Annotated in this window: 56 protein-coding genes (1 of these 56 cut by a window edge); 10 read left to right on the top strand and 46 right to left on the bottom strand. The window is 61.9% G+C overall.

Going from position 1 to position 56,146, the window contains the following annotated elements; translation table 11 throughout:
* The 12 genes from ASD75_RS18085 to ASD75_RS18030 all read right to left on the bottom strand — a co-directional run.
* Window positions 1-479, bottom strand: the 5' portion of a protein-coding gene (locus ASD75_RS18085; RefSeq protein ID WP_056747262.1) for a patatin-like phospholipase family protein. 559 nt of this gene lie to the left of the window's left edge; the window shows 479 of its 1,038 coding nt (coding positions 1-479); it begins with the start codon at window positions 477-479; its stop codon lies off the left edge, out of view.
* Window positions 472-858, bottom strand: coding sequence for a hypothetical protein (locus ASD75_RS18080; protein WP_056060250.1), 387 nt, complete (start codon window positions 856-858; stop codon window positions 472-474). Before ASD75_RS18080 ends, ASD75_RS18085 begins: the two co-directional genes overlap by 8 nt.
* A complete protein-coding gene (locus tag ASD75_RS18075) occupies window positions 855-1,229 on the bottom strand; it encodes a phosphoribosyl-ATP diphosphatase (protein WP_043566048.1) in 375 nt (124 codons plus the stop codon). The genes ASD75_RS18080 and ASD75_RS18075 overlap by 4 nt, the downstream gene beginning before the upstream one ends.
* 20 nt (window positions 1,230-1,249) lie before the next feature.
* Entirely contained in the window at window positions 1,250-1,639 is a 390-nt protein-coding gene (hisI, locus tag ASD75_RS18070) for a phosphoribosyl-AMP cyclohydrolase (RefSeq protein WP_008905178.1), read from the bottom strand.
* Window positions 1,640-1,771: 132 nt separating this feature from the next.
* Entirely contained in the window at window positions 1,772-2,572 is an 801-nt protein-coding gene (gene hisF / locus ASD75_RS18065; protein ID WP_056747261.1) for an imidazole glycerol phosphate synthase subunit HisF, read from the bottom strand.
* 7 nt (window positions 2,573-2,579) lie between these two features.
* Window positions 2,580-3,320, bottom strand: coding sequence for a 1-(5-phosphoribosyl)-5-[(5-phosphoribosylamino)methylideneamino]imidazole-4-carboxamide isomerase (hisA, locus tag ASD75_RS18060; RefSeq protein WP_056060243.1), 741 nt, complete (start codon window positions 3,318-3,320; stop codon window positions 2,580-2,582).
* Window positions 3,321-3,385: 65 nt separating this feature from the next.
* Entirely contained in the window at window positions 3,386-4,063 is a 678-nt protein-coding gene (gene hisH, locus ASD75_RS18055; RefSeq protein WP_056747260.1) for an imidazole glycerol phosphate synthase subunit HisH, read from the bottom strand.
* A gap of 51 nt (window positions 4,064-4,114) precedes the next feature.
* A complete protein-coding gene (hisB, locus tag ASD75_RS18050; protein ID WP_056747259.1) occupies window positions 4,115-4,753 on the bottom strand; it encodes an imidazoleglycerol-phosphate dehydratase HisB in 639 nt (212 codons plus the stop codon).
* On the bottom strand, window positions 4,750-5,871 hold the full coding sequence (gene hisC / locus ASD75_RS18045) for a histidinol-phosphate transaminase (RefSeq protein WP_056747258.1): 1,122 nt from the start codon (window positions 5,869-5,871) through the stop codon (window positions 4,750-4,752). Before hisC ends, hisB begins: the two co-directional genes overlap by 4 nt.
* A complete protein-coding gene (locus ASD75_RS18040; protein WP_056747257.1) occupies window positions 5,868-6,320 on the bottom strand; it encodes a PIN domain-containing protein in 453 nt (150 codons plus the stop codon). Before ASD75_RS18040 ends, hisC begins: the two co-directional genes overlap by 4 nt.
* A gap of 14 nt (window positions 6,321-6,334) precedes the next feature.
* Entirely contained in the window at window positions 6,335-6,559 is a 225-nt protein-coding gene (locus ASD75_RS18035; RefSeq protein WP_015012682.1) for a hypothetical protein, read from the bottom strand.
* 60 nt (window positions 6,560-6,619) lie between these two features.
* Complete coding sequence (locus ASD75_RS18030) at window positions 6,620-8,074, bottom strand: PLP-dependent aminotransferase family protein (protein ID WP_056747256.1); 1,455 nt, start codon at window positions 8,072-8,074, stop codon at window positions 6,620-6,622.
* Window positions 8,075-8,225: 151 nt separating this feature from the next.
* Between ASD75_RS18030 and ASD75_RS18025 the strand changes: the two genes are divergently transcribed.
* Window positions 8,226-8,657, top strand: coding sequence for a DUF2917 domain-containing protein (locus tag ASD75_RS18025; protein ID WP_056747255.1), 432 nt, complete (start codon window positions 8,226-8,228; stop codon window positions 8,655-8,657).
* Here the strand turns inward: ASD75_RS18025 and hisD are convergent.
* The 25 genes from hisD to ASD75_RS17915 form a co-directional block, all read right to left on the bottom strand.
* The gene (gene hisD, locus ASD75_RS18020) at window positions 8,644-10,026 is read right to left on the bottom strand and encodes a histidinol dehydrogenase (RefSeq protein WP_056747254.1); all 1,383 of its coding nucleotides are present in this window, start codon (window positions 10,024-10,026) and stop codon (window positions 8,644-8,646) included. The genes ASD75_RS18025 and hisD overlap by 14 nt on opposite strands.
* Window positions 10,027-10,048: 22 nt before the next feature.
* The gene (gene hisG / locus ASD75_RS18015; protein ID WP_233584296.1) at window positions 10,049-10,708 is read right to left on the bottom strand and encodes an ATP phosphoribosyltransferase; all 660 of its coding nucleotides are present in this window, start codon (window positions 10,706-10,708) and stop codon (window positions 10,049-10,051) included.
* Window positions 10,705-11,979 carry a UDP-N-acetylglucosamine 1-carboxyvinyltransferase gene (gene murA, locus ASD75_RS18010; RefSeq protein ID WP_056747253.1) on the bottom strand — a complete coding sequence of 425 codons (1,275 nt, stop codon included), beginning with the start codon at window positions 11,977-11,979 and terminating at the stop codon, window positions 10,705-10,707. Before murA ends, hisG begins: the two co-directional genes overlap by 4 nt.
* Before the next feature lie 87 nt (window positions 11,980-12,066).
* Window positions 12,067-12,309: a BolA family protein gene (locus ASD75_RS18005; RefSeq protein WP_010462096.1), complete on the bottom strand. Its 243-nt coding sequence runs from the start codon at window positions 12,307-12,309 to the stop codon at window positions 12,067-12,069.
* A gap of 16 nt (window positions 12,310-12,325) precedes the next feature.
* Window positions 12,326-13,081 (bottom strand): ABC transporter permease, encoded by a 756-nt coding sequence (locus ASD75_RS18000; RefSeq protein WP_056060224.1) that lies wholly within the window; start codon window positions 13,079-13,081, stop codon window positions 12,326-12,328.
* Window positions 13,078-14,016 (bottom strand): ABC transporter ATP-binding protein, encoded by a 939-nt coding sequence (locus tag ASD75_RS17995; RefSeq protein WP_015012675.1) that lies wholly within the window; start codon window positions 14,014-14,016, stop codon window positions 13,078-13,080. The genes ASD75_RS18000 and ASD75_RS17995 overlap by 4 nt, the downstream gene beginning before the upstream one ends.
* Window positions 14,017-14,149: 133 nt before the next feature.
* A complete protein-coding gene (locus ASD75_RS17990; RefSeq protein ID WP_056747252.1) occupies window positions 14,150-14,422 on the bottom strand; it encodes an STAS domain-containing protein in 273 nt (90 codons plus the stop codon).
* Window positions 14,423-14,435: 13 nt separating this feature from the next.
* Window positions 14,436-15,083, bottom strand: coding sequence for a phospholipid-binding protein MlaC (locus tag ASD75_RS17985; protein ID WP_056747251.1), 648 nt, complete (start codon window positions 15,081-15,083; stop codon window positions 14,436-14,438).
* Between the two features lie 156 nt (window positions 15,084-15,239).
* A complete protein-coding gene (locus ASD75_RS17980; RefSeq protein WP_056747250.1) occupies window positions 15,240-15,986 on the bottom strand; it encodes a VacJ family lipoprotein in 747 nt (248 codons plus the stop codon).
* A gap of 50 nt (window positions 15,987-16,036) precedes the next feature.
* The gene (gene mlaD / locus ASD75_RS17975; protein ID WP_056060215.1) at window positions 16,037-16,525 is read right to left on the bottom strand and encodes an outer membrane lipid asymmetry maintenance protein MlaD; all 489 of its coding nucleotides are present in this window, start codon (window positions 16,523-16,525) and stop codon (window positions 16,037-16,039) included.
* Window positions 16,526-16,560: 35 nt separating this feature from the next.
* Entirely contained in the window at window positions 16,561-17,343 is a 783-nt protein-coding gene (gene mlaE / locus ASD75_RS17970; protein WP_056747249.1) for a lipid asymmetry maintenance ABC transporter permease subunit MlaE, read from the bottom strand.
* Window positions 17,340-18,158, bottom strand: coding sequence for an ABC transporter ATP-binding protein (locus ASD75_RS17965; RefSeq protein WP_056747248.1), 819 nt, complete (start codon window positions 18,156-18,158; stop codon window positions 17,340-17,342). Before ASD75_RS17965 ends, mlaE begins: the two co-directional genes overlap by 4 nt.
* Before the next feature lie 300 nt (window positions 18,159-18,458).
* The gene (locus ASD75_RS17960; protein ID WP_056747247.1) at window positions 18,459-19,937 is read right to left on the bottom strand and encodes a glutamate synthase subunit beta; all 1,479 of its coding nucleotides are present in this window, start codon (window positions 19,935-19,937) and stop codon (window positions 18,459-18,461) included.
* 47 nt (window positions 19,938-19,984) lie between these two features.
* Window positions 19,985-24,718, bottom strand: coding sequence for a glutamate synthase-related protein (locus tag ASD75_RS17955; RefSeq protein WP_056747246.1), 4,734 nt, complete (start codon window positions 24,716-24,718; stop codon window positions 19,985-19,987).
* A 161-nt stretch (window positions 24,719-24,879) separates the two neighbouring features.
* Window positions 24,880-25,596: a transposase gene (locus tag ASD75_RS17950; protein WP_056747245.1), complete on the bottom strand. Its 717-nt coding sequence runs from the start codon at window positions 25,594-25,596 to the stop codon at window positions 24,880-24,882.
* A 148-nt stretch (window positions 25,597-25,744) separates the two neighbouring features.
* Complete coding sequence (locus ASD75_RS17945; protein WP_056747244.1) at window positions 25,745-26,680, bottom strand: SAM-dependent methyltransferase; 936 nt, start codon at window positions 26,678-26,680, stop codon at window positions 25,745-25,747.
* Window positions 26,677-27,339, bottom strand: a complete 663-nt coding sequence (locus ASD75_RS17940) for a DUF1415 domain-containing protein (protein WP_056747243.1) — start codon at window positions 27,337-27,339, stop codon at window positions 26,677-26,679. The genes ASD75_RS17945 and ASD75_RS17940 overlap by 4 nt, the downstream gene beginning before the upstream one ends.
* 274 nt (window positions 27,340-27,613) lie before the next feature.
* Window positions 27,614-28,789, bottom strand: a complete 1,176-nt coding sequence (locus ASD75_RS17935) for a deoxyguanosinetriphosphate triphosphohydrolase (RefSeq protein WP_082565082.1) — start codon at window positions 28,787-28,789, stop codon at window positions 27,614-27,616.
* Between the two features lie 66 nt (window positions 28,790-28,855).
* Window positions 28,856-29,980, bottom strand: a complete 1,125-nt coding sequence (aroB, locus tag ASD75_RS17930) for a 3-dehydroquinate synthase (protein ID WP_082565081.1) — start codon at window positions 29,978-29,980, stop codon at window positions 28,856-28,858.
* Window positions 29,981-30,294: 314 nt separating this feature from the next.
* A complete protein-coding gene (locus tag ASD75_RS23480) occupies window positions 30,295-31,803 on the bottom strand; it encodes a putative Ig domain-containing protein (RefSeq protein WP_082565080.1) in 1,509 nt (502 codons plus the stop codon).
* A gap of 26 nt (window positions 31,804-31,829) precedes the next feature.
* Complete coding sequence (gene pilQ, locus ASD75_RS23475; RefSeq protein ID WP_082565079.1) at window positions 31,830-33,965, bottom strand: type IV pilus secretin PilQ; 2,136 nt, start codon at window positions 33,963-33,965, stop codon at window positions 31,830-31,832.
* Window positions 33,962-34,504 carry a pilus assembly protein PilP gene (locus tag ASD75_RS23470; RefSeq protein WP_082565078.1) on the bottom strand — a complete coding sequence of 181 codons (543 nt, stop codon included), beginning with the start codon at window positions 34,502-34,504 and terminating at the stop codon, window positions 33,962-33,964. Before ASD75_RS23470 ends, pilQ begins: the two co-directional genes overlap by 4 nt.
* Window positions 34,504-35,166 (bottom strand): type 4a pilus biogenesis protein PilO, encoded by a 663-nt coding sequence (locus ASD75_RS17925; RefSeq protein WP_056747242.1) that lies wholly within the window; start codon window positions 35,164-35,166, stop codon window positions 34,504-34,506. The genes ASD75_RS23470 and ASD75_RS17925 overlap by 1 nt, the downstream gene beginning before the upstream one ends.
* A gap of 1 nt (window position 35,167) precedes the next feature.
* On the bottom strand, window positions 35,168-35,788 hold the full coding sequence (locus ASD75_RS17920) for a PilN domain-containing protein (protein WP_056747241.1): 621 nt from the start codon (window positions 35,786-35,788) through the stop codon (window positions 35,168-35,170).
* Window positions 35,785-36,864, bottom strand: a complete 1,080-nt coding sequence (locus ASD75_RS17915) for a pilus assembly protein PilM (RefSeq protein WP_015012658.1) — start codon at window positions 36,862-36,864, stop codon at window positions 35,785-35,787. The genes ASD75_RS17920 and ASD75_RS17915 overlap by 4 nt, the downstream gene beginning before the upstream one ends.
* A 267-nt stretch (window positions 36,865-37,131) precedes the next feature.
* Between ASD75_RS17915 and ASD75_RS17910 the strand changes: the two genes are divergently transcribed.
* Entirely contained in the window at window positions 37,132-39,525 is a 2,394-nt protein-coding gene (locus ASD75_RS17910) for a penicillin-binding protein 1A (protein WP_056747240.1), read from the top strand.
* Window positions 39,526-39,576: 51 nt separating this feature from the next.
* Here the strand turns inward: ASD75_RS17910 and cyaY are convergent, their stop codons facing one another.
* On the bottom strand, window positions 39,577-39,906 hold the full coding sequence (gene cyaY / locus ASD75_RS17905) for an iron donor protein CyaY (RefSeq protein ID WP_056060182.1): 330 nt from the start codon (window positions 39,904-39,906) through the stop codon (window positions 39,577-39,579).
* Between the two features lie 12 nt (window positions 39,907-39,918).
* Between cyaY and ASD75_RS23465 the strand changes: the two genes are divergently transcribed.
* Together ASD75_RS23465 and ASD75_RS17900 are read left to right on the top strand one after the other, a co-directional pair.
* Window positions 39,919-40,125, top strand: coding sequence for a lipoprotein (locus ASD75_RS23465; RefSeq protein WP_082565077.1), 207 nt, complete (start codon window positions 39,919-39,921; stop codon window positions 40,123-40,125).
* A gap of 115 nt (window positions 40,126-40,240) precedes the next feature.
* A complete protein-coding gene (locus ASD75_RS17900) occupies window positions 40,241-41,068 on the top strand; it encodes an MBL fold metallo-hydrolase (protein ID WP_056062016.1) in 828 nt (275 codons plus the stop codon).
* A 71-nt stretch (window positions 41,069-41,139) separates the two neighbouring features.
* Here ASD75_RS17900 and ASD75_RS17895 read toward each other — a convergent pair whose 3' ends face one another.
* From ASD75_RS17895 to ASD75_RS17875, 5 genes are all read right to left on the bottom strand, one after another.
* The gene (locus ASD75_RS17895; RefSeq protein ID WP_056747239.1) at window positions 41,140-41,790 is read right to left on the bottom strand and encodes a sulfite oxidase heme-binding subunit YedZ; all 651 of its coding nucleotides are present in this window, start codon (window positions 41,788-41,790) and stop codon (window positions 41,140-41,142) included.
* Window positions 41,791-41,851: 61 nt separating this feature from the next.
* Window positions 41,852-42,856 (bottom strand): protein-methionine-sulfoxide reductase catalytic subunit MsrP, encoded by a 1,005-nt coding sequence (gene msrP, locus ASD75_RS17890; protein WP_056062014.1) that lies wholly within the window; start codon window positions 42,854-42,856, stop codon window positions 41,852-41,854.
* Between the two features lie 182 nt (window positions 42,857-43,038).
* On the bottom strand, window positions 43,039-44,388 hold the full coding sequence (ccsB, locus tag ASD75_RS17885; protein ID WP_056747238.1) for a c-type cytochrome biogenesis protein CcsB: 1,350 nt from the start codon (window positions 44,386-44,388) through the stop codon (window positions 43,039-43,041).
* Window positions 44,385-46,538, bottom strand: coding sequence for a cytochrome c biogenesis protein ResB (locus tag ASD75_RS17880; protein ID WP_056747237.1), 2,154 nt, complete (start codon window positions 46,536-46,538; stop codon window positions 44,385-44,387). The genes ccsB and ASD75_RS17880 overlap by 4 nt, the downstream gene beginning before the upstream one ends.
* Before the next feature lie 146 nt (window positions 46,539-46,684).
* On the bottom strand, window positions 46,685-47,314 hold the full coding sequence (locus tag ASD75_RS17875) for a cytochrome c (RefSeq protein WP_015012649.1): 630 nt from the start codon (window positions 47,312-47,314) through the stop codon (window positions 46,685-46,687).
* Window positions 47,315-47,386: 72 nt separating this feature from the next.
* On the opposite strand from ASD75_RS17875, the gene yihA reads away from it, so the two are divergent.
* Window positions 47,387-48,142 (top strand): ribosome biogenesis GTP-binding protein YihA/YsxC, encoded by a 756-nt coding sequence (gene yihA / locus ASD75_RS17870; protein ID WP_056747236.1) that lies wholly within the window; start codon window positions 47,387-47,389, stop codon window positions 48,140-48,142.
* A 50-nt stretch (window positions 48,143-48,192) separates the two neighbouring features.
* Entirely contained in the window at window positions 48,193-49,101 is a 909-nt protein-coding gene (locus ASD75_RS17865) for an alpha/beta fold hydrolase (RefSeq protein ID WP_056747235.1), read from the top strand.
* A 48-nt stretch (window positions 49,102-49,149) separates the two neighbouring features.
* Here ASD75_RS17865 and ASD75_RS17860 read toward each other — a convergent pair whose 3' ends face one another.
* Both ASD75_RS17860 and ASD75_RS17855 read right to left on the bottom strand, forming a co-directional pair.
* The gene (locus ASD75_RS17860; protein WP_056747234.1) at window positions 49,150-50,031 is read right to left on the bottom strand and encodes a lysophospholipid acyltransferase family protein; all 882 of its coding nucleotides are present in this window, start codon (window positions 50,029-50,031) and stop codon (window positions 49,150-49,152) included.
* Window positions 50,028-50,891 carry a lysophospholipid acyltransferase family protein gene (locus ASD75_RS17855; protein WP_056747233.1) on the bottom strand — a complete coding sequence of 288 codons (864 nt, stop codon included), beginning with the start codon at window positions 50,889-50,891 and terminating at the stop codon, window positions 50,028-50,030. The genes ASD75_RS17860 and ASD75_RS17855 overlap by 4 nt, the downstream gene beginning before the upstream one ends.
* Before the next feature lie 132 nt (window positions 50,892-51,023).
* Here ASD75_RS17855 and metK point away from each other — a divergent pair, with 132 nt between their 5' ends.
* The 3 genes from metK to ASD75_RS17840 all read left to right on the top strand — a co-directional run bounded on the left by metK (window position 51,024) and on the right by ASD75_RS17840 (window position 53,288).
* The gene (metK, locus tag ASD75_RS17850; protein ID WP_056060126.1) at window positions 51,024-52,205 is read left to right on the top strand and encodes a methionine adenosyltransferase; all 1,182 of its coding nucleotides are present in this window, start codon (window positions 51,024-51,026) and stop codon (window positions 52,203-52,205) included.
* A gap of 396 nt (window positions 52,206-52,601) precedes the next feature.
* Window positions 52,602-52,787, top strand: a complete 186-nt coding sequence (locus tag ASD75_RS17845; RefSeq protein ID WP_056060124.1) for a DUF1328 family protein — start codon at window positions 52,602-52,604, stop codon at window positions 52,785-52,787.
* A 42-nt stretch (window positions 52,788-52,829) separates the two neighbouring features.
* On the top strand, window positions 52,830-53,288 hold the full coding sequence (locus ASD75_RS17840) for a hemerythrin domain-containing protein (protein WP_056747232.1): 459 nt from the start codon (window positions 52,830-52,832) through the stop codon (window positions 53,286-53,288).
* Window positions 53,289-53,307: 19 nt separating this feature from the next.
* Here the strand turns inward: ASD75_RS17840 and ASD75_RS17835 are convergent, their stop codons facing one another.
* Entirely contained in the window at window positions 53,308-54,549 is a 1,242-nt protein-coding gene (locus ASD75_RS17835) for a diguanylate cyclase (protein ID WP_056747231.1), read from the bottom strand.
* A 561-nt stretch (window positions 54,550-55,110) separates the two neighbouring features.
* On the opposite strand from ASD75_RS17835, the gene ASD75_RS17830 reads away from it, so the two are divergent.
* Window positions 55,111-56,146: bifunctional nicotinamide-nucleotide adenylyltransferase/Nudix hydroxylase (locus ASD75_RS17830; protein WP_056747230.1), on the top strand; the 1,036-nt coding region annotated here is incomplete at its 3' end.

Below are 56,146 nucleotides of genomic sequence, written 5' to 3'. Positions count from 1 at the left end.
GCACACACAAACACCTTGGGGCCGACGACGCCGGTGCGGGCGGAGCACAGCAGGCTGAAATCCACCTCACGCTCCAGCAGCTTGCGCAGGGGGTTAATCCCCAGCGGATTGGTCTGGTAGGGCGAGAACCACTGCGACATCATGCCCACCAGCGGATTGGCGGCAGACAACGGCGTTCCCCAGGTCAGGCTGCCCAGCGCGCCCACCCCTTCCCACAGGCGGGTGAGCGATTCGCGGGCCAGGGCGCAGCCAGCGAGGTGGGCGTCTTCGGGGTCCTTGTGCTGCTGCGCGGCCTGCGCAAACCCGTGCGCCAGGGCCACCGCGTTCATGGCGCCTGCGCTGGTGCCACTGACACCGTCGAACTGCCACTGGCCGTCCTCCAGCAGCGCATCCAGCACGCCCCAGGTGAGCGCGCCGTGCGAGCCGCCGCCCTGCAGCGCCAGGTTCAGACGCGGGCGGGGACGGACTGCTTCATGCATCCACGGCCTGGCTCTTGTTCATGGCGACCATGCCGCGCACGATGCGGTACAGGAACCAGATGGAGATCAGGCCCCAGGCGATCCAGCCGGGCAGGAAGAACAGCAGCCACAGCGGCGCCGTGACGATGTAGAGCACGCCGGCCCAGATCACGGTGCGGATGCGCCATGAGAAATGGTTGGCCTGCCAGGTGCCTTCGGCATCGCCTTTTTTCACCAGGTCGATCACCAGCGCTACGATCAGCAGCGCAGCGCCGGGCTGCGCGCCCGGGATGACCGCCCCCAGCGCCACGATCAGGTGCAGCACATAGCTGACCCAGCCGATGGCCTTGAGGTCCTCGGCCTTCTGGTCGTTGGTCTGCACGTCAATGATGTCGCTCACGGTGTGCCTTCTTCGGCAGCGCGTTCCGCCACCTTGCGCAGTGCCTTTTCCTCGATGCCGCTGGTGCCTTCGCGGCGCTCCAGCTCGGCCACCACATCGGCGGGCGTGAGCCCGTAATGGGCCAGCGCCACCATGGTGTGGAACCACAGGTCGGCCACTTCATAGACGATCTTGGACTTGTCGGCGCCATGGTCCACATCCTTCGCGGCCATGACCACCTCGGTGGCTTCTTCACCGATCTTCTTCAGGAAGGCATCGGGCCCCTTGTGCAGCAGGCGCGACACGTAGCTGGTGGCCGGGTCGCCGCCATTGGCGGGCTTGCGGCTTTCGATGACGGCGGCCAGGCGCGCCAGGGAATCGTGGGAACTCATGCTCTTGTCGTCCATTGCCATTACTTGTAGATGGATTCGGGGTCTTTCAAGACCGGATCGACCGCGTGCCAGGCACCGTCCTTGAGCACGCTGAAAAAGCAGCTGTGGCGGCCCGTGTGGCAGGCGATGCCGGGCTCGTGGCCCTGCTGGGTGACCTTGAGCAGCACCACGTCGTTGTCGCAGTCCAGGCGGATCTCATGCACCGTCTGCACGTGGCCGGACTCTTCGCCCTTGAACCACAGCTTTTTGCGCGAGCGGCTGAAGTACACGGCGCGGCCCAGTTCAGCGGTTTTCGCCAGGGCCTCGCGGTTCATCCACGCAAACATCAGCACGTCGCCCGTGCCCTGCTCTTGCGCAATCACGGGCACCAGGCCCTGCGCATCCCATTTCACTTCGTTGAGCCAGTTCATGGGGCCATTGTCGGTGATCCGTGTGGCGCGCCAGTGCCAACCAGGGCGCGCACCTGCACTTTTCAAGTGTTTTTGACTGCAAGCGCAAGTATTACATGCGCTTGCAGCTATCAAATCAGGAGTAAATGCCGATCACATCCGCACGGGGATGCCACGCTCTGCCATGCGCTGCTTGGCCTGGCCCACGGTGTATTCGCCGTAGTGGAAGATGCTGGCGGCCAGCACCGCGTCGGCGCCGCCGGTCTGGATGCCGTCGGCCAAGTGGTCAAGGTTGCCCACACCGCCCGAGGCGATCACGGGCACGCTGACAGCGTCACTCACCGCGCGGGTCAGTTCCAGGTCAAAACCCGCCTTGGTGCCGTCGCGGTCCATGCTGGTCAGCAGGATCTCGCCCGCACCGCGCTGCGCCATCTCGGTGGCCCAGGCAATGGCGTCCAGGCCGGTGTTCTTGCGCCCACCGTGGCTGTACACGTCCCAGCCCGCCCCCACGGGCTGGCCGTTGGCACCCAGGCGCAAGGCGTCTTCGGCAGAGCGGCGCTTGGCGTCGATGGCCACCACGATGCACTGCGCGCCGTACTTGGCCGACACCGCGTTGATCACCTCAGGGTTGGCAATCGCGGCCGAGTTGAAGCTGGTCTTGTCCGCGCCGGCATTGAGCAGGCGGCGCACATCGTCCACGGTGCGCACGCCACCACCCACGGTGAGCGGAATGAACACCTGGCTGGCCACGGCCTCGATGATGTGCAGGATGAGGTCACGGCCATCGCTGGTGGCGGTGATATCGAGGAAGGTGAGCTCGTCAGCACCTTGCGCGTTGTAGCGCGCAGCAATTTCGACCGGGTCGCCTGCGTCGCGCAGTTCGACGAAATTGACGCCCTTGACCACACGGCCTCCGGTGACGTCCAGGCAAGGGATGATACGTTTGGCGAGCATGCGGTCCTTAGCCGTTCAGTTCGTCGGCACGTGCTTGTGCCGCCGCAAAGTCCAGGTCGCCGCTGTAGATGGCGCGGCCGCAGATCACGCCCTCCACGCCCTCGTCTTCGACGGCGCACAGCTGCTCGATGTCGGCCATGTTGGACAGGCCGCCCGAGGCGATCACAGGGATACTCAAAGCCTGGGCCAGCTTCACCGTGGCGTCGATGTTGATGCCCGACAGCATGCCGTCGCGGCCGATGTCGGTGTAGATGATGGATTCGACGCCCCAGTCCTCGAACTTCTTGGCCAGGTCCACGACCTCGTGGCCGGTGAGCTTGCTCCAGCCGTCGGTAGCCACCTTGCCGTCCTTGGCGTCGAGCCCCACGATGATGTGGCCGCCGAACGCGCTGCAGGCGTCTTTGAGGAAGCCGGGGTTCTTCACGGCCGCCGTGCCGATGATCACGTAGCGCAGGCCGCCGTCGATGTATTTCTCGATGGTGTCCAGGTCGCGGATGCCGCCGCCCAGCTGCACGGGGATGTCGTCACCCACCTCTTTCAGGATGGACTTGATGGCGCTGTAGTTCTTGGGCACGCCCGCAAACGCACCGTTCAGGTCCACCAGGTGCAGGCGGCGTGCGCCGGCATCCACCCATTTGCGCGCCATGGCGGCAGGGTCTTCACCAAAGGTGGTGGATTGGTCCATATCGCCTTGCTTGAGGCGTACGCAGTGGCCGTCTTTGAGGTCGATGGCGGGGATGAGCAGCATGGTGGTGAAGTTCGGGTGAAAAAGGGCGAGACGCAGCTCGGCCCGAACGGGTGGGGGTTAAGGGATCAGGGATTCCAGTGCAGAAAATTGCGGTACAGGACCAGGCCGTGCTCCGCGCTCTTCTCCGGGTGAAACTGGGTGGCAAAAATATTATCGCGTGCAACCGCGGCAGCAAACAAACCGCCGTAGTCGGCCTGCCCGGCGCAATGGGCAGGATTTTGCGGCACAGCGTAGAAACTGTGCACGAAGTAGAAGTAACTGTTGTCGGGCACACCGGCCCACACCGGGTGCACGCCGCCGCCGTGGTGGGCGTGGGGCATCTGCCGCACCTGGTTCCAGCCCATCTGTGGCACCTTGAAGCGGCTGCCATCGGGCTGGGTGCAGCCTGCCAGGTCAAACTTGAGCACATCGCCAGGGATCAGGCCCAGGCCGGGCGTGTTGCCTTCAGCGCTGTGGTCCAGCAGCATCTGCATGCCCACGCACACGCCAAACATCGGCTTGGTGGCAGCGGCTTCGAGCACCGATTCCTGCAGGCCAGACTCGCGCAGCTCGCGCATGCAATCGGGCATGGCGCCCTGCCCTGGCAGCACGATGCGCTGGGCGGCGCGCACGTCTTCGGGGCGCTGGGTGACGACCACGGTCCAGCCCGAGCCCTCGGCGGCGGCCTGCACGGCCTGCGACACCGAGCGCAGATTGCCCATGCCGTAGTCCACGACCGCCACTGTTTTTGCTTCCATATTCATAGCTGCTAGCGCATACAAATCAGGCGCTTGCGCCTGATTTGACTGAAAAATTCACAGAGAACCCTTGGTGGAGGGGATGACACCGGCCGAGCGCGGATCACGCTCCAGCGCCGCACGCAGCGTGCGTCCGAACGCCTTGAAGATGGTCTCGCACTGGTGGTGTGCGTTGACGCCCTTGAGGTTGTCGATGTGCAGCGTCACGCCCGCGTGGTTCACAAAGCCCTGGAAGAACTCGAACACCAGTTGCGTGTCGAGCTGGCCGATGCTCCCGGCCGTGAACTTCACGTCCATGTGCAGCCCGGGGCGGCCCGAAAAATCGACCACCACGCGCGACAGCGCTTCATCCAGCGGCACGTAGGCGTGGCCGTAGCGGCGGATGCCTTTCTTGTCGCCCACGGCGCGCGCAAAGGCCTGGCCCAGGGTGATGCCCACGTCTTCCACCGTGTGGTGGCCGTCGATGTGCAGGTCGCCTTCGCAGTCGATGTCGAGGTCAATCAGCCCGTGGCGGGCGATCTGGTCGAGCATGTGGTCAAAGAAGCCGATGCCGGTGTGCAGCTTGGCCTGGCCGGTGCCGTCGAGGTTGATGCGCACACGGATGCGCGTCTCGGCGGTGTTGCGGCTGACCTCGGCAATGCGGTCGGCCATCGGGTCAGCCGATGGGGCGGAAGGTACGAGTGCGGAGGAAGTCATAGGGAGGCTTGGAGTGCGGCCAGCATCTGCGCGTTGTCTTCGGCATTGCCTACCGTCAGGCGCAGGCAGTTGGCCAGCAATGGGTGCATTGTAGAAACGTTCTTGACGAGCACCTTGCGGTTTTTCATGCCCTCGTAGGCCTTGGCGGAATCCGCCACACGGATCAGCACCATGTTGGCCTCGCTATCCCAGCACTTTTCGACTCCCGGCATCTGGCGCAACGCGGCGATGAGCGTGGTGCGTTCGACACGGATCTCGGCGGCCTGGGCGGCAAACACCTCGGCATGTTCCAGCGCAAACAGGGCGGTTTCGCAGTTGAGCACACTCACGTTGTAGGGCGGGCGCACCTTGTCGATCTCGCTCACGAACGCCGAGGGTCCGATGAGGTAGCCCAGGCGCACGCCCGCGAGGCCAAACTTGCTGAGCGTGCGCATGAGCAGCACGTGCGCATTGCGCGCAGGCTCGGTACGCATGCGGTCGATCCAGGTGCGGCTGGCAAAAGGCTGGTAGGCCTCGTCCATGACCACGATGCCGCCCTGCGCGCCCGCAGCGTCGATGATGCGCTGCACCGCGCCCTCGTCCCACAGCGTGGCCGTGGGGTTGTTGGGGTAGGCGATGTAGGTGATGGCCGGGCGGTGCTGTTCGATGGCAGCCAGCATGGCAGGCTCGTCCAGCTCGAAGTCGGGCGTGAGCGGCACGCCGACAAAGTCCAGGCCCTGCAGCTGCGCCGACAGCGGGTACATCACAAAACCGGGCATGGGTGCCAGCATGGTGGCGCGCTGACCCGTGCCCGGCTGTGCGCAGGCCAGGGCCAGCAGGGTGATGAGTTCGTCCGACCCGTTGCCCAGCACGATGCCATAGCCCTCGGGCATGCCCGCGTACTGCGCCAGGGCCGCCTTCAGGTCGGCAATGCGGTCGCCGGGGTAGCGGTTGAGTGCCACCGAACCCAGGCGCTGGCCCAGCGCGGCCTGCAAATGCGCGGGCAGGCGGAAGGGGTTCTCCATCGCGTCCATCTTGAGCATGCCGGTGGACGGCTGCACGACATAGGAATGCATCGCGCGCACGTCAGGGCGGATGCGGGCCAGGGCCTGGAGGGGGGACGACGCGGGAGTAGTCATTCGGTGGTGTCCAGTTCGTTGGGGGTGACAAGGAAAGGGTTGATGGGGCGCACGGCGTCCATCGGCTGATCGTGCGGCAGTGCCTCGGTCAACAGGTAGCGGCAGCCTTGCTGGTGGGCGGACGAGAGGATGAGTGCATCCCAGTAGCCCAGGCGGTAGCGGTCCTGCAGGTCCCAGGCGCCGTCCACGGTGTAGGAGTCCAGGTGCGGCGGCAGCCACACGCGCAGGCGGCGCACCTGGGCGCGCACCTGCTGTAGCACCTGCGGGCCATCAAAACGCTGGATGGCCTGGTTGTACAGCTCGTTGAGCACCTGCGAGCTGATGCGGCCGCTGCGCGTCTGCCAGCAAAAGCTGATCCATTCGCGCGCCCGCGCCTGGCGCTCAGCATCGCGGTCGTCCACGCTGGCGAGCAGGATTTCGGTATCGACAAAGATGGGGACGGTGGCCATGTGTTCTGCCCCGTTCAGCGCAGAAACAGGGTCTCGCGGGGCACGTACGGTCCGCTGGACGCGCCCCAGGATTCAAACCCCAGTGCCTCGCGCATGGCCTGGGCGTAGGCGTCTTCCTGGCGCATCTTTTCGGCAAGCCATTCACCGAGCAGGCGGGACACGCTGCTGCCGCGCTTGGCGGCTTCCACGCGCACCCATTCGGCAACGGTGTCGTCCATGGTCACGGTGATGTTTTTCATGGGTTAAATATTACACGAACTTCGTGCGCCACGAACTTCGTGTTGATTAAAACACCACATTCAAGCTGCTTTGCGGGGCGCCCCGCTTTGCAGCATCTGGCACGCCATGTCCCCCACGGTGCGCAGCGCCTCCAGGTGGGCGGGCGTCCAGTCGCCCCCCACGCCGATGCGCAGGCAGTTGCGGAACCGTCCGCTGGCGCTGAACACCGTGCCGGGTGCGATCAGGATCTGCCGGGCCAGGCAGGCCTCGTGCAGTTGCACCGAATCGAGCGAGCGCGGCAGCTCCAGCCACAGCAGCAGGCCGCCGGGCGGGTCACTCACGCGGGTACCCTGCGGGAAGTGCGCGGCAATCACATGGCGCACCTCGTCCATGCGCGCCGCCACGGCCGCGCGCAGCTGGCGCATGGCGGCGGCGTGGCCCGCCTGGGTGATGAGATCGGCCAGGGCCAGTTCCAGCACGGCGGACTGGCCGCCCGCCTGCAGGTCCTTGATGGCGCGCAGCTTGTCGGCCCAGCGGCCAGCCTCCAGCCAGCCCAGGCGCAGGCCTGGCGCCAGCGTCTTGGAGAACGAGTCGCACAGCATCACATGGCCGGTGGTGTCGTACGACTTGACGGTGCGCCGCATCTCGTCCACCTCGACCAGGTCGTTGTAGATCGCGTCCTCGATGACCGCCATGTCGTACCGCGCCGCCATCTGCACCAGGCGCTTGCGCTCGGCCTGGGGCATGCAGCTGCCCAGCGGGTTGCTGAGCGTGGGCACCACCATCACCGCCTTGACGGGCTGGGTGTCCAACGCCAGTTGCAGCGCATCCAGCGAGAGGCCGTTGCGCGGGTGGGTGGGAATCTCCAGCGCCTTGAGGTGCAGGCCCTGCAGCACCTCCAGAAACGAAAAATGCGTGGGCGACTCCAGCGCCACCACGTCGCCCGGCTGCGTCACCGCGCGCAGGCACAACGCAATGCTGTCCATGCAGCCCCCGGTGATCACGATGTTCTCGGGGTCCAGGCTGCAGCCCAGGCTGACGGCATAGCGCGCCAGCGCGCGGCGCGCGTCCTCATGGCCCGACGAACCGGGGTAGGTGCACAGCAGGTTGCGGTGGCGCTGCGCGGCGCGCACCACGGCGCGGCGCACGCGGTCAGGGTTGAACAGCTCGGGGCCAGGCGTCCCGCTGCTGTACGAAATGATGTCCACCGGCTGGTTGCGCCCCAGGATGCGCTGGCCCAGCCAATCCACCGACACCTCGCGGGGGCGGCGCATCGGGCGCGGCGTGCTGGGCTCGGGCAGGCTCACCGGCCGCGCCGCCACAAAAAAGCCGGAACGCGGGCGCGCGGTGATCAGGCGCGCATCTTCGAGCCAGTGGTAGGCCTGCACCACCGTGGTCTGCGCCACGCCGTGCTGGCGCGCCAGCTCACGCACCGAGGGCAGCTTTTCGCCGCGCGCCAGGGTGCCGTTGCGGATCAGCTGAGCAAACTGTTCGGCGATTTGAAGGTACAGCGGGGGTGCGTCATCGGTGGCCATGCTGCATTCTGTACTGGCACCTTGGCCGGCAGACAGTACAGAGACTGCCCAGTGCGTACAGTACAGATGGGCCGGTTCGCTGTTCTGTACTGGGCCAGATCGTACGCGCCTGTGGCTGGTGGCCCACGGCAGCTGGCCGCACAGTGAAGGCATGAACACGCTGCACACCCCCACCCCACCGTCGCCCACGCTGCCCACCCAGCCTGCGGTGCCCCTCACCCTGCAATGGAAGCGCCAGCCCCTGCCGCCGCTGCAGGCCGTCCAGGTGCTGGACTTCCGCGCGGGCGAGATCGCCCTGCTCGAAGTCGAACAGGGCCGCGTCTGGGTGACCTGTGATGGTCTGCTGGAGGATTATTTTCTGGAGGCTGGACAGCGCCTGTCGTTCGCCGGACCGGTGCGGCTGCGCGTCAGCGCCGAAGGCCACCGGCCTGCACGGCTGAACTGGGCGCAGCACCGGGCCATGGAAGGTGCCGCGTATCCGCCAGCGCCCTCCACAACCGCAGCGCCGGCCGCAACCCCTCAGCCCAGGACAGCAGCCCCCACGCAGGGCGCCCTGCCCCGGGGTGCCATCAGCGCGGCTTGACGGGCGTGGTCAGCCGCATCTCTGCGGCTTGCGCGTGGGCCTGCAGGCCCTCGCCATAGGCCAGCTCGGCGGCGATGGTGCCCAGCACCTGGGCCCCGGCCTCGCTCACCTCGATGAGGCTGCTGCGTTTCTGGAAGTCGTACACGCCCAGCGGCGACGAGAAGCGCGCCGTGCCACTGGTGGGCAGCACGTGGTTGGGGCCTGCGCAGTAGTCGCCCAGGCTTTCGGAGGTGTAGGCCCCCAGGAAGATCGCGCCCGCATGGCGCAGCAGCGGCTCCCAGCGGTGTGGGTCGGTGCTGCTCACCTCCAGGTGTTCCGGTGCGATGCGGTTGCTGATCGCGCAGGCTTCTTCCATATCCTTGGTGAGGATCAGCGCGCCCCGGCCGGTGAGGCTCTTGGCGATGATCTCGGCGCGCGGCATGGTAGGCAACAGGCGGTCGATCTCGCGCTGCACGGCGTCGAGGTAGGCGGCGTCAGGGCACAGCAGGATGCTCTGCGCCAGCTCGTCATGTTCGGCCTGGCTGAAGAGATCCATCGCCACCCAGTCGGGCGGCGTGGTGCCATCGGCCAGCACCAGGATTTCGCTCGGGCCCGCGATCATGTCGATGCCCACGGTGCCGAACACGCGCTTCTTGGCGCTGGCCACGTAGGCGTTGCCGGGGCCGGTGATCTTGTCCACCTTGGGTACGGTGGCCGTACCGTAGGCCAGCGCCGCCACAGCTTGCGCGCCGCCGATGGTGAAGGCGCGGGTCACACCGGCCACGTAGGCGGCGGCCAGCACCAGCTCGTTGCGCTCGCCCTTCGTCGAGGTGCCCTCGCCAGTTCCGCCGGTTGCCACGCTGCCGCGCACGGGCGTGGGCACAACCATGATGATTTCCTGCACGCCCGCCACATGGGCCGGGATGGCGTTCATCAGCAGGCTCGACGGGTAGGCGGCCTTGCCGCCGGGCACGTAGATGCCCACACGGTCCAGCGACGTGACCTTCTGGCCCAGCAGCGTGCCGTCTTCGTCGCGGTAGCTCCAGCTCTCGCCCGAGGCCTTCTTCTGCGCTTCGTGGTAGCTGCGCACGCGCTTCGCTGCAGCCTGCAGGGCGTCGCGCTGAGCCTGTGGAATGGCGTCGAACGCGGCCTTGAAGTCGGCCTGGGTCAGCTCCAGCGCGGCCATGTCGGGCGCAGAGAGGCCGTCGAAGCGGGCGGTGTACTCCAGCACCGCCGCGTCGCCGCGCTTTTGCACGTCGGCCAGGATGTCGGCCACGCGCTGCTCAATGGCCGCGTCGGTGTCGGCAGACCAATGCAGGCGGGCTGCAAAATCAGCCTCAAAAGTGGCCGCAGCGGTGGACAGACGGGCGGGAGCAGCTACCAAAGTCATAGTGTCAGTCGTTGGGTGGAGGTCAGTTCTTTTCGGCCGGTATGGCCGAGGCAAACGCATCGATGATGCGGCGCAGCGGCGCCTGCTTGAGCTTGAGCGCGGCCTGGTTCACGACCAGGTAGGAGCTGATGTCCATGATGCGCTCCACTTCGATGAGGTTGTTGGCCTTGAGGGTGTTGCCGGTGGAGACCAGGTCCACGATCGCATCGGCCAGGCCCGTGAGCGGCGCCAGTTCCATGCTGCCGTAGAGCTTGACCATGTCCACGTGCACGCCCTTGCTGGCAAAAAAGTCGCGCGCAATGCCGGTGTACTTGGTGGCGACCTTGAGGCGCGAGCCCTGCTTGACGGCCTGGGCGTAGTCGAAGTCGTTGCGCACGGCCACGCTCACGCGGCACTTGGCAATGCGCAGGTCCAGCGGCTGGTACAGGCCCTGGCCGCCGTGCTCGATGAGCGTGTCCTTGCCAGTCACGCCGATGTCGGCGCCGCCGTATTCCACATAGGTGGGAACGTCGGTGGCGCGCACCAGCACCACGCGCACATTGGGCTGGTTGGTGGGGAGGATGAGCTTGCGCGATTTTTCGGGGTCTTCGAGCACCTCGATGCCTGCAGCGGCCAGCAGCGGCAGGGTTTCGTCAAAGATGCGGCCCTTCGAAAGCGCCAGGGTGATCATGTTGCTGCTCATGCTTTTACTCGTTCGATGTCGGCGCCAATGCCGCGCAGTTTGGCTTCCATGCAGTCGTAGCCGCGGTCCAGGTGGTAGATGCGGTCCACCACGGTCTCGCCATCGGCCACCAGGCCGGCAATGACGAGGCTGGCGGAGGCGCGCAGGTCGGTGGCCATCACGGTGGCGCCGGACAGGCGGGGCACTCCTTCGATGACCGCCACCTTGCCATCCACCTGAATTTTGGCGCCCAGGCGAACCAGCTCGTTGACGTGCATGAAACGGTTTTCAAAAATCGTCTCGGTCACCGTGGCCGTGCCCTGGGCGATGCAGTTCAGCGCCATGAACTGGGCCTGCATGTCGGTGGGGAAACCGGGGTACTCCGTGGTGCGAAAGCCCTGGGCCTTGAGCGTGGCGCCGCCAGCGCTTTGCACGCGAATGCCGCCGTCCACCGCCTGCACGGAAGCGCCGGCCTCGCGCAGCTTTTCGATCACGGCGTCGAGGTGGTCGGCACGGCCATGGCGCAGCACCACATCACCGCCCGTGGCGGCCACAGCGCACAGGAAGGTGCCGGCCTCAATGCGGTCGGCCACCACGCGGTGGGTGCAGCCGTGCAGCTGGTCCACGCCCTGGATGCGGATGCGGCTGGTGCCGTGGCCTTCGATCTTCGCGCCCATGGCGATCAGCATCTCGGCCAGGTCCGAAATCTCGGGCTCTTGCGCGGCGTTTTCCAGCACCGTCTCGCCCTCGGCCAGCGCAGCGGCCATGAGGAAGTTCTCGGTGCCCGTCACCGTGACCATGTCGGTGGTGATGCGCGCGCCCTTCAGGCGCTTCCAGCCCGCGGGCAGCTTGGCGATCATGTAGCCGTGTTCGACCACGATCTCGGCGCCCATGGCGGCCAGGCCCTTGATGTGCTGGTCCACCGGGCGCGAACCGATGGCGCATCCGCCGGGCAGCGACACCGTGGCCTCGCCAAAGCGCGCCAGCAGCGGGCCCAGGGCCAGCACAGAGGCGCGCATGGTCTTGACCAGTTCGTACGGGGCTTCGGGCGTGCTCAGCGCGCTGGCGTTGATATGCACGGTGCCGTCGTCGGCCCGCTCCGCCGCCACGCCCATGTTGCGGATGAGCTTGAGCATAGTGCTCACGTCCTGCAGCTGGGGCACGTTGAGCAGGGTCACAGGCTCGGCCGTGAGCAGGGCGGCACACAACTCCGGCAAGGCGGCGTTCTTGGCGCCGGAGACCAGCACCTCGCCTTGCAAGCTGCGTCCGCCGCGAATCAGGAGTTTGTCCATCTCAAATCACCAAAAATAGGGGTCAAAAGTGCCGCTTGCGCTAGTGGAATATGCGCCAGAAGCTATCAAAAAGTGAGTATTCCGAGGCTACTGCGCCTGGGCGGCCCATTCGGCCGGGGTGAAGGTTTTCATCGACAGCGCGTGCACCTCGTCGGTGTGCATTTTCGCGCCCAGCGTGGCGTACACGCGCTGGTGGCGCTGGATGGCGCGCTTGCCCTCGAACTCGGCCGAGACGATGGTGGCATACCAGTGGCGGCCATCGCCTTCGAGCGTGATGTGTTCGCAGGCCAGGCCGGCAGCGATGATGTCTTTGAGTTGGTCAGCGGTCATGGAGGGGCGCTCGGAATCAGTTACGGATTTTGTAGCCCGTGCGCAGCAGGTGCACGGCCAGCGCGCTGACGGCCAGCCAGGCGATGCCTACGATGCCCAGACTGAGCCAGGGCGAGGTGTCGCTCTGGCCGAAGAAGCCGTAGCGAAAGCCATCGATCATGTAGAAAAACGGGTTGAGGTGGCTCACGGCCTGCCAGAACGGCGGCAGCGACTGGATCGAATAGAACACGCCCGACAGGAAGGTCATGGGCACGATGATGAAGTTCTGGAACGCGGCCATCTGGTCGAATTTGTCGGCCCAGAGCCCCGCAATCAGCCCCAGCGTGGCCAGCAATGCCGCGCCCAGCAAGGCGAAGGCCAGAATCCACAGCGGCGCAGCAAATTCGGGCCGCGCAAACGCTAGCGTGACGATGAACACACCCAGGCCCACCACCAGCCCGCGCACGATGGACGAACCCACGTAGGCGCAGAACCAAGCCCAGTGCGACAGCGGCGTGAGCAACACAAACACCAGGCTGCCCATGATCTTGCTCTGGATGATGCTGGACGAGCTGTTGGCAAAGGCGTTCTGCAGCACGCTCATCATCACGAGGCCCGGCACAAGGAAGGCCGTGTAGCTGATACGGTCGTAGACCTTCACATGGTCTTCGAGCACATGGCCGAAGATCAACAGGTATAGCACGGCCGTGAGCACGGGAGCCGCGACGGTCTGGAAGCTGACCTTCCAGAAGCGCAGCACCTCTTTGTAGAACAGGGTCTGCCAGCCGGTCATAGCGCAACGCCCTCCAGTGGGATGTTGGAAGCCGATGTGCCGGACATCACCTGCAGGAACACATCCTCCAGATCGGGTCGGCGAATCTCCATGTCCTGCACCTCGACCCCGGCCACGCGCAACGCAGCCAGGTGGTTTTCGATCTCTGCCGCGTCGTGCGCGGGTAATTGCACGATGCGACCGGTGACCCGCGCCACGGCGGCCAGTGCGGGCGGCAGGGCCGTGTCGGTCTTGAACTGCAGCACGCTGCCCGAGGCGGCCTTGAGCAACTCGCTGGTGCGGTTGAGCGCCACCACCTGCCCCGCCTTGAGCATGGCGATGCGGCCGCACAGGGCCTCGGCTTCTTCGAGGTAGTGGGTGGTGAGCAGCACGGTGTGCCCCTCCTTGTTCAGGCGGGCGATGAAGTGCCACAGCGTCTGGCGCAGTTCCACATCGACACCGGCCGTGGGTTCATCCAGAACGATGATGGGCGGCTTGTGCACCAGGGCTTGTGCCACCAGCACACGGCGCTTCATGCCGCCCGACAGCTGGCGCATGTTGGCGTTGGCCTTGTCGGCCAGGCCCAGGTTTTCGAGCAGCTCGTCGATCCAGGCGTCGTTGTTCTTCACGCCGAAGTAGCCCGACTGGATGCGCAGCGCCTCGCGCACGTTGAAAAAGGGGTCGAACACCAGCTCTTGCGGCACGATGCCCAGCTTGCGGCGGGCGTCGGCGTACTGGGCCTGCACGTCGCTGCCCTGCACCAGCACGCGGCCGCTGGTGGCACGCGCCAGGCCCGCGAGGATGCTGATCAGGGTGGTTTTGCCGGCACCGTTGGGGCCGAGGAGCCCGAAGAACTCGCCCTCCTCAATGTCCAGATTGACCTGGTTCAGTGCCTGAAAAGGGCCTTTGGGCGTGGCAAAGGTCTTGGAGATGGCTTGGAAGGAGACTGCGGGCATGAAGCCTTCGATTTTAAGGCCTCAGCCCTCGGCGGGCGGGGCGGCCGCTTCAATGGCCCCTGGCGGGCGCTGTGGGCCCTCAGCTTCATGGCTTGGGGGCAGAGCCACCCGGGACCATGAAAGCTATTTCATATCAAGGTGCGGCGACCAGCAGCGCATCCACCCCATACAACCCTGCCATGCCCGCCAGACCAGCGGGCATGCCTTGCACGGCAAACTGCTTGCCTTCGGACAGGGCTTCACGCCGGCATTCGAGCAGCACGGCCAAGGCCGAGGTGTCGAACACCGTCAGCCCATGGGCATCCACCACCACCGCGCTGTCGCGGTGCACCCGCAACCCCTGCTTGAGCATGTGCAGGCAGGCAGTAGCCTGGCGGTGGGTGAGTTCGGGGGGCAGCACCAGCATGACGAGGGGGCTGTCAGCCCTTGGCAGTGCCCGCATTGGTCTTGTTGCGGGCGGCCAGTGTCTCGATCAGGCCGTCGATGCCCTTGGCATTGATCTCCTGCGCGAACTGGCCTCGGTAGGTTTCCACCAGCCAGACACCCAGCACATTCAGGTTGTAGATCTTCCAGCCTGCGCCATCACCAGGAGTCTTTTCGAGGCGGTAGTCGAGCTGGATGGGGTCGCCCCGGCCCACGATTTCGGTGCGCACCAGCACGTCCTTGTCTTCGGCGGCTGCGCGCAGGGGCTTGACCTGGATGCTCTGGTCATTGACCTGGGCCAGCGCACCGGCATAGGTGCGCACCAGCAGGATCTTGAACTCGTCCTGCAGGCGTTTTTGCTGCTCGGGCGTGGCCTGGCGCCAGCCGGGGCCGACGGCTGCGGCCGTCATGCGGCGGAAGTTGACGTTGGGCATCACCGTTTTATCGACCAGGGCGATCACCTTGCTCAGGTCCCCGGCCTGGATGGCCTTGTCGGACTTCACCGTGTTGAGCACATCGGCGGAGAGCCGCTTGATCAGCGCGTCGGGCGCCTCGTCGGCCGCGAGGGCAGACAATGGCAGGCTGAGCACGGCACTGGCTGCAATGCAAAGGGCGGCACGGCCCAGGGAACGTCGGTTCATCATCTTCTCGGCTTTCATCGGTGCGGGCTTGTGCCCGTCAAATCATTGTGGAGGTGCAGGCCCACTGGCATGCGTCGCAGCGGTTGCGGATTGCAAGCAAGTGCAACAGGGCCAGACCCAGGGCTGCGCATCGGTGCATGTGCCCCGCCCGGCATGCCATCAGCGCGCAGGAGGTTCCTCGGGCAGCACGCCATTGCTGGCGCCGCCGTCGTCCTTGCCGTCTGCATTCGGCGCCTCACCGGCGTGGCTGCGCACCTGCAGGTACACGTCACGCGTAAAGCTGTACTTGTCCAGGGCCGCACTGTCGAGCACAGAGCCCGCGCGCAGCAGGTTGGAGCGCACCTCGACGGCGCGCAGCGCATACAGCGAGTTGCGGGCCGAGACCGGGTCCACATAGCTCACCACGTTGCCCTTCATGTCCACCGGCAGCGCGAATGTGTCGCGCACGGTGGAAGGCCCCAGGATGGGCAGCACCAGATAGGGGCCAGTACCCACGCCCCAGCGCCCCAGGGTCAGGCCGAAGTCCTGCTTGTAGCGGTCGATGCCCAGCTCGCTGGCGATGTCCAGCAGCCCGCCCAGGCCCATGAACGTGTTCACATTGACCCGCATGAAGCTGGACGCAGCGGCTTCACCGCGCAGCTGCAGCACGTTGTTCACAAACGACCAGACATCGCCCAGGTTCCCGAAGAAATTGCTGACCCCCGTGCGTACTGGTGCGGGCGTGACCTCCTTGTAGGCCGTCGCCACGGGCTTGAGCACCATGGCATCGACCTGTTCATTGAAGTTGGTCATGCTGCGGTTGTAAGACTCCAGCGGGTCGCGGGGATCAGGGTTGGCCACCGTGGCGCACCCGGTGAGCAGCACAGCCCCCAGCAACAAGGCCAGGCTGGCTGCCAGGCGGGACATCGACAACCTGCCGCCATCAATGCGGGCGCGGAGTGTATGGAGTGAATGCATCATTTTTTCCCACCTGTCCCTGCAGGTTTTGCGCCGTCTTCGGCTTTGCTGTAAAGAAATTGTCCGATAAGGTTCTCAAGCACCACCGCCGACTGGGTGGACGTGATCGTGTCGCCCGCCGCCAGATTTTTTTCGTCGGCACCCGCCTCGATTCCGATGTACTGCTCACCCAGCAGGCCGCTGGTCAGGATCTTGAGGGAGCTGTCCTTGGGAAAGGCATAGCGGTCTTCCATGGCCAGCGTGACCCGCGCCTGGAAGGTCTTGTCGTCAAAGGTGATGGACTCCACACGCCCCACCACCACACCCGCGCTGCGCACCGCCGCCTGGGGCTTGAGACCGCCGATGTTGTCGAACTTGGCGGTGACACGGTAGCCCGAGTGGAATTGAAGGCTCAGCAGGTTGGCCGACTGCAGCGCCAGAAACACCAGTGCCACCGCGCCCAGCATCACGAAGAGCCCTACCCACAGATCGTTTTTGGAGCGTTGCATATGTTTGATTCCTAGAACTGCCAGCACCGCCAGCGTCAGATACTGAACATCAGTGCGGTGAGCACGAAGTCCAGTGCCAGCACCGCCAAAGACGCCATGACCACGGTGCGCGTGGTGGCGCGCGACACACCCTCAGGGGTGGGTTTGGCTGCATAGCCTTGCAGCAGCGCCACAAAAGTTACCGTGAAGCCAAAGACCACACTCTTGAGCACGCCGTTGCCCAGGTCCTTCCAGACATCCACCCCGCCCTGCATCTGGCTCCAGAACGCCCCGGGGTCAATGCCGATCATGAGCACCCCGACGATCCAGCCGCCGACGATGCCCACCGCACTGAACACCGCGGCCAGCAGCGGCATGGTGATCACCCCCGCCCAGAAGCGAGGCGCCAGGATGCGCTGCACCGGGTCCACCGCCATCATCTCCATGGCGCTGAGCTGCTCCCCCGCGCGCATGAGACCAATTTCTGCTGTGAGCGACGTGCCTGCGCGGCCCGCAAACAGCAGCGCCGTGACCACGGGGCCCAGCTCGCGCACAAGACTCAATGCCACCAGCAGGCCCAAGGCCTCTGACGAGCCATAGCGCTGCAGCGTGTAGTAGCCCTGCAAGCCCAGCACAAACCCCACGAACAGGCCCGACACGGCAATGATGGCCAGCGAATAATTGCCCAGGAAATGCACCTGGTCGCGCACCAGCGAGGGCCGCATCAAGGTCGCACCCAGGAGCCGCACCAGCCGCCCAAACAACCGCGCGCCCATGCCGATGTCAGCCAGCTTGTGGCGCACAGCAAAACCGACGTCGGAGGGCTTGTACCAACTCACAGCGCACGTCCTCCTGCAGGTCCGAAATCCTCGGCAACGGCCGGGCCGGGGTAATGGAACGGCACCGGGCCAGTAGGCAGAGCGTTGACAAACTGGTGCACCAGCGGGTCACGGCTGGCGAGGACCTCCTCAGGCGTGCCCTGCGCCGCCACAACGCCTTCGCCCAGGATGATCACATGGTCCGCAAGGCGGAAAGTCTCCTCCAGGTCATGCGACACCACGATGCTGGTGAGGCCCATGGCGTCGTTGAGCTGACGGATCAACTGCGCAGCCGTGCCCAACGAGATGGGGTCCAGGCCCGCAAAGGGTTCGTCGTACATGACCAGTTCCGGGTCCAGCACGATCGCACGGGCCAGCGCCACGCGGCGCGCCATGCCGCCCGAGATCTGGCTGGGCATCAGGTCACGGGCACCCCGCAGGCCCACCGCGTGCAGCTTCATCAGCACGACATCGCGTATCAGGTCTTCGGACAAATCGGTGTGCTCACGCAGCGGAAAGGCCACGTTCTCAAACACGCTCAGGTCGGTGAACAGCGCCCCGAACTGGAACAGCATGCCCATGCGCCGGCGCGCAGCGTACAAAGCCTGTACGTCCATGCGCCCCACGTCCTCACCGTTGACCAACACCTGGCCACTCTTGGCCTTGTGCTGCCCCCCAAGCAGGCGCAGCACCGTCGTCTTGCCCCCGCCCGATGCGCCCATCAGCGCCGTGACCTTGCCGCGCGGCACCGCCAGGGTCACGTCGCGCAGGATCACGCGGTCACCGTACGAAAACGTGACGTTGCGCAACTCGGCAAGAAATGTGGACTCGGCCATGCAAGAAATGGATGTCTGATCTGAGGCCTGCCAAAACAGCATCCGCCCCCCGGAAAATGGAGCGCAGATGGTAGCCGAAGACACAAACATACATTCATGCATGTTTGTAAAGAAAAAGCACAACCGCCAGCGATCCCGACCGAGCGAGACCGAGGCAAGCCCGGATTGACAGAACCTCTGATTGTGCCAACAAAGCGTCCAGAAGGCTGACGCCCGGCCATGGCCCCACCGTCAAAGGCCCCGTCAACACAAACGGCGCCCGAAGGCGCCGTTGCTTGGAGGGTGCGAAAAACCGCAGGATCAGCGGGGCAGGTCCGAATATCCCATCAGGAACTCGTCCACCGCACGCGCGGCCTGGCGGCCTTCACGGATGGCCCAAACCACCAGTGACTGACCCCGGCGGATATCGCCCGCCGCAAACACCTTGGGCACGTTGGTGGCATAACCGCCGTCAAAGTCCGTGGTGGCGCGGGCATTGCCTCGGGCGTCCTTCTCGACGCCGAAAGCCTCCAGCACCGGCGCGACCGGGCTCACAAAACCCATGGCCAGCAACACCAGATCGGCCTGGTAGTGTTTTTCGGTGCCAGGAATCTCGACCAGCTTGCCGTCCTTGAACTCGACCTGCACCGTAGTCAGGCTCTTGACCTTGCCCTTTTCGCCCGTGAACTCCTTGGTGGAGATCGCGAACTCGCGCACGCAACCTTCTTCGTGGCTGGAGCTGGTGCGCAGCTTGAGTGGCCAGTAAGGCCACGTCAGGGGGCGGTTTTCCACTTCAGGGGGCTGGGGCATCACCTCGAACTGGGTGACGCTGGCTGCACCATGGCGATTGCTGGTACCCACGCAGTCGCTGCCCGTGTCGCCGCCGCCGATCACAATCACATGCTTGCCCGTCGCCATAATCTGGCCCTTGAGCTTGTCGCCCGCGTTGACCTTGTTCTGCTGGGGCAGGAATTCCATGGCGAAGTGAATGCCGTCAAGTTCACGGCCTGGCACAGGCAGGTCGCGCGACTGCTCGGCGCCACCGGTGAGCAGCACGGCGTCAAACTCCTTGTTCAGCTGTTCGGGCGTGACGGTTTCCTTGGCCCAGTTGGTGACTTTGGAATCCTTGCCCAGGCCGTCCTTCGCGGCGCCCACGAATACGCCGGTGCGAATCACCACACCTTCGGCTTCGAGCTGCTTCACGCGGCGGTCGATATGCGACTTCTCCATCTTGAAGTCGGGGATGCCGTAGCGCAGCAGGCCGCCCACACGGTCGTTTTTCTCAAACAGCGTGACGCTGTGGCCAGCGCGGGCCAGTTGCTGCGCAGCCGCCAGACCTGCGGGGCCGGAGCCCACCACAGCCACCTTCTTGCCCGTCTGGTGCTTGGCGGGGCGCGGCTGCACCCAGCCTTCGGCCCAGGCGCGGTCGATGATCGCGTGCTCAATGCTCTTGATGCCCACAGCGTCGTCGTTCACGTTGAGCACACAGGCAGCCTCGCAAGGTGCGGGGCAGATACGGCCGGTGAACTCAGGGAAGTTGTTGGTGCTGTGCAGCACCTCGATCGCGCTCTTCCAGTCCGCGTGGTACACGAGGTCGTTGAAGTCGGGAATGATGTTGTTCACCGGGCAGCCGTTGTTGCAGAACGGCGTGCCGCAGTCCATGCAGCGCGCGCCTTGCACCTTGGCCTGGGTCTCATCGAGCCCGACGACAAATTCCTTGTAATGCTTCAGGCGCTCGGGCACGGGCTTGTAGCCCTCTTCGATGCGCTCGTATTCCATGAAGCCAGTAGTTTTTCCCATGACGATGTCCTTGTCTATGAATGCTGTGCGAAGGGTGTGGCGTCGCCTTACTTGGCGGGAACCACTTCTTTTTTGGTAGCAGCTACCGCTGGTGTAGCGGACTCCTCCAGCACTTTTCGTTCATAAATTTCAGCCAACGCACGCTTGTACTCGGTCGGGAAGACCTTGACGAACTTGCTGCGCGATGCGGCCCAGTTGTCCAGCAGCTCGCGCGCGCGCTTACTGCCCGTCCAGCGGTTGTGGTCTTCCAGCAGCTTCTTGAGCTGGGCCTCGTCCGTCTGGCCGTTGTGCCAGATCGAGCGGGGGACCGTGGCTTCCTGCTCGGTGGCGGGCAGGATGCGCTCCAGCGTCACCATCGACAGGTTGCAGCGTGTGTCGAACTGTCCGTCTTCGTCGTACACATACGCTACGCCGCCGCTCATTCCTGCTGCAAAGTTGCGGCCGGTCTTGCCGAGCACCACCACCGTACCGCCAGTCATGTACTCGCAGCCATGGTCGCCCGTACCTTCGACGACGGCCGTGGCACCCGACAGACGCACCGCAAAGCGTTCACCGGCCACGCCGCTGAAGAAAGCCTCACCGGTAGTAGCGCCATACATCACGGTGTTACCCACAATAGTGTTGCGCACCGCCTCGCCCCGGAAGTCGATGCTGGGGCGCACGATGACACGGCCACCCGACAGGCCCTTGCCCGTGTAGTCGTTGGCGTCGCCGATCAGGTACAGCGTGATGCCGCGGGTGAGGAACGCGCCGAACGACTGGCCGCCCGTGCCTTCCAGCTGGATGCGGATGGTGTCGTCAGGCAAGCCTTCGGGGTGCACACGGGTGACCGCGCCGGACAGCATCGCACCGACCGAGCGGTTCACGTTGCGCGCCACCTCGATGAACTGCACGCGCTCACCCTTTTCGATGGCAGGCTTGCTGCGCTCGATGAGCTTGCGGTCCAGTGTGTGCTCGATGTTGTGATCCTGCACGTCCACGTGGAAGCGGGGCACATCGGCGGGCACGTTCGGCTGGGCAAACAGACGGCTGAAGTCCAGGCCGCGTGCCTTCCAGTGTTCCAGGCCCTGGCGCATGTCGAGCAGGTCGGTGCGGCCGATCAGGTCGTCAAACTTGCGGATGCCCAGCTGGGCCATGATCTGGCGCACTTCTTCCGCGATGAAGAAGAAGTAGTTCACCACATGCTCTGGCTTGCCAGAGAACTTCTTGCGCAGCTCGGGGTCCTGTGTGGCCACGCCCACGGGGCAGGTGTTCAGGTGGCACTTGCGCATCATGATGCAGCCTTCCACCACCAGCGGCGCCGTGGCAAAGCCGAACTCGTCAGCACCCAGCAGTGCGCCGATGGCGACGTCGCGGCCGGTCTTCATCTGGCCGTCGGCCTGCACACGAATGCGGCCGCGCAGGCGGTTCAGCACCAGCGTCTGCTGGGTTTCGGCCAGGCCGATTTCCCACGGACCGCCCGCGTGCTTGATGGACGACCAGGGCGAAGCGCCCGTGCCGCCGTCATGCCCTGCGATCACCACATGGTCGCTCTTGCACTTGGCCACGCCTGCGGCGATGGTGCCCACGCCCACTTCGGAGACCAGCTTGACGCTGATGCCTGCGTGCGGTGCGACGTTCTTCAGATCGTGGATCAGCTGGGCCAAGTCCTCGATGGAGTAGATGTCGTGGTGCGGCGGTGGCGAAATCAGGCCCACACCCGGCACGCTGTGGCGCAGCTTGCCGATGTAGTTGGACACCTTGCCGCCAGGCAGCTGACCGCCCTCGCCGGGCTTGGCCCCCTGGGCCATCTTGATCTGTATCTGATCGGCGGACGACAGGTACTCCGCCGTCACGCCAAAGCGGCCCGACGCCACCTGCTTGATACGGCTGCGCAGCGAATCGCCGTCCTGCAGGGGCAGATCGACCTCGACGTTCTCGGCGCCGATCACGCTCTTCAGCGTGTCGCCCTTCTTGATTGGGATGCCCTTGAGTTCGTTGCGGTAGCGTGCCGCGTCCTCGCCACCTTCACCGGTGTTGCTCTTGCCGCCAATGCGGTTCATGGCCACCGCCAGTGTGGCGTGCGCCTCGGTGGAGATGGAGCCCAGCGACATGGCGCCCGTGGCGAAGCGCTTGACGATTTCCTTGGCGGGTTCGACCTCATCAATCGAGATCGCCTTGGACGGATCGATCTTGAACTCGAACAGGCCGCGCAGCGTCATGTGGCGCTTGCTCTGGTCGTTAATGATCTGTGCGTATTCCTTGTACGTGTTCCAGTTGTTGGCGCGCGTGCTGTGCTGCAGCTTGGCAATCGCGTCAGGTGTCCACATGTGGTCTTCACCACGGGCGCGCCAGGCGTACTCGCCACCGGCGTCCAGCATGGTTTCGAGCACGGGGTCGTCGCCAAACGCGGCCTTGTGCATGCGGATGGCTTCTTCGGCGATCTCGAACACGCCGATGCCTTCCACACGGCTGGCGGTGCCGGTGAAGTACTTGCCCACGGTTTCCGTGTTCAGGCCGATGGCCTCGAACAGCTGGGCGCCGCAGTAGCTCATGTAGGTGCTCACGCCCATCTTGGACATGATCTTGGACAGGCCCTTGCCGATGGCCTTGACGTAGTTGTAGATGGCCTTGTCGACCGACAAGTCGCCGCCCAGGTCCTTATGCATTTCGGCCAGGGTTTCCATGGCCAGGTAAGGGTGCACAGCCTCGGCGCCGTAGCCCGCCAGCACGGCGAAGTGGTGCACCTCGCGCGCGGTACCCGTTTCGACCACCAGGCCGGCCGTGGTGCGCAGGCCTGCGCCCACCAGGTGCTGATGGATGGCCGACAGCGCCAGCAGCGCGGGGATGGCCACCTGCGTGGCGCTCACCGCGCGGTCGCTGATGATGAGGATGTTGGCACCGCCCTTGATGGCATCCACGGCCTGCGCGCACAGCGAGGCCAGCTTGGCTTCCACGCCCTCACGGCCCCAGCTCAACGGGTAGGTGATGTCGATGGTCGCGCTCTTGAACTTGCCTTGCGTGTACTTCTCGATGTCGCGCAGCTTGGCCATGTCGGCAAAGTCGAGCACTGGCTGGCTCACTTCGAGCCGCATCGGCGGGTTGACCTGGTTGATGTCCAGCAGGTTGGGCTTGGGGCCGATGAAGCTGTTCAGCGACATCACGATGGCCTCACGGATCGGGTCGATCGGCGGGTTGGTCACCTGGGCGAACAGCTGCTTGAAGTAGTTGTACAGCGGCTTGTTCTTGCCCGACAGCACGGCCAGCGGGCTGTCGTTGCCCATGGAGCCGATGCCTTCTTCGCCGTTTTTGGCCATGGGCGCCATCAGGAACTTGATGTCTTCCTGGGTGTAACCAAAGGCCTGCTGGCGATCCAGCAACGGCAGGCCGGCAGCCACAGGGACCGCGGCGGCTTCGCCCGTCTCGATGCTGTCCAGCTTGATCCGCAGGTTTTCGATCCACTGCTTGTAGGGCTTGGTGTTGACGATGTTGGCTTTCAGCTCGTCGTCGTCGATCATGCGGCCTTGTTCCAGGTCGATCAGGAACATCTTGCCGGGCTGCAGGCGCCACTTGCGCACGATCTTGTTCTCGGGCACGGGCAGCACGCCCGACTCGGAGCCCATGATGACCAGATCGTCGTCGGTGATGCAGTAGCGCGAGGGGCGCAGGCCGTTGCGGTCCAGCGTGGCGCCGATCTGGCGGCCGTCGGTGAACACGATGGAAGCGGGACCGTCCCAAGGCTCCAGCATGGCGGCGTGGTATTCATAGAAGGCGCGGCGGCGCTCGTCCATGGTGGTGTGCTGCTCCCAGGGCTCTGGGATCATCATCATCACGGCCTGGCTGATGGGGTAGCCGGCCATGGTCAGCAGTTCGAGGCAGTTGTCGAACGTGGCGGTATCGGACTGGTCGGCAAAGCTGATGGGGTAGAGCTTTTGCAGGTCAGCAGCCAGCACGGGCGATGCCATCACGCCTTCGCGGGCCTTCATCCAGTTGTAGTTGCCCTTGACGGTGTTGATTTCGCCGTTGTGCGCCACATAGCGGTACGGGTGGGCCAGCGGCCACTCGGGGAAGGTGTTGGTGGAGAAGCGCTGGTGCACCAGGCCGATGGCCGAGACGCAGCGCTCATCCGACAGGTCTTTGTAGTACACGCCCACCTGGTCGGCCAGCAGCAGGCCCTTGTAGACCACGGTGCGGCTGGACATGGACGGAACGTAGTATTCCTTGCTGTGCTTGAGCTTGAGCGCCTGGATGTTGGCGCTGGCCGTCTTGCGGATCACGTACAGCTTGCGCTCCAGCGCGTCCTGCACGATCACGTCATTGCCACGGCCGATGAACACCTGGCGCAGGATGGGCTCCTTCTTGCGCACTGTGGGGGACATGGGCATATCCACATTCACCGGCACATCGCGCCAGCCCAGCAGTACCTGGCCTTCGGCCTTGATGGCGCGCTCCATCTCCTGCTCGCAAGCCAGGCGCGAGGCATGCTCCTTGGGCAGGAAGATCATGCCCACGCCGTATTCGCCGGCCGCAGGCAAGGTCACGCCTTGCTTGGCCATCTCTTCGCGGTACAGCGCGTCAGGGATCTGGATCAGGATGCCGGCGCCGTCGCCCATCAGCGGGTCGGCACCCACCGCGCCACGGTGGTCGATGTTTTCCAGAATCTTCAGAGCCTGCGTCACGATGTCGTGGCGCTTGATGCCCTTGATGTGGGCCACAAAACCGAGGCCGCAGGCGTCGTGTTCGTTACCCGATGAATACAAACCGTGTTGTTGCAGATGCTGGATCTCGGCAGCCGTGGTCATGGCGCACTCCTATATTTTTCGCAGGGGAGCCGAGGTTAGTGCATTGCAGCATATTTTGGCAAGCAATTTAATTGGGGTCAGATTCCAATTAAACAAACCAGAACTCACACAAGCATATTATTGGGGACATATTAAAATTAATAGCAATGAGGCCAATAATTTCATGCGCCTCCGTCGGTTTTCGCATGATTTTTTTCCATTCGAGGCCTGCCAGGCATTCCTCGAGTCACGCGGCGCAGGGTCTGCTGTTGCAGGCCCGCAAGAAACTCGGTATCGCCCAAAGCCCAACCGCTGAGCGCCGAGTCGGTCAAAGCCGTTTGCACCGACGCCCCCAGGCCCGCCTGAACCAGTGCGGCATAGGCGGCCTCGCGCGCAAACGGGGTGTTGCCCAAAGCCCAATACAGGGCATGGGGCGTCAACCACCGGTCGTTGCGCAAGCCCAACCAATGTGCATGGCTGGACCAGGCGTAGTCAGCGGGCTGCTGCACCAATCCGGCCCGCACAGGGTTGAGGTCCAGGTACACCATGCACGCCAGCAAATACCGTTCCGGCTGCAATACCGTGGAACGGTAGCGCCCCTCCCACAAAGTACCAGTGCGGGCATGCCGGCGGTTGAAGTACTGCACATACCGACGCCCCACCGCCTGCATCATCTGGGGCAGTCCGTCTTGTGAGGCTGGCGTAACCAGCAGGTGAAAGTGGTTGTCCATCAGCACATAGGCATGGACGGCCACGGCATATTTCTGCGCGTTGTCCATCAACAGCGCCAGCAGCGCGTCGAAATCTTCCACTCCGTGGAAGATCGGCTGGCGGTTGTTGCCCCGCAGGATGACGTGGTGCAAATGACCCGGCAGGGTCAGGCGTGGCAAACGGGCCATGGGTCTTGATCAGGAATATGGGAGTCACGATCATAGACCTGTCCCCTATTTTTCATCGATGCAAGCTGGCGACGCCCATCATCCGCCACGAAGATAGCGAGGCGCGTGCTTGATTCTGGCCTGCCCTTGCGCGCCTTTTGGGCACGCGTCAATGCGTAGCCAAGTTCTCCACTGGGTCTGCCACCACACCGACGCCAAACCGCGCCCCCATGACGTGCTCCAGGCCAAATTCGCCGAGAAGCGCCCGCAACCGCTCGGCCGCGCTGCGTTTTTTCTGTCCGGTGTAGCGCGCGATGATGAGTTCATTCTTCATGCTGTGCTCCCATCCCACCAGCTCGGTCACAGTGACCTGGTAGCCATTGGCCTCCAGGTACAGGCAGCGCAGCACATTGGTCAACTGGCTGCCGAGTTCGCGGGTGTGCAAGGGGTGACGCCACAGTTCCGCCAGGGGCGTGCGCGCCAACTGCAAGGCCTTGCCTTGGCGCAGGCAGGCTGCCATCTCCGCTTGGCAACAGGGCACCAGAACCATGGCCCGGGCCTTTTTTTGCAGCCCGAAGGCAATCGCGTCGTCAGTGGCGGTGTCGCAAGCATGCAAGGCGGTGACCACATCGATCTGGTCGGGCAACTCACGGGCATCCGCAGACTCGGCCACGGATAGATTGAGAAACGACATCCGCTCAAAATGAAGCCGCTGCGCGAGCGCCCGCGACTTCTCTACCAGTTCCGCCCGGGTCTCCACCCCGTAGATATGCCCGTGGCCCAGCGCCTTGAAATGCAGGTCGTACAGGATGAAACCCAGATAGGACTTGCCCGCGCCGTGGTCCGCCAACGTGGGCCCACTGCCCTGGACGGACAGCTCCGTGAGCAGGGGCTCGATGAAGTTGAACAGGTGGTACACCTGCTTGAGCTTGCGGCGTGAGTCCTGATTGAGACGGCCATCCCGGGTGAGGATGTGCAGCTCCTTGAGCAGCTCTACCGATTGGCCAGGGCGCAGTTCCTGCAGCTCAGCACTCTCGTTCTTGGATTTTCCCGCATCGCGAATTCGCTTGTCGGTCGTCACTGCAGATGGGTTCTTTTTATTCATAAACCGGGGCCTTGTGCCGGCAGATTGTCATCGCTGGTGGCAGTGGCGGCCATCTTCGCACCGCCTTTGTCATGAGGGCCCACGTCCAGCGCCAGCCAACCGGCCATGCCCACCTTTTCAAGTACTTCCATGTTGCGCTCAAAGATGGTTTCCGCCTCGGGAAAGACCGATACCGCCCGATCGATGCTGGCCTCGCGCAACAAATGCAGCGTGGGGTATGGAGCACGATTGGTGCAATTGGTCACGTCGTCCGCATCGGTGCCGGCGAACTGAAACTGCGGGTGAAAGCTTGCGACCTGCAGCGTGCCCTCCAACCCGAGAACGTGCACCACGTCCTCCACGTCACCAAGAAAGTCATTGAAATCCAGGAAATCCTGCAGGCAATGCGGCATCACCAGCAAGGTGGTGTCCCTGACTTCTGCGGGTGTGTTTGCGAGCGCCTGAAGTTCTTCGCGCAACACCTCCAGCACATCCTCCCCGGTCGTGGCCAAGCTCACCACGTAGTGAATTTGCCCTTTGACATGCACCGACTTAGCAAATGGACAGAGATTCAATCCAATGACGGCCCGCTCCAACCACCGGACAGTGTCCTGGACGTAGGTATCAGTGGATACAAAATGGGGGAGCGCCTTAGCGGCGTTGGTGGAGGAAGATGTCATGGGTGCGCGCAGAAGCGCAGGGATAGAGGTGGGATTTTATCGGTGTGAGTTGTTGGCAGATCTCGCAACAGCGGCGGTCCAATCTGGAAACCTCATGGACCCCTCAGTGCACGCTCACATCGGCGGGAGGGCAGCGGAGGAAAAGAATAGATACGCAAGCCCACACAGCAAATACGCTTCAGGCGGCCATATCTAACGGAGCCTGAAGTCGCGCGACACCAGCGACGCCCCCCCCCAAAAATCAACGCATCTCGCTCCACCTCGGAACCGGGCGCTATTCCTGCAGTAGTCGGCGCCCTGTCAGGCGCTCATGCTCCCGCACCGCAAAGCGGTCCGTCATCCCGGCAATGAAGTCGGCCACCGCCCGCGCTCGCCCATAGCTATCGCCCTCCAGGGCTCGCGCGGTAAAGGCAGCTTTCATTTCGTGAGGCTGGGCCATATAGGCATCGAACAACTCACGCACGATTTCTTGGGCATGGCCCGTAGTCTCCATGACCCGGGGATGCCGGTACAGATGCTTGAAGAGGAACCGCTTGAGTACGGTAGAACGCTCGCGCATCTCACCACTGAAGCTCACCAGAACTGGGAGCTTCCGCACCTCATCGGGATGGGCTGGTGCATGCTCGTGCAGCGCGGCTTTTGTGGTGTCAATGACGTCGTACACCTGCGCACTCAGCATCCGCCGTATCGCCTCATACAACAAGCGGCGCTGCATTGATGGCGTGGCGAGGCCGGGATGCTCCATCTGGGCTGCCGAACGGTACGCATCAAACAAGGGCACTTCTTGCAGCTGCGTCAGAGTAATCAACCCAGAGCGCACGCCGTCATCGATATCGTGCGCGTTGTACGCAATCTCATCAGCCAAGTTGCACAACTGCGCCTCCAGGCTCGGCCGCTCATTGCGCAGGAAGCGAGCACCGACACCATTGGGCTCCTCACTCTCCAACTGCAAAGCATGAGTGCGCGAGCAGTGTTTGAGAATCCCCTCTCGGGTCTCGAATGTGAGATTGAGTCCGTCATATAACGGGTATCGTTCTTCCAGCTTGTCCACCACTCGCAAGCTCTGCAAGTTGTGTTCAAAGCCTCCAAAGTCGGCCATGCAGCCATTCAAGGCGTCCTGCCCCGCATGCCCGAACGGGGTATGCCCCAAGTCGTGGGCTAAAGAGATGGCCTCAACCAAGTCTTCGTTAATCTGTAGCGACCGTGCGATGGATCGCCCGAGTTGCGCAACTTCTAACGAATGAGTTAGCCGGGTACGAAATAGGTCCCCCTCGTGGTTGAGGAAGACTTGTGTCTTGTAGACAAGCCGTCGGAATGCCGTGGAATGGACGATTCGGTCACGGTCGCGCTGGTATTCGGTCCGGGTTGGTGCCGGATTTTCGGGGTAGCGCCGGCCTCTCGTCGTGTCAGGATGGCAGCCAAATATAGAAAAACCAGATGTTGCTGTCAAAGCAGTCGCTCGTCCTTAGCAGACAGCCCAAATAACGATCAAAAGAGACACTTCAACAGAGGCGCCTCAGCTGCAACATGCATCAATTACTTCACGCACCAACCGGTCAGGCGCGGAACGGACCACCGCTTTGCCAGGACTTTCTATCAACACAAAACGGATCTCGCCAGCCTCAGATTTCTTGTCACCCCTCATGAGCTGAAGATAACGACCCGCGTTGTCTTTACTATCCAAAATAGGCCCCTTAACAGACAACCCCGCTCTATCAATTATCGACATCAACCGCTTAACAAAAATCTCGTCCACCAATCCGAGCCGGCACGACAGTTCCGCAGCCATTACCATGCCGGCGCCCACTCCCTCGCCGTGTAACCATATGCCATAGCCCAGACCCGCCTCAATAGCATGACCAAAGGTATGGCCAAAGTTTAAAATCGCTCGTAAACCAGACTCACGCTCGTCTAGCCCAACCACCTCGGCCTTGATTTCGCAACTACGGCACACCGCATGCGCCAAGGCCTCAGGGTGTTGCGCCATCACCGCTTCAATCTTGTCCTCCAGCCAAGTAAAGAACTGCATGTCCGCGATAGGGCCGTACTTAATCACCTCGGCCAAACCCGCACTGAACTCTCGCTGCGGTAGCGTGGTTAAAACACTGAGATCGCACACGACTCGCTGTGGTTGATAGAACGCACCCACCATATTTTTACCCAATGGATGATTGATACCGGTCTTGCCTCCGACAGAGGAATCAACTTGGGAGAGCAGCGTCGTTGGCACCTGTACAAATGGTATGCCCCGCATGTAACATGCTGCAGCAAAGCCCGTCATGTCACCCACAACGCCACCACCAAGCGCATAAAGGATGGTCTTGCGATCGCAGCCCTTTTGAAGCAGCACATCAAAGATGGTTTGAAGTGTCTGCCAGTTCTTGAACTCCTCGCCGTCAGGTAATCGCACTTCATGAACCTGCGCGTAGCGACTCGAAATCGCATTGCGCAGTACATCGCTGTATAGAGGCGCTACTGTCGAATTACTGACGATTACTGCGTGGTGGCTTTCTGGAACCCCCTCCCATACGCCGCCATCAGCCAAGAGATTGGCACCGATCAGGATACGATAACTGCGCTCGCCCAGTGATATGGGCACTTCGCTGAATATTTTCGTCGATGATTTAATAATAGAGGACATGACTGCCAAAAAATAACAACGACGCGATCTAGATATGGTGCGCCTTACGAAAGGCGCATTCAACGTTCAATTTTTGCCTACTAATACTTAGAATTACCATGCAAAATATCATGACCGCCAACTGACTGCCGTTAAATAGGCTTCATAACGAACGGCGAACACTTCCACGGCCTAAAGTACCGCCTGACTAAAGCACTCTAGCAGGCAAGCTTGACTCGAGTACAAAAAGCAAAATAAAAATCCCCGGGCGCGCCGGGGATTTTAAGCTATGGAATACCAACCGAGGGACCTTTACACACCCTCGAGATCATTCATCAAGGAGCTGCTACACAGGCTACCGTACCTTGAGTAACGGTGATACTGAGCCTCCGGGTCACCGAAGAAGCACCCTTCGTGGCAGTAACGATAAATTCGCTGGTGCCACAATCGCCTGTTACTGGGGTTCCCGTCAGAACGCCTGCAGTACCACTTGTAGCACCAGTGAGCCATGTTGGCAGGGCCACAAACTGATAGCTCACTCCCGTTGTCGAAGAGACAAAAGAGTACGAGTACTTGTTGCCAGTCGTCGCGCCAGGCAACACACACACCGTGTTTGAGTTGCAGCCCCCGATCGCGAAATCTTCCGACAAACCACCGACCACCTTCAAAGTTACAGATCCCGATGCAGATTTCTTGTTCTTATCAGTCACTGTAATCGTTGCACGATACACGCGCTCTTCAGCATCTTGGGCCACCTTGCCGCTAATCATGCCGGTAGCAGAATCCACCGTCAGGCCCGAAGGCAAGCCGGTCGCAGACCATGAGTAAGGAGGCAAACCACCCGTCACGGAAAGAAGTGATGTGAACTGCACACCCTTGGTCACGTCACCCAGATCAACGTCAGCAAAAACCGGCGGTGCCGTCACTGCTTCCAAGACGGAGATTGGAATGATTGCGGTCATGGGATCAGAGATGCCGTTGGTCACGTTGTTGTCCGACCGATCCGCAGAAAGCTCCAAAAAGATCTGACCAGTTTCGCTTCCACTAAGCAGGGAGAACGTGGCGACGCCACCGATGGATGGCAGCTGCAGCACACTGCCGCTCTGGGATCCAGCTACCAGACGCGCGCCTTGTGCAGCTTCAGTACCTGAAAGAAGACGAACTTGGACGCTACCACCCGTAACGCCTGACGCAGGCTGATTGGCGTCATCGAGCACAAATGCTTGAATCGCCATTTGAGACAGCAGACCATTGACGTTGTTCTTTACGCCCAAGTAGCCTGGTATCGAAGCTTCTAAGCGGACGCTGGCAGGTTTACCCGTTGCTCCGCCAACACTAATGTCCACGCTCGCGAACTTCTGCTGTTTATCCCGTGGATCTGTTACGGAACAGACAATGCGCGCAGTACCAGCTTGGTCAGCTGAATGAAAGTGAAACGAATTGCCTCCAGAATTAGAGCCTAGTGTGATACTCCGATAAGCATTGGGCACCTTAACTTTACCACCATTACCGTCATCAACTTCGGTTTCGTGCTCCGCTTTGCCATCCAAGTAATATAACGCCCCAGTATCCAAACCACCCGAAATATTACAACCAAATATCTCTTCGCCACCTGGAATTGGGAAACTGCCCTTACGAGCATCAACGTACACAGTTGTTGTATATGGACTATACACACCAATACCAGGCCTTATACCGGCAACATTTAAAGGCAATTGACTCTTTTCAGCCCGGACAGTGATAGTGTAGGCTTCTTGAGTTTCACCTGAGCTGCCGCCACCACCACCGCAAGCAGCCAAAGCCACAGTCAACGCAGCGGGTATGAATTTAAAATATTTTAACATTGGCCATCCTCAACTAGATACTAAATTTATCGATTCGCAGTGCGATCGTTGATTACCTTGGGACTAATAAAAATCAGCATTTCCCGCTTGGTAGACTCTTTCGTTCTATTCTTAAACAAATTACCCACAACAGGAACATCCCCAAGCACTGGTATTTTATTTTCTTGATTGGTCTCTTCCATTTCAAAAATACCACCAATAACCACCGTACCACCATTTTCTATGAGAATTTGAGTTTTCACATGTTTAGTGTCAATGGCAACCCCTTGAGTGGTAGTCTCGCCTCGACTGTCCTTGTTGACATCTAGATCTAAGATAATATTGCCCTCGGGAGTAATTTGCGGCGTTACCTCGAGTTTCAGTACAGCCTTTTTGAAAGCAAGGGTAGTAGCTCCATTGGGTGCCGTAACAGCGTATGGATACTCTGTGCCTTGCTCAATAAGCGCTTTGGTTTGATCTGCTGTAATGATACGCGGACTGGAAACAATACGCCCTTTACCATCAGCCTCCATCGCAGAAAGCTCAAGAGTCAAAAATCTATTCGCCGCAGAGTTAAATATGGATAGCGCAAAACTACCGACGCTACTCACATTCGAAAGACTAGCAGGTAGGTTCACAAAATTGCCGCTAGTACTGGTCGTTCCGCCGGCACCACTAGACGCCACAGCATTACTGTAAGACGTACCGAACGCCACACGGTTATCGCCTCCAATGCCATATCCACCGTCTCCGCCTCTATTGGCTCGTAAGTCTGTTGCTCCCAAACGAACGCCCAGCGATCTGCCAAACGTATCACGAGCCTCAACAATCCGTGCCTCAATCAACACTTGACGCACAGCAACGTCAAGGCTTGCCAACAAGAGTCGAACCTCTTCAAGTTTGGCGGCAGTGTCCGTCACGAATATCTGGTTGGTACGCGGCTCCGAGATGGCGCTTCCACGCTCAGACAGAAAGCGGGTAGAGGTACTCCCCGCACTAGCTCCAGATGCAACAGTCAGCTGTGCAACGATATCTGCAGACTTGGCGTAATTAAGTTGAAAAGCTTGAGTCTTGAGAGGCTCTAGCTTTTGAATCGCTTGAGCTGCTTCAAAATCTTTTTTAGTGCGGGCGTCTATTTCATCCTTGGGAGCAATCCACAGTACCGATCCGGTCTTGCGCATGCCCAAGCCTTTAGCATCCATGATAATTTGAAGTGCTTGATCCCAGGGGACATCCTTGAGCCGCAACGTGAGCGCACCAGTCACCGTGTCGGATGTAACTATATTGAAGTTGGTGAAATCAGCAATAACCTGGAGCAAAGACCTCACTTCAATATTTTGAAAATTCAATGAGAGCTTCTCACCAGAGTAGCCTGGTCCTTGAGTTAACTTACTAAGATCAATTTTCTTCTGGCGAATTTCAACCACAAATTGGCTGTCGCTTTGATAAGCACTATGCTCCCAATCTCCATTGGACTCAATAAACAGCCTTACTCGCTCACCATTTTGAGTGGCAGTCACCGTCTGGACCGGAGTCCCAAAGTCTGTAACATCCAAACGACGGCGAAGACCCTCTGGAATCGAAGATTTCATAAAATCCACGGCGATTCCCTTGGATTGCTGCTGCAAGTCAACACCAACCTGATTGTTCCCGAGATTAACGACTACCCGCCCCGCTCCATCTGTACCACGACGAAAATCAATATCCTTCAACGGAAGAATATCCACATTCTGACTTTCAGAAAATGATGCCTGCTGCACACCCTGCACCGAAGCACTCGAAACAGGCTCTAAGAATAAGAACAACGCATTACCCTGAAGATCAGTTCTATATGCCGCGGGAGATTTCAAGTTCAAGACAACGCGGGATCTATCACCAGCTTGAACAATATTGACAGATTTCAAATTTCCCAAGTTTGCTTCAAATACTGATTTTCCAGCAGAATTAACAACCCCTTGAAAATCAAGCGCGATGCGGGCGGGAGATTGTGTCGCAAATCCCGTTGGAGGTGTTGTAATGGTATCCGAGAAGTCAATTTTAAGCGTCTCTACTCCACCCTGAACGCTAGCAGAGACAGCGCTGATAGCACCCTGAGCGAGAGCACCTAAGGAGATCAGAAGGACTGAAACGCCAACAGCAGCGCCACGGCAGTAATTCAGAAGTTTGCTACTATTTTGTTTCATTTTTTCCCCTCTTGCAGATCAAGCGATGCAGAACGCTCTATCCAATCCCCAGTTGCATCCTGCGCTATCTCGCGCAACTGAATTGAATTCTCGGTAATTCGAATCACTTTTCCGTAATTCTGGCCGAGATAGCTTCCAACTTTTATTTGGTAAATCAAGTTGTCAACCTTTAATAAAGCTGTCGGCGCCCCAGCCTTGTTCAAACTTCCCACCATAGCCATTGAATCAAGTGGAAAAGCCTCCAACGGCTCTTTGCGACGAGCCATTTCAGGGGCAATCAGGGCGGCATTTGAGGCTACTTGATTTGAGTCACGCTTTAATGCCTGAGTTAACTTTAATTGATTGAACGGCTCCGTCTCGCCTTCTTGAGTATATGGCTCCGGAATAAATTTTTTGGGTTCAGTCAAGGGTTGCACACTCGGCTTGGTGCTAGCTCGCTGTTCAGCCATCCAAACTCTTAACTCATCCTCACCCGAAGGCCCGCAGCCGGCGAGAACAAAAGACCAGCCGACAAGAAAAACCCCGAAGTAAGTTTTCATCACTTCGCCCCCCCGGCTTTCTTTTGCGCCTGAATCTCCTCAGGGTCCAAATATCTAAACGTGCGCGCAGTCGCATCCATAGTTAACCCATCACGAGCCCCGGGAGCAATGCTCATATTGTTAATCGTCACAATACGCGACAAGTGGGCAATATCAGACGCAAAAGCACCAATATCGTGGTACTTCCCAGTTACCCGAATGGAAATGGGCAATTCAGCATAGTAATCTCGAGCGACCACTTGTCCTGGCCGGAAAAGCTCAAACTGGAGGCTCCGCCCCAAGCCAGATTGATTGATATCCGATAGTAGCGCAGCCATTTCGGCCTTGCTGGGGAGCTGTTTTTCTAGCTGAATGACGTACTGCTGAATTTGCTCGCGCTGTTTTTTTAGCGCATCCAAACTGACAGCTTTCACCAGTTTTTTCTGATAATCTGTACGCAACGCTAGCTCTTTATTGCGCTCCGCGTCCAGCTGCACCTCATAATCCTGCAAAAATGCGAACCACGATACCGCAGCAACAGCTCCAGCAATGAAGGCGCAAAGAATTACCTTTGGCAACACAGGCCAGACCGATGGATCTTTGGTATCCAGATTCTTAAATTGCCGCTGAACCGACTCCATTCGCTCAGCGAACGTTATCGTCTTCTCTATTGTTTTCGCCATGTCATTTACCTCCAGGCGAAGACGCCGCAGCACTCGCAGCCGCTATGGTTTTTTGGGCATCGCTGGCACGCACAAGCTGAAACCTCAAATTGAAGGAAGAAACTCGGCGTTGATCGCGCTGACTTAGGGCTACTGTACTGGCAGTAATTTCTACCAGCTCCGGCTTGGTCAGCCATGGGGTGTTACTAGCCAAGTTACGCAACAATTCAGAAACACGCTCATTGGACTGTGCCATGCCCAGCATCGTAATCGTTTGTCCAGATTGTCTGATCGCCGTGATATATACCCCATCAGGCAATTGTTTGACCAGTTCGGTAAGCAAGTGAACGGGCAGGTTTCTATCAGACTGGAGATCTTCCACGGCCTTCTGACGCGCGCGCAATGAGGCAATTTCGTCTTCAATGGAGGCGATTTCCTTAATCTGACTCTCCAATACCTTGATCTCCTGTTGCAGAAAGGCATTCTGATTCTGCTGATCTGTGATCATGACCTGGAACCACCAATAAATGGCCCCGGCGATCGCAAGACCCAGCAGGAAAGACGCAAACATCGTCGCTTGGAATGCCTCCTTGCGACGCTTGCGAGCCTCCTCACGGTGAGGTAATAGGTTGATGAGGATCATTGCAGAAACCTCCGCATAGCGAGACCGCAAGAGGTCAGGTACGATGGTGCTTCGCGCACCATTTTTTTCAGTCGCACGGAACTTCCGATTTCCATACCGTCAAATGGATTGACAGCGCTGCACGCAAAACCGGTTTGCTGGGTGACAGCCTCAGTAAGCCCTGGTAATGGGGCTGAGCCGCCAGCCAGCATGATGTGGTCCACACGGTTGTGGGGCGTGCTGGTGAAGAAGAATTGGAGGGCTCGGCCAATCTCTTGGGCCATGCTGTCGACAAAAGGACGAAGGACCGCTGATTGATAGTCTTCCGGCAAATCACCGCTGCGCTTTTTACTTTCGGCTTCTTCCACAGAGAAACCATATTGCCGAACAATCAGTTGGGTCAGCTGGGCGCCGCCGAAGGCTTGGTCGCGGTCGTACAGAACCTCTTCGTTCCGAATCACCTGCATACTGGTCGTCAAGGCTCCAACCTCGAAAAGCGCCACCATCGCATCAACGCCTTTATTCGGCAGCGCTTCAATGAGACGCCCTGCAGCCAGTCGTGATGCATGGGATTCAATATCGACCACCACAGGCTTTAACCCGGCGGCCTCCGCCAAGCCTTGTCGGTCTTGGACTTTTTCGCGCCGAGACGCAGCAATCAGAACGTCAACGTCGCCCGGCGCGTTTTTACTCGGACCAATAACGCAGAAATCCAAGCTCACCTCGTCGAGCGAAAACGGGATGTACTGGTTGGCTTCGGATTCGACCTGAACCTCAAGCTCCTGCTCCGTCATTCCACCCGGCAGCGTAATCTTCTTGGTGATCACAGCGGAGGGGGGCAATGCCAGTGCCACGTTTTTGGTTCGAGTGCCGCTCTTCTTGACCAGTCGACGCAATGCGTCGGCCACTTCGTCAAATTTTTCGATGTTGCCATCGGTGATCCAGCCTCGCTCCAGCGGCTCGATCGCGCAACGCTCTAGGACCAGACTACCTGCCTTATCGCGCCCTAACTCCACCAGCTTGACACTGGAGGAGCTGATGTCGATTCCCAGCAGCGGAGCAGACTGGCGATTGAACAAAGACCCCATTGAGATCAAGATTGGTCCCCTGTAACTTGCCAAAATGAGGCAACAAAACTTAACACTTCACATGAATGCTATCAGTAAGATAGTTCTCCGGCAAAGATTTTTCCCCCTGTAACGCCCGAAGAGCGTTGCCAAAAGCAGACGAAATTTCAGAGCACTGCAATACCGCTTGGCTACTACGGGAAGCCTTTCAGCGACACCTTGCCAAGTACGAAATCGGATTTCCAGCCCCAGCGGTGGACATTTTTATAATGGGTGGTCTTACCCCATCGGAGCGATATGCCGCCCTCCCCCTCGAAGTCCTCCGACAAGTCGGACTCCTCTCCTGCTCGCACCCGTCCCAGTTGGCTTCGCTGGTTGGTTCGCATCGCTCTATGGATCACTGGACTGGCGGCGGCCGCGGCCGTGGGCTTGGCGCTCACAATCGCTGTGGCTCTGTCGGTGGCCTACCCCAACCTGCCGGACATCTCTGACTTGGCGGACTACCGCCCCAAATTGCCGCTGCGGGTGTACTCTGCGGAAGGGGCCTTATTGGGCGAGTTTGGAGAAGAGCGTCGCAACCTCACGCCCATCGACGAGATTCCGCAGGTCATGAAAGACGCAGTGCTGGCGATCGAAGACTCTCGCTTCTTCCAGCACGGTGGTGTGGACTACAAAGGCGTGCTGCGTGCGGGCCTCGCCAATCTGGGCCGCGTGAAAAGCCAGGGCGCCTCGACGATCACCATGCAGGTTGCGCGAAATGTTTATCTATCCTCAGAAAAAACATTTACTCGCAAAATTTACGAAATCTTACTGACTTTCAAATTGGAGCATTTGCTGACCAAGGATCAGATTCTTGAGATTTACATGAATCAGATTTTCCTTGGCAATCGTGCGTATGGATTTGCGGCAGCCTCCGAGGCTTATTTTGGGAAACCGCTGAAATCCGTTTCTATTGCTGAAGCAGCAATGCTTGCGGGCTTGCCCAAGGCACCATCTGCCTACAACCCCATCAGCAATCCCAAACGTGCCCGCGCTCGACAGCAGTACATCATCGAACGGATGGAAGAGAACGGCTTCATCACTGCGCAACAAGCAGAGCAAGCCAAGAAGGAAGAGTTGAAAATCCGTACGGGGCCCGACAACACGCGCATCCACGCGGAATATGTTGCCGAAATGACCCGCCAGCTGATCTTCGCCCAGTACGGCAATGAGGCCTATACACGCGGCCTCAACGTGTACACCACCCTCAATGCGGCGGAGCAAGAGGCCGCCTATGTGGCCCTGCGGCGCGGGATCATGGACTATGAGCGGCGCCAGCAGTACCGGGGACCAGAGAAGTTCGTTGCGTTGCCCACAGCAGCCCAGGAAGTGGAGGACGCCATTGATGACGCCCTTGCCAACCACCCCGACAACGGAGACGTACTCTCCGCTGTGGTGCTGGAAGCATCCACCAAACGCATCCTGGCCGCACGAGCCAATGGCGACTCACTGGAGATCACCGGCGATGGACTCAAACCAGCGCAGTCGGGGCTCAGCGACAAGGCGCCGCCCAATATCAAGATCCGGCGCGGCGCCGTCATCCGAGTGGTCAAGACACCAAAGGGCGCATGGGAGATTACACAGCTGCCCGAAGTGGAGGGGGCTTTTGTAGCCCTTGACCCCCGCAATGGCTCCATCCGGGCATTGGTGGGTGGATTCGACTTTGACAAGAACAAGTTCAACCACGCAGCGCAAGCATGGCGCCAGCCTGGTTCGAGCTTCAAGCCGTTCATCTATTCAGCAGCGCTCGAAAAGGGCTTCACGCCTGCCACCGTAATCAACGATGCTCCGCTGTTCTTTGATGCGGGTATCACCGGCGGTCAGCCTTGGGAACCCAAGAACTACGACGGCAAGTACGACGGCCCCATGAGTATGCGCACGGGCTTGGCGAAGTCCAAAAACATGATCTCCATCCGGATCCTGCAAGCCGTGGGACCCAAAACCGCGCAGGAATGGGTGGGACGATTTGGATTCGACCCAGAAAAGCACCCGGCCTACCTGACCATGGCGCTGGGTGCGGGCTCGGTTACGCCCCTGCAAATGGCATCCGCTTATTCCGTGTTTGCCAACGGGGGCTACCGCGTCAATCCTTGGCTGATTGCCAAGGTGACTGACCACAAGGGGCGAGTGATTTCAGAAATCACGCCACCAGCGCTCAACGAGCAGCCCCGGGCCATCGACGCACGCAATGCCTTTGTGATGAGCAGTCTGTTGCAGGAGGTGACCCGCACCGGCACTGCAGCGCGGGCCCAGGCCACTCTCAAGCGCCCCGATCTTTATGGCAAAACCGGCACTACCAACGATTCGGTGGACGCGTGGTTCGCAGGGTTCCAGCCCACCATCGCGGCTGTCACCTGGATTGGATATGACACGCCACGCAATCTGGGCAGCCGCGAAACCGGTGGCGGGCTCAGCCTGCCCGTGTGGATCAGCTTCATGGAGCGTGCGCTGAAGGGCGTGCCAGTGATGGAGCCTACAGTGCCACCCGGTGTCGTGAATGTGGGCGGTGAGTGGTTCTACGAGGAGTACGCACGCAATGCGGGTGTTTCGAGCGTGGGGGTGGACGACCGGTCCGCGTCTCCCGCAGTAGCGCCCCAAGCACCTCCGCCTTCTGAAGAGCGCAGCCGCATCCTGGACTTGTTCCGAAACTGAGCGCCGCATAATCCGCAGCGCCCCTCCTCAACTGGGCGGGCGCGGAGTAAGTTACGGGGCAAACTGCAGCGACATCCCGGACTGTTGCGAGGCATCGCGCGTGAGGCATGCAAAAAATTCTCCGGCGCCCTTGGTGTCCTGCCAATGGCTGCCATCAAAACGATAGTGATAGCCGCCAGACCGGGCGGCCATCCACACCTCGTGCAGCGGTTTTTGCAGGTTGATCACGATCTGGCTGCGGTTGGGAAAGGTCAAGGTCACCATGCCCCCCGAGCGCTGGCTGTCCACATCGGCATCCGAGGTGTCATTGATGCGATCACAACTGCGTTCGACGGCAAGCAGCAGTTGTTCGGCGTGGTCCATGAATTCGAGGTCGGTCATTACAATTTGCGCATGTTGAAAGCTCCCCAAATTCTAGTCAGGACGCTTGTCCTTGCTGCCAGTGCGGCAGCCCTTGTCGGCTGCGGTCAGCGGGGGCCGTTGTATCTGCCCACCGGCCCTGCGGCAAGCCAGCGTGCCACGCTACCGCAAACACTCACCCCGGGCAACGACGCCAGCCGTGCGCCAAAGCCCGCTGCCACCGCCTCCCAGCCACGCTGACGCACCCAGCCGCCAGCGCAGGATCGCCAGGCAATGCGGTTTCGCTTGATTTCCATCAAGCACAAACTCTAGGGGTACTCGTACAGTCTGCGCTTTATTGCACCGCAGGATGGCCATGGCCCTGGAACTCTACCGCGACAAAAATCATGCTTGCCTGATGTTCACCGACCTCATTGAGGAAGATGGGCAGGCCGTGCAGGCCAATCAGTTCTTGATCGTGGACGACGACACCGGCGCGATCATCGACCCGGGCGGCAACCTCGCGTTCAACGAGCTGTTCATGGGGATGACCAAACATTTCCCGCCGCACAAGCTGTCGTACCTGATCGCTTCGCATGCAGACCCAGACATCATCGCCTCGCTGGACCGCTGGATGACCAGCACCAAGGCCAACCTGGTGATCTCGCGCGTCTGGGAGCGCTTTGCGCCGCACTTCACCAAGGTGGGCAAGACAGAAAACCGGGTGATCGGTGTGCCGGACGGCGGCGGCCACCTGCCCCTGGGACGCCATGAGCTGGTGTTGCTACCCGCGCACTTCATGCACTCCGAAGGCAACTTCCACTTCTACGATCCGGTCAGCCGCATCCTGTTCACGGGCGACCTGGGGGTGTCCATGATGTCGGGGGCCGAGGCCCGTGTCCCGGTGACCGACCTCAAGGCGCACATCCCGCGCATGGAGGGCTTCCATCGCCGCTACATGGTGTCCAACAAGATCCTGCGCCTGTGGGCACGCATGGCCCGGCAGCTCGACATTGCCATGCTGGTGCCGCAGCACGGCGCTCCCATCATGGGCAAGGAAGCCATCAACGACTTCTTTGAATGGATCGAGAACCTGATGTGTGGCATTGACCTGTTCGATGACCGCGCCTACCAGATTCCCACCGGGTACATCGACCCAGTGACCCGGCAAATGCGCCCAGCGCTGCGGGCAGTCAACGGTTAAAAATCAGCCAAATCGGCTGCTAGCGTATTGAAAATATGCGCTGACAGCTATCAGTTTGGTAGTAGTCAACCTCAAGACGGTCCTGCGGCTGTCCGTCTTGCCGCAGCAACTGCCGGTGTGGCCGACCGCTTGCGCAGTCGTTGCCAGAACCGCCAGCCCAGCAGCGCGCCGAGGATGCCGGCGTAGACCGCCACTTCGCCAAAGTTGTTCTTGCCAGCACGCATCCAGAAAAAGTGCAGCACCGCCAACCCTGCCACCGCATACACGGTGCGGTGCAGCGCCTGCCAGCGTTTGCCACCCAGTGCCTTGATCGCACGATTGAATGAGGTGGCGGCCAGCAGGGCCAGCAGCACCAGGGCCACTGTACCCACCAGAATGAATGGCCGCTTGGCGATGTCGTGCAGGATGTCCGGGATGTCAAAACCCATGTCGAACCAGCTGTAGCTCAGCAGGTGCAGCACGCCATAGAAAAACACGAACAGCCCCAGCATGCGCCGAAACCGAGCCAGCTGAGGAGTGGAGGTGATGACGCGCAGCGGAGTGATGGCCAGCACCAGGCAGAGCGCCCGCAACGTCCAGTCACCGGTTGCCCGGATCAATGCCTCCGCAGGGTTGGCACCCAGCTGGTTCGCCACCGCCGCATAGACCAGCCATGCCAGCGGCAACAGACACAACACAAACACCACCGGCTTGGCGACGGGGTGGAGCAGTAGTTTTCGCATCGCGATCAAGAGAAGACCAAAGCCTCATACACCGCCAACGATGGCGGCGAGACCAGGGCCATCAGTAGAACTTCTTGAGGTCCATGCCGGCGTAAAGCTGGCCAACCTGGGCTTCGTAGCCGTTGAACATCAGCGTCTTGCGCTTCTTGGCAAACAAGCCGTCTTCGCCAATGCGTCGCTCGGTCGCCTGGCTCCAGCGGGGGTGGTCCACATTGGGGTTCACGTTGGAATAGAACCCGTACTCCTGCTGGGCCGCCTTGTTCCAAGCGGTGCCTGGTTCCTTTTCGACAAAGCGGATCTTCACAATGCTCTTGGCGCTCTTGAAGCCGTACTTCCATGGCACCACCAGACGCACCGGTGCACCGTTCTGGTTGGGCAGCACCTCGCCGTACATGCCAAAGGCCAGCAAGGTCAGCGGGTGCATGGCTTCGTCCATGCGCAGGCCTTCCACATAAGGCCAGTCCAGCACGCGCGAGCCGACGAATGGCATGGTGGCCTTGTCGGCCAGGGTCACGAACTCGACGTACTTGGCGCTGCCCTGGGGCTCCACCCGCTTGATCAGCTCGGCCAGCGAGTACCCCACCCACGGGATGACCATGGACCAGCCCTCCACGCACCGCAAGCGATAGATGCGCTCTTCCTGCGCGCTGAGTTTGATCAGGTCTTCAATGCCGTATTTGCCGGGCTTCTTGACCAGGCCCTCGACCTCCACAGTCCACGGACTGGTCTTGAGGGTGTGCGCATTGCGGGCGGGGTCGGCCTTGTCGGTGCCAAATTCGTAGAAGTTGTTGTAGGTGCTCGCGTCCTTGTAGTCCGTGAGCTTCTCCATGGAAACCGCACCTGCCACCGCCGACTTGGCGCCCGCCAGAGGCGCCAGCTTGCCGGGACGCGTGACTGCCACCTGCTGCGCCAGGGCCTCACGGCCCGCCCAGGCCGCCATTGCCGCACCTGCGGCGCCACCCGCCATCAGCTTGAGCATCTGGCGGCGGTCTTCGTAGACCGAGCGGGGGGTGATTTCGGAGGAATGTGGGTGGTGAAAACCCGAATCGCGCGAGGGGATCAGCATGGTGGCTCCGGTCATGTGGGGTAAGACAGCTGCAGCGGTAGAGCAGAACAACTGTTAGTTCGTTCCCTGGACCGCTCAGGTTACACCGAAGACGCAATAGTTGTTGCGCGCCACCGAATGCCCGACATGCCTGCCGCGCCTGCCAACCATCTCGCGGGGAGTCGTTAGCAGGCCTTGAATCATCACAGCGTGCCGTAGCTGTGCAGGCCGCTCAGGAACATATTGACGCCCAGGAACGCGAACGTTGTCACCGCCAGGCCAACCAGCGCCCACCAGGCGGACACGGTACCGCGCAACCCCTTCATGAGCCGCATGTGCAGCCACGCCGCGTAGTTGAGCCAGACGATCAGCGCCCAGGTCTCCTTCGGATCCCAGCTCCAGTAGCCGCCCCAGGCCTCGGCGGCCCATAGCGCGCCGAGCACCGTGGCGATGGTGAAGAACGCAAAGCCCACCGCAATGGACTTGTACATCACGTCATCCAGAATCTCGAACGAGGGCAGACGCGCCGCGATGCGCTTGCGCCCCAGCAGGATGCCCGCAACGATCAGCGCAGAAATGCCGAAGTACACCATCCAGTAGCTGCCGCCATTCTCCGTCGCCCCCTGGCGGAACACGATGGGCTCGAAACACAGCACCACGCCCAGCAGCCACAGCGGCGCCAGCTTGTACCAACGGGTTTCGGTGGCCTGCTGCTTGATCAGGTAGGCAAACGCCACCATGGCCGACAGCGCAAACGTGCCGTAACCGATGAAGTTGGCGGGCACATGCAGCTTCATCCACCAGCTCTTGAGCGCAGGGACCAGCGGCTGGATCTCATGCGCTTCGCGCACCACGGTGTACCAGAGCAGGAAGCCCACCGCCGCGCTCACCACCAGCATCACGAAGCCGCCCAGGGCGCGCGTGTCGTACTGCTCTTCGTAGTACAGGTAGAACGCCGCTGTCATCCAGCAGAACAGCACGAACACTTCGTAGAGGTTGCTCACCGGGATGTGGCCGATGTCCGGGCCGATCAGGTAACTTTCGTACCAGCGCACCAGGGTGCCAATGAGCGCCATGGCCACCGCCACCCACGTAATGCGCGAGCCCAGCATGCTCATGGTCTTGCCTTCGCCACGTGCAAACATCCCCACCCAGTAAAACGCCGTGCTGATGAAAAACAGCATGCTCATCCACAGGATGGCCGACTGGCTGGACAGGAAATACTTGAGGCCGAACACCGTGTCGGCCCGCGTCAGGCTGCCTGCCCCATCTTGCTGGTACAGGCCAATGGCCATGAGCGCCACGGCCGCCACCACCAGCATCAGAACGCGCAGCGGGCGCCAGAACCAGCCCAGCCAGATGGTGCTCGGAATGGCGCCCAGCAAAATGCCTTTTTCGTAGACATCCATGAAGGCCCCGTAGCGCTGCAGCGCATACAACGCCCCCACGGCCACGATGGCGGCAAACAGCCAGTCAAACCAGTTGCGGCGAGCGAAGAACCCCTCGTTCAGGGTGATCGTGGTGACGGTCGAGGAAGAAGTCGCGGTATTCATGCGGTGCCTTCGCGGGGCGATGCCCCGATCAGTTTCTGTGCGAGCTGGACAAACTCCTGGTCGCCATCCATGGTCTTGCGGTTGGTGGACAGGGCCATGGTGGCGTGGGTGCGGCCATCCTGCGGCGCCACCCAGACCCACACGCGCCGCTCGCGCACGTAGAGCATGGCAAAAACGCCCAGGATCAGCAAGGCGCAGCCCAGATAGACAACATTCTTGCCAGGGGCTCGCGCCACCTGGAACACGCTGGCCTGGACCTGGGTGAAGTCCGTGAGTTCAAACGCCAGGGGTGCAGGGTAGATCTGCGCATCGCTGAGCGAGAGCACGGCCTGCGTCATGAAACCCCGGGTCTGCTCGTCCTGCGGCAATGGCGGAAGCCCCTCGCGCTGGCGCGACAGCTGGGCCAGCTCGAACAACGTGCCATTCAGAATGCGCACCAGGACCTCGCCTGCGCGCGCGCGCTCGGCCTCGGGCACATTGGCTTCCATGAAGTCCGACACGGCCTGCAGCCCGCCCGTGGGCTTGCCATCGACCATGCCCCGCCCAGCAAAGAGCGCCAGCGCACGCACGGCAGACTGCTGCAGCTGCTCGGCCAGGTCGGGGCGCGACGCGTCCATGGCCTGAGACACATAGCGGCGCACCGCATGCTCCCGGGCTTGCGGATCGGCCAGGGCAGCCTTCATGCGCATGAAACCATCCATACTGCCCTTGTCATCGGCCGGCACCCGCAGGTAGCGGAAGGGCTCTGCCGGAGACTCGCGCACACCGAGCAGGAACACCGGCACGCCGTCGCCCGTGTCCACCGGCAGCATGTAGTTATGGAACTCGCGGGCCTGGCCAGCCGCATCACGCAGCTTATAGCTCACGCTGGGGCCCACATTGCGCAGTTCTTTTTTGGTGACGGTCTTGTTGGCTGCCCCCAGGCGCGACTCCACCGATTCGCGCAGGTCCACCTTGCGCACGTCTGCGCCGCTGGCGCCAGGGCCAGCCCCACCAAAATTCTCGACGTTGATGGTGCGCAGCGCCGTGAACTCCAGCGTCAGCGTGTCGCTACCGGAGCCGCCGCCCTTGTTGGTGAGCTGGGTGGAGTTGCCCACCACACCCTCGACGTCGAATGCCTTGGCGCCTGCCACCATGGGCACGGCACGCAGCTTGAGGTGCGAGCCGCCGTCGTCAAAACTCGACTGATAGATCTCGATGCCCTTGTAGCTCGCCGGGTGGTTCACCTCGACGCGCGCGGGTGTCTTCTCGCCCGTGGCCTTGTCGTGGATGATGATCTCGCTGGCGAACAGCTTGGGCATGCCGGTGGAGTAGTGCTCCACGATGAACTTCTTGAGCTCGATCGCCAACGGCAGGTCCTGCAGCAACACCCCGTCGGACTGGCTCAGGATGGCGGTGCTCGACTGTGTGCCCTCGGCCACGAGCAGGTTGCCCCGGAAGGTGGGGTTGCGCTCGGAGAGTCGGTGCTCGGGCTTCACATCGGCGATCAGCCCGCCCCCGGTATAGACCGACTTGCCACCCAGCAGCATCTGCGCGCGCACGATGAGGTCGCCATCCAGCAGGCCGCCCACACACACCAGCACGATGGCGCTGTGCGCTGCGATGTAGCCAATCTTGTTGGCGGCGCCGGCCTTGGCCGCCACCATCCAGCCGGTGCCTGGACCAGCGGCCGTGTCGCGCTGCTGCAGGCGCACCTTCCACCCGCCACCGGCCAGCAGTGTGCCAACACGGCGTGCCTCGGCCTCGGCCGATTCGGGCAGATCGGCCTGTGCCTTGTGGTGGAACGCCTTGAGGCTCTGCTCGCGGATGTTTTCTTTGTAGGCCTTGAGGTCCACCAGGATCTTGGGCGTGTTGCGGGCAATGCACAGCGAGGTACTGATCACCAGGAACGCCAGGATCAGCAGAAACCACCAGGCGCTGTACACCGCGTTGAGCTGGATGGCGCCGAACAACTCGGCCCAGAACGGACCGAACTGGTTGACGTAGTTGGCCGCCGGTTCGTGCTGCTTGAGCACCGTGCCGATGACCGAGGCGATGCAGATCACCGTCAGCAGCGAGATGGCAAAGCGCATCGAAGACAGCAGCTCGACCCCGGCGCGCAGGGCCTGGGAGCCGGACTTCATGCGAAGGCCCTGGGTGTTGTCGGACATGGGTGGGAGCGGTGTCTGCGAAGCGCGAAAGAAAAAGGGCGGGACCATCGCTGCGATGGACCCGCCCTTTTTGGGGTTGTTATTGGCGGTAGGTTCCGTGCCGCCCGGTCAATCAGGCCGGGTCATGACAAATATCAAGCAATCAATCAGCGCAGGCCGGCGATGTAGTCCGCCACGGCCTTGATTTCCTTGTCATTGAGCTTGGCAGCCACCTGGGTCATCTGGATGCTGTTGGCACGCGAGCCGTCGCGGAACATGTTCAGCTGCGACACCGTGTAGTCGGCGTGCTGGCCCGACAGGCGGGGGTATTGCGCAGGGATGCCAGCGCCATTGGGGCTGTGGCAGCCAGCGCAAGCGGCGATCTGGCGGTCGGCAATGCCGCCACGGTAGATGCGTTCACCCATGGCCACCAGGTCCTTGTCCTTGGCAAAGCCGGCCTTGGCGGGCTTGGACGTGAGCCAGTACGCGATGTTGCGCATGTCGTCATCCGACAAGGCCGTGGCAAAGCCCTTCATGATGGCGTTGTTGCGCTTGCCGGACTTGAATTCCTGCAGTTGCTTGACCAAGTATTCGGGGTGTTGCTGCGACAGCTTGGGGTTGGCCGCGATGGCCGAGTTGCCGTCTGCGCCGTGGCAGGCCGCACACACCGCAGTGAAGCTGGCCTCGCCCTTGACGAGATCCGGCTTGGCCGCTTTGGGTGCATCACCCGCTGCAAAGGCCGAAAAAACAGGTGCTGCCAGTGCGGCAGCCGTCAGCAATGAGGCGAGCAACTTCATATCGAGGGTGTGTGTTTATGTGCGCAAAACCTCGCGATTCTACAATGATGGTTCTTTCTCTCCCAACTCCCCATGACGACACCCCCCTCTGCGCCAGTTGCTGGCTCTCTCCCGCCCGCACCTGACGCCAAAATCGCCATGGGCTGGATGCACACCGCCAGGTTCCTCACCACGGCGGCGCAGCTGCACCACCTGCCGCCCATCGACGTGCCCGAAATCGCTTTCGTGGGCCGTTCCAACGCGGGCAAATCCACCTGCATCAACACCCTCACCCAGCAAAAGCAGCTGGCATTTGCCTCCAAGAAGCCGGGGCGTACCCAGCACATCAACCTGTTCTCGCTGGGCAAACAAGGGGTGATGGACGCCGTGCTGGCCGACTTGCCCGGCTATGGCTATGCCGCCGTGTCGCGCTCGGACAAGGTGCGCTGGCAGCAGGTGATGGTGAATTACCTGGTCAGCCGCCCCGGCCTCACGGGCATCGTGCTGCTGTGCGACCCCCGCCTGGGCCTGACCGAGCTGGACGAGGCGCTGCTCGAAGTGGTGCGTCCCCGGGTCGAGGAAGGTCTCAAGTTCCTCATCGTGCTGACCAAGGCCGACAAGCTCACGCGCGCCGAACAGGCCAAGGTGCTGTCGATTACGCGACTGCACGCGGGTGGCGGCGAGGTGAAGATGTTCTCGGCCCTCAAAAAGCAAGGGGTGGATGAAGTGGCCCAGCTGCTGTGGCAGTGGGCGCACCCGGTGAAGCCCCTCGCCGAAGAGCCCCCTGCGGCTGCGGACAGCAGCAGCCCCGCACAGCCTTCGCCCACCAGCGAATCCGAGCCCAACTAGCCGCAAGCGCAATCGTTTCATGCGCTAGCAGCTACAGAATGCATAGCGCCATGATCCAAGATTGCCCTGTTGACCTCCCCCACGGAATCACCCTGCACTGCCGCGTGAGCGGCATCCCCGGGCGCCCGGTGCTGTTGCTCCTGCACGGATTCCCCGAGGGGGCCTTCATCTGGGATGAACTGCTGCTGCACTTTGCCCGCCCCGAGAACGGCGGCTACCGCTGCGTGGCGCCCTACCTGCGCGGGTTTGGCCCTTCCAGCAGCCCGCAGGCTGTGGATGCGTACCGCGCCAAGCACCTGGTGCAGGACCTGGTCGCGCTGATCGCCCATGAATGCCCCGGCAGTGCGCTGGAATGCCTGGTGGCCCATGACTGGGGCGGCGCCGTGGCATGGAACCTGGCCAACCAGCAGCCACAGCTGATGAAGCGCCTGGCCATCATCAACTCGCCCCACCCCGGCGCCTTTGTGCGCGAGCTGTCGCACAACGCCGCCCAGCAGGCGGGCAGCCAGTACATGCATTTTTTGTGCAGGCCCGATGCCGAGGCCCTGCTGGCCGAAGACGACTTCCGCCGCCTGTTCGCCTTTTTCAACGCCCCGGATGGCACAGCCCCCGCATGGCTGACCGACGAGGTGCGCGCCCAGTACCGGGCCCTGTGGCAACAGGGGTTGCAGGGTGCCTGCAACTACTACCGGGCCAGCCCCATCCGCCCGCCGCGCGAGGGCGACCCCGGCGCCCAGGCCATCACCCTGCCCGAGTCGATGTTGACGGTGGACGTGCCCACGCTCGTGCTCTGGGGCATGGACGACCCCGCCCTGCTGCCCGGCTTGCTGGACGGCCTGCCCGGCTGGATCCCCCGGCTGCAGGTGCAGCAGGTGGAGCAGGCATCGCACTGGGTCGTGCACGAGCACCCCGAGCGCGTGGCCATGGAACTGCAGCGTTTTTTGCTATCTAAAAAATAGCTATCAGCGCATGATGCACTAGCGCTTCAGGCCATTTTTGCTGATATTTCAGCGTGAATACACCGAGGGCTCGCCCTCCGGGCGGGTCTTGAAGCGCTTGTGCACCCAGTAGTACTGCTCGGGCATGGTGTCGATCACGGCCTGCAGCTCGCGGTTCATACGGGCCGTGTCGGCCTCAGCGTCGTCGGTGGGGTAGTTGGCCCAAGCGGGCGAAACCTCGGCCACGTACCCGGTGGGCGTCATGCGCGAATACACCCCCACCACCTTGGCGCGACCCAGTCGCGCAAACCGCGACAGCGACGGAATAGTGGCTGCCGTCACGCCATAGAACGGCACAAACACCGAATCATTGCGGCCGTAGTCCATGTCGGGCAGCAGGTACAGCAAGCCACCCTTGCGCAGGTTGGCGATGATGGGTTTGACGCCGTCCGAACGGTTGAGCATGCGCACATCGCCAAACCGCTGGCGCCCCGCCATGAACCAGGCATCCACCGCCGGATCAGGGTGGGTGGCAAAGATGGACGTGAACGCACGGCCGCTGCGCAGCGGCAAGGCCAGGCCACCCGCGTCCATGCCGTAGAAATGCGGCGCAAACAAGATGGTGGGCGTGTCGCCCTCCAGCTCGTGCACGGCCCCCGTCAAACGCACGCGCTGCTCCACCACCGAACGCGGCGCGGCCCACAGCCAGCTGCGGTCCAGCCAGGTCTGGCAGAACGCGACAAAGCTGGCCCGCGCCACGGCACGGCGGCGCGCTTCGGTCCAGTCAGGAAAACACAGCGCCAGATTGCGCAACGCCACCCTGCGGCGGGGCGCCACCAGCACAAAGGCCACTTGCCCCAGCAGCCAGCCCATGCCGCGCAACACCGGCAGCGGCAGCAGCGCCAGCACCCGCATGAACCACACCCCCAAACGCCCTGCGAGGCCCTTCATGCGGCGCCTCCGGCGGCAGGTTCGACCGGAGCAGCCTCGCCACGCGGCTGCTTGTAGCGGCCATAGCCCCACAGATATTGCTCGGGGCATTGGCGAATGAGGTGTTCCATGGCTTGGTTGATTTGCAGCACGGCCTGGTCCATCTCGTCGGACAGCGGCTGGGGCAAGGGCTCGAAATGCGTGACGTAGCCACGCCCCCAAGACAGGCGCTCGCAACGCGCCAGCACCACGGTCGCGCCGGTCTGTTGCGCCAGGCGCACGGCCAGGGTCATGGTGTAGGCGTCGCGCCCAAAAAAAGGTGCCCACTGGCCCTGCCCCTCGGGCGGCACCTGGTCGGGCAGCAGGCCCACGGCCTCGCCCCGGCGCAGGGCCTTGATCATCTGACGCACACCCGCCAGCGTGGTGGGCACGGCCAGCATGCCGGGGCGGTTGCGTGCGGTCTCCATCACCTTGGCCAGCCAAGCCTGGCGTGCCGGGCGGTACAACACCGTGATGGGGCCACGCTCCGCGCTCCAGCGGCGTGCAGCGGCCTGTGCCGACAGTTCAAAACACCCCTGGTGCGGGGTCAGAAACACGATGCCGCGACCGGCTGCATAGGCCTGCTCCACACAGGCTTCGCCCGTGAGTGCGCAGGGCATGGTCGCGCCCATCCACAGGCGTGGCAGCTCGGCCACCATGCGGCCCGCATGGGCCACGGCGGCGCGCACATCGCCAAACGCATAGCCCGCCAGCGCTGAGTTGGCGAGAAACCGGCGCCGGTAGGTGGGAGACGCCACAAACGCCACCCAACCCATGGCCGCGCCCATGATGTGCAGCAACCACAGTGGAAATACGGAAAAGAATCGAAAGACGACTGGCATTAAAATAATGGGGTCGCTGAGTTAAATGAGCAACTTGCAGGGCGACGTTAAAAAAATCTGCTAAAGCGTTCGCCAGATCTCCTTCGGGGTGAGGGCAACGCCCCAAATGCCGGAACACAGGAGTTTATTCAAATGGCGAACGACTTTCTCTTTACCTCGGAATCCGTCTCCGAAGGCCACCCCGACAAGGTGGCCGACCAGATCTCGGACGCGATTCTCGATGCAATCTTCAAACAGGACCCCCGCAGCCGCGTCGCCGCTGAAACGCTGACCAACACCGGCCTCGTGGTGCTGGCGGGCGAGATCACCACCAACGCGCATGTGGACTACATCCAAGTGGCGCGCGACACCATCAAGCGCATCGGCTACGACAACACCGACTACGGCATCGACTACAAGGGTTGCGCCGTGCTCGTGGCGTACGACAAGCAGTCCAACGACATCGCCCAGGGCGTGGACCACGCGTCCGACGACCACCTGAACACCGGCGCTGGCGACCAGGGCCTGATGTTCGGCTACGCCTGCGACGAGACGCCCGAGCTGATGCCCGCGCCCATCTATTACGCGCACCGCCTCGTCGAGCGCCAGGCCCAGCTGCGCAAGGACGGCCGCCTGCCCTTCCTGCGCCCTGACGCCAAGTCGCAAGTGACGATGCGCTATGTGGACGGCAAGCCCCACAGCATCGACACCGTGGTGCTCTCCACCCAGCACCACCCCGACCAGAGCGAAACGCAAACCAAGATGAAGGCCTCGTTCACCGAAGCCATCATTGAAGAGATCATCAAGCCTGTGCTGCCCAAGGAATGGCTGCAGAACACCCGCTACCTGATCAACCCCACGGGCCGCTTTGTCATCGGCGGCCCGCAAGGCGACTGCGGCCTGACGGGCCGCAAGATCATCGTGGACACCTACGGTGGTGCCTGCCCCCACGGCGGCGGGGCATTCAGCGGCAAAGACCCAACGAAGGTGGACCGCTCGGCCGCCTACGCCGCCCGCTACGTGGCAAAGAACATCGTGGCTGCCGGCCTGGCGCGCCAGTGCCAGATCCAGGTGGCCTACGCCATTGGCGTGGCCGAGCCGATGAACATCACCGTCTACACCGAAGGCACCGGCGTGGTGTCGGACGAGCGCTTGGCCGCCCTGGTCCGCGAGCACTTCGACCTGCGCCCCAAGGGCATCATCCAGATGCTGGACCTGCTGCGCCCCATCTACGAAAAGACGGCAGCCTACGGCCACTTCGGCCGCGAAGAACCCGAGTTCAGCTGGGAAAAGACGGACAAGGCTGCTGCGCTGCGCGCAGCGGCGGGCCTGTAAAGGCCCGGAGCGAAGCGAGCTTGTCCGGCTTTCGGCGCAGGCTCATATCGCGCAGCGATGTGAAGGGCCGCAAGGCCCGTGCCGCAGCCAACGTACGGGCAAGGCTGTAAAGCCCGCCGCGCGGCACGCGCGGCTTTCCGTACGTGGACGAAGCTCATATCGCGCCAGCGATGTGAGCGCAGGCCAAAAGACCATCAGAGCCGCTCCACTTCCCAAGCCGCAACGCCCCGCGTTGCGGCTTTTCTTTTGGCGCTTCACCACCACCCGCCAGCGGCGCTCTCCTACACCCGCCGCCCGCTTGCACTGACGGCGCACACCACAGCCCGCCGGTATCGTTCCTGCACACCCTTTCGCAGCCCCGCGCTGCCTCAACATCCACCGCAAGGAGCGACCACCATGCTGAAGTACGCCATCATTTTTGCCCTGATTTCCCTCGTGGCAGGGGCCCTGGGTTTCAGCGGTGTGGCCGCAGGTGCAGCGGGCATTGCCAAGGTGCTGTTTGTGCTGTTCCTGGTGGTTGCCGTGGTGTTTGTGGTGCTGGCGGCCATCGGGGTGGGCGCCGCGCGCAAGGTGCTCAAGTAGTCCTGCGCATCCTCTTCACTGCAATACAACACACAGCCCACCATGACCGATACCCCCACCATTTTTGAAGCCCTGCGCGAGAGCCACGAGCGCCAGCGCGCGTTGTACGGCGCACTGACCGACACCAGCGGCGACACGCCCGAGCGGCGTGACCTGTTCGATCAACTCAAGAAGGAACTCGCCGCCCACGCCCAGGCCGAGGACCGCCACTTCTATGTGCCGCTGATGGCACACGACGCAGGCATTGATCTGTCGCGCCACGCCATTTCAGAACACCACCAGATCGACGAACTGGTGGAGTCACTGGAAGCGACCGAGCCATCAAGCCCAACCTGGTTGCCGCTGGCCAAGAAGCTGGCCGAGAAGGTGGAACACCACCTGAAGGAAGAGGAGCACCGCTTCTTCCAGATGGCGGGCAAACTGCTGACAGAGAAGCAGAAAACCGCGCTGGCGGCAGACTACCGGGCGGACTATGAGGACGCCAAGGCCGCTACGGCCTGAAGCCCCTCGCCAACGCGAATCAGACGGCGTCTTCGGCCTGGATCACGCAGTTGCGGCCGCTGGACTTGGCCTTGTACAACGCTGTGTCCGCGCGCTTGATGAGCGCATGGCTGTCTTCCTTGTGGTCCCAGGTGGCTACGCCAAAGCTGGCACTGACATGACCCACGGCGTCGAATGGCACCCCTGCAATGCGCGCGCGCACGGCCTCCGCCATCGCCATGGCAGCGTCCACCGGGGTTTCCTTGAGCAGGATGATGAACTCCTCGCCCCCAAAACGCGCAGCGCAGTCGGACGACCGCAGCAACTCGCGCACACGCAGCGCGGTGCTCTTGAGCACCACATCGCCAGAGTCATGCCCAAAGGTATCGTTGATGCGTTTGAAAAAGTCGATGTCGAACATCACCACCGACAGACTCCCCTTCTTGATGCGGGTGTCGGCCATCTCAGTCTCCAGCCTCTCAAAAAAGCGCCGGCGGTTGACCAGGTCCGTCAGGAAGTCCTTGGTGGCCAAGTCTTCCAGCTTGCGGTTGAGCCGCGCCATGGGCTCGATCACCAGCGACGACAGCGACAGGTTGAGGCCCACGAACAGCAGCACAAAGCTGCCCACCAGCGCCGTCATCACGGTGTTGAAGGTCTGACGCGCCTTCTCCAGCGGGAAATACATGGGCACCTTCACCACCTGGATGCCGACCGTTTCGTTCATGCCCCAGCCAAAGCCGTTCTTGTCGCCATAGACCTTGAGCATGGTGGGTGGGGCCACGGCAGGCGTGCTGTGGCAGGCCATGCACTGCGGCTGCTTGATGGTGATGGGCCGGGCCACATACATGGCACGGTGCATGCCCTCGCCCACCTCGCCGGTCACTTCCTTCTTGAGGTCGGCGCGGCCTTCGCGAAAGTCGCTGATGATGCGCTCTTCCCACTCGTTGGCACGGTCGCGCAGGTTGGTCGGGTTGAGCACCGCCTCCTTGTATTCGTAACCGGGGAACCGGTTCTGCAGCCGGCGCAGGGTCTCCGTGGCGGCATAGGCGGGCACGGTCTGGGGCAGGAATTTTTCGGCCAGCGTCACGTCCAGGTGGGGCTTGACCAGCTCGGTGGTGTAGTCGCGGATGGCCATGGCGGCGTGCATCATGATCTGCGAGTTGTGCTGCACCTCCTCAATGGCAGACTGCTGCAGGAAGCGGTGCACATAGGCGCCCGCGCCCAGCACCGCCAGCAGCAGCACGCCCGCCAGCACCAGATTGAATTTGAGCCGCAACGACATGGATCTCCCTCGGTGGCCCGCGCACGGCGGGCCTGTTATTGGAGGTGCGGACACGCCATATCGGGCGCAGTCCCCCGGGTTCACACAGGTGGGCTTGCACGCCGCATCACGGGACCACAGCACGAAAAGGACGGATTCGCGCTACAGAAACTTTGCGCGCAGCGTGCAAGCGGCGCATTGTCGCCACGTTTGTACGGCCCGGTCCATCTCTTTTTTGCCACGCTGCCCTGCGCCCCCGCCCCATGCCCGGCATGAACCGCCGGGTCGCACAATAGCAACTTCAGAGGCGGGTGGCAGCGCCGCCCATCTGCCGCCGCCAGGGCGCCCTGCCACGATCATCCCCCCACCCACGACACTGGCTGGCGGTAAAATCACTACAAAAAAGATAGCTACCAGCATATATACATCCAGCGCGTACAGCCCCATTGCTTGCTCGACCTGCTCCAACGCCGACCCAATGCCCCGGTCAACCCCTGGCATGCGACGGCCACCGCGAGGACATGGGCGGCCCCCAAGCCAGCAACGCGAAGGGCCCTGAAGCGCACCACCAGCCGGAGACACATGGTCGACACCGCCATCTACATCGGACGTTTTGAGCCCGTCCACAGCGGCCACATGGCGCTATTGCAACGTGCACTGGACAGCGCCCCGCAGGTCATCGTGGTGATCGGCTCGGCGTGGCAGGCACGCTCGCCCAAGAACCCTTTCACCTGGCAAGAGCGCGAAGCCATGCTGCGCGCTGCCCTGGCCCCCGCAGACAGTGCCCGGGTGCAGGTGCTGCCCATGCGCGACTACTACAACGAAGCCGTGTGGGTGCAGGCGGTGCGCCGGGGCGTAGCGCGCCTCACTGCCCCGGGCGCACGCATCGGCGTGGTGGGCCACTTCAAGGATGCGACCAGCGGCTACCTCAGCGCCTTTCCAGGCTGGCAGCTCATTCACATAGACCGCCAGGGCCGCATCGACGCCACCGCCATCCGGGACGCGTACTTTGGCGCCACGCCTGCCACCGCGCGCGCCGCCGTGGCGCCGCTGGCCGCAGAGATTCCCGAGAGCACCATCGCCACGCTGGAGCACTTTGCGCAGACCCCACACTACCCCGCGCTGCAGGAGGAGTGGCGCATGCTGCGTGGTTACCGCCAGGCCTGGTCTGCTGCACCCTACCCGCCCGTGTTCGTGACGGTGGACGCCGTGCTTCGCTGCCAGGACCATGTGCTGCTGATCCGCCGCGCGCACGCACCCGGCAAGGGCCAGCTGGCCGTGCCCGGCGGCTTCATCGAGCAGCGAGAAACCGTGTGGCAGTCCTGCCTGCGCGAGCTGGTGGAAGAAACCCACTGCGACCTGCCCGAGGCCCGCATGCGCGCCGCGCTGCAGTCAGTGGCCGTGTTCGACCACCCCGACCGCAGCCAGCGCGGCCGCACCATCACGCATGCACACTACTTTGACCTGGGCGATGCGCCCTTCCCGGTGGTGCAGGCCGATGACGATGCAGCGCTGGTGCTGTGGAGCCGCATCGACCAGCTGGCAGGCCTGGAAGAGGAATTCTTCGAAGACCACTTCCACATGCTGGACCACTTTCTGGGGCTGACGAAGCTGGACT

The organism is Acidovorax sp. Root568 (assembly GCF_001427445.1).
Classification (GTDB): domain Bacteria; phylum Pseudomonadota; class Gammaproteobacteria; order Burkholderiales; family Burkholderiaceae_C; genus Acidovorax; species Acidovorax delafieldii.
Note: the sequence above shows the minus strand (reverse complement) of the source record. Positions and strands in the feature narration are given on the sequence as shown.

Bases quoted from the DNA above. Each gene is read 5' to 3' on its own strand.
- ASD75_RS18075 (WP_043566048.1), bottom strand. From the start codon at position 1,229: ATGAGTTCCCACGATTCCCTGGCGCGCCTGGCCGCCGTCATCGAAAGC.
- hisI (WP_008905178.1), bottom strand. From the start codon at position 1,639: ATGAACTGGCTCAACGAAGTGAAATGGGATGCGCAGGGCCTGGTGCCC.
- hisF (WP_056747261.1), bottom strand. From the start codon at position 2,572: ATGCTCGCCAAACGTATCATCCCTTGCCTGGACGTCACCGGAGGCCGT.
- hisA (WP_056060243.1), bottom strand. From the start codon at position 3,320: ATGCTGCTCATCCCCGCCATCGACCTCAAAGACGGCCACTGCGTACGC.
- hisH (WP_056747260.1), bottom strand. From the start codon at position 4,063: ATGAATATGGAAGCAAAAACAGTGGCGGTCGTGGACTACGGCATGGGC.
- hisB (WP_056747259.1), bottom strand. From the start codon at position 4,753: ATGACTTCCTCCGCACTCGTACCTTCCGCCCCATCGGCTGACCCGATG.
- hisC (WP_056747258.1), bottom strand. From the start codon at position 5,871: ATGACTACTCCCGCGTCGTCCCCCCTCCAGGCCCTGGCCCGCATCCGC.
- ASD75_RS18040 (WP_056747257.1), bottom strand. From the start codon at position 6,320: ATGGCCACCGTCCCCATCTTTGTCGATACCGAAATCCTGCTCGCCAGC.
- ASD75_RS18035 (WP_015012682.1), bottom strand. From the start codon at position 6,559: ATGAAAAACATCACCGTGACCATGGACGACACCGTTGCCGAATGGGTG.
- ASD75_RS18030 (WP_056747256.1), bottom strand. From the start codon at position 8,074: ATGGCCACCGATGACGCACCCCCGCTGTACCTTCAAATCGCCGAACAG.
- ASD75_RS18025 (WP_056747255.1), top strand. From the start codon at position 8,226: ATGAACACGCTGCACACCCCCACCCCACCGTCGCCCACGCTGCCCACC.
- hisD (WP_056747254.1), bottom strand. From the start codon at position 10,026: ATGACTTTGGTAGCTGCTCCCGCCCGTCTGTCCACCGCTGCGGCCACT.
- hisG (WP_233584296.1), bottom strand. From the start codon at position 10,708: ATGAGCAGCAACATGATCACCCTGGCGCTTTCGAAGGGCCGCATCTTT.
- murA (WP_056747253.1), bottom strand. From the start codon at position 11,979: ATGGACAAACTCCTGATTCGCGGCGGACGCAGCTTGCAAGGCGAGGTG.
- ASD75_RS18005 (WP_010462096.1), bottom strand. From the start codon at position 12,309: ATGACCGCTGACCAACTCAAAGACATCATCGCTGCCGGCCTGGCCTGC.
- ASD75_RS18000 (WP_056060224.1), bottom strand. From the start codon at position 13,081: ATGACCGGCTGGCAGACCCTGTTCTACAAAGAGGTGCTGCGCTTCTGG.
- ASD75_RS17995 (WP_015012675.1), bottom strand. From the start codon at position 14,016: ATGCCCGCAGTCTCCTTCCAAGCCATCTCCAAGACCTTTGCCACGCCC.
- ASD75_RS17990 (WP_056747252.1), bottom strand. From the start codon at position 14,422: ATGCTGGTGCTGCCCCCCGAACTCACCCACCGCCAGGCTACTGCCTGC.
- ASD75_RS17985 (WP_056747251.1), bottom strand. From the start codon at position 15,083: ATGATGAACCGACGTTCCCTGGGCCGTGCCGCCCTTTGCATTGCAGCC.
- ASD75_RS17980 (WP_056747250.1), bottom strand. From the start codon at position 15,986: ATGTCCCGCCTGGCAGCCAGCCTGGCCTTGTTGCTGGGGGCTGTGCTG.
- mlaD (WP_056060215.1), bottom strand. From the start codon at position 16,525: ATGCAACGCTCCAAAAACGATCTGTGGGTAGGGCTCTTCGTGATGCTG.
- ASD75_RS17965 (WP_056747248.1), bottom strand. From the start codon at position 18,158: ATGGCCGAGTCCACATTTCTTGCCGAGTTGCGCAACGTCACGTTTTCG.
- ASD75_RS17960 (WP_056747247.1), bottom strand. From the start codon at position 19,937: ATGGGAAAAACTACTGGCTTCATGGAATACGAGCGCATCGAAGAGGGC.
- ASD75_RS17955 (WP_056747246.1), bottom strand. From the start codon at position 24,718: ATGACCACGGCTGCCGAGATCCAGCATCTGCAACAACACGGTTTGTAT.
- ASD75_RS17950 (WP_056747245.1), bottom strand. From the start codon at position 25,596: ATGGCCCGTTTGCCACGCCTGACCCTGCCGGGTCATTTGCACCACGTC.
- ASD75_RS17945 (WP_056747244.1), bottom strand. From the start codon at position 26,680: ATGAATAAAAAGAACCCATCTGCAGTGACGACCGACAAGCGAATTCGC.
- ASD75_RS17940 (WP_056747243.1), bottom strand. From the start codon at position 27,339: ATGACATCTTCCTCCACCAACGCCGCTAAGGCGCTCCCCCATTTTGTA.
- aroB (WP_082565081.1), bottom strand. From the start codon at position 29,980: ATGTCCTCTATTATTAAATCATCGACGAAAATATTCAGCGAAGTGCCC.
- ASD75_RS23480 (WP_082565080.1), bottom strand. From the start codon at position 31,803: ATGTTAAAATATTTTAAATTCATACCCGCTGCGTTGACTGTGGCTTTG.
- pilQ (WP_082565079.1), bottom strand. From the start codon at position 33,965: ATGAAACAAAATAGTAGCAAACTTCTGAATTACTGCCGTGGCGCTGCT.
- ASD75_RS23470 (WP_082565078.1), bottom strand. From the start codon at position 34,504: ATGAAAACTTACTTCGGGGTTTTTCTTGTCGGCTGGTCTTTTGTTCTC.
- ASD75_RS17925 (WP_056747242.1), bottom strand. From the start codon at position 35,166: ATGGCGAAAACAATAGAGAAGACGATAACGTTCGCTGAGCGAATGGAG.
- ASD75_RS17920 (WP_056747241.1), bottom strand. From the start codon at position 35,788: ATGATCCTCATCAACCTATTACCTCACCGTGAGGAGGCTCGCAAGCGT.
- ASD75_RS17910 (WP_056747240.1), top strand. From the start codon at position 37,132: ATGCCGCCCTCCCCCTCGAAGTCCTCCGACAAGTCGGACTCCTCTCCT.
- cyaY (WP_056060182.1), bottom strand. From the start codon at position 39,906: ATGACCGACCTCGAATTCATGGACCACGCCGAACAACTGCTGCTTGCC.
- ASD75_RS23465 (WP_082565077.1), top strand. From the start codon at position 39,919: ATGTTGAAAGCTCCCCAAATTCTAGTCAGGACGCTTGTCCTTGCTGCC.
- ASD75_RS17900 (WP_056062016.1), top strand. From the start codon at position 40,241: ATGGCCCTGGAACTCTACCGCGACAAAAATCATGCTTGCCTGATGTTC.
- ASD75_RS17895 (WP_056747239.1), bottom strand. From the start codon at position 41,790: ATGCGAAAACTACTGCTCCACCCCGTCGCCAAGCCGGTGGTGTTTGTG.
- msrP (WP_056062014.1), bottom strand. From the start codon at position 42,856: ATGCTGATCCCCTCGCGCGATTCGGGTTTTCACCACCCACATTCCTCC.
- ccsB (WP_056747238.1), bottom strand. From the start codon at position 44,388: ATGAATACCGCGACTTCTTCCTCGACCGTCACCACGATCACCCTGAAC.
- ASD75_RS17880 (WP_056747237.1), bottom strand. From the start codon at position 46,538: ATGTCCGACAACACCCAGGGCCTTCGCATGAAGTCCGGCTCCCAGGCC.
- ASD75_RS17875 (WP_015012649.1), bottom strand. From the start codon at position 47,314: ATGAAGTTGCTCGCCTCATTGCTGACGGCTGCCGCACTGGCAGCACCT.
- yihA (WP_056747236.1), top strand. From the start codon at position 47,387: ATGACGACACCCCCCTCTGCGCCAGTTGCTGGCTCTCTCCCGCCCGCA.
- ASD75_RS17865 (WP_056747235.1), top strand. From the start codon at position 48,193: ATGATCCAAGATTGCCCTGTTGACCTCCCCCACGGAATCACCCTGCAC.
- ASD75_RS17860 (WP_056747234.1), bottom strand. From the start codon at position 50,031: ATGAAGGGCCTCGCAGGGCGTTTGGGGGTGTGGTTCATGCGGGTGCTG.
- ASD75_RS17855 (WP_056747233.1), bottom strand. From the start codon at position 50,891: ATGCCAGTCGTCTTTCGATTCTTTTCCGTATTTCCACTGTGGTTGCTG.
- metK (WP_056060126.1), top strand. From the start codon at position 51,024: ATGGCGAACGACTTTCTCTTTACCTCGGAATCCGTCTCCGAAGGCCAC.
- ASD75_RS17845 (WP_056060124.1), top strand. From the start codon at position 52,602: ATGCTGAAGTACGCCATCATTTTTGCCCTGATTTCCCTCGTGGCAGGG.
- ASD75_RS17840 (WP_056747232.1), top strand. From the start codon at position 52,830: ATGACCGATACCCCCACCATTTTTGAAGCCCTGCGCGAGAGCCACGAG.
- ASD75_RS17835 (WP_056747231.1), bottom strand. From the start codon at position 54,549: ATGTCGTTGCGGCTCAAATTCAATCTGGTGCTGGCGGGCGTGCTGCTG.